The 45,342-nt window shown below is 70.7% G+C and carries 40 protein-coding genes and 5 pseudogenes; 11 read left to right on the top strand and 34 right to left on the bottom strand.

Annotation, left to right across the window (positions count from 1 at the left end; all coding sequences use genetic code 11):
• A partial coding sequence (locus tag EAO75_RS03140) for a DNRLRE domain-containing protein (RefSeq protein ID WP_147994267.1) occupies positions 1–8,026 on the bottom strand: 8,026 nt, incomplete at its 3' end.
• Between the two features lie 234 nt (positions 8,027–8,260).
• Here EAO75_RS03140 and EAO75_RS03135 point away from each other — a divergent pair.
• Both EAO75_RS03135 and EAO75_RS03130 read left to right on the top strand, forming a co-directional pair.
• Entirely contained in the window at positions 8,261–8,728 is a 468-nt protein-coding gene (locus EAO75_RS03135) for a hypothetical protein (protein ID WP_261989130.1), read from the top strand.
• 35 nt (positions 8,729–8,763) lie between these two features.
• On the top strand, positions 8,764–9,684 hold the full coding sequence (locus EAO75_RS03130) for a L,D-transpeptidase family protein (RefSeq protein WP_261989129.1): 921 nt from the start codon (positions 8,764–8,766) through the stop codon (positions 9,682–9,684).
• Here EAO75_RS03130 and EAO75_RS45555 read toward each other — a convergent pair.
• Positions 9,635–10,102 (bottom strand): hypothetical protein, encoded by a 468-nt coding sequence (locus EAO75_RS45555; protein ID WP_187284284.1) that lies wholly within the window; start codon positions 10,100–10,102, stop codon positions 9,635–9,637. The genes EAO75_RS03130 and EAO75_RS45555 overlap by 50 nt on opposite strands.
• On the bottom strand, positions 10,102–11,325 hold the full coding sequence (locus EAO75_RS03115; protein WP_187284283.1) for a molybdopterin-dependent oxidoreductase: 1,224 nt from the start codon (positions 11,323–11,325) through the stop codon (positions 10,102–10,104). Before EAO75_RS03115 ends, EAO75_RS45555 begins: the two co-directional genes overlap by 1 nt.
• A gap of 114 nt (positions 11,326–11,439) precedes the next feature.
• Here EAO75_RS03115 and EAO75_RS03110 point away from each other — a divergent pair, with 114 nt between their 5' ends.
• Both EAO75_RS03110 and EAO75_RS03105 read left to right on the top strand, forming a co-directional pair.
• On the top strand, positions 11,440–12,807 hold the full coding sequence (locus EAO75_RS03110; RefSeq protein WP_261989128.1) for a hypothetical protein: 1,368 nt from the start codon (positions 11,440–11,442) through the stop codon (positions 12,805–12,807).
• 63 nt (positions 12,808–12,870) lie between these two features.
• On the top strand, positions 12,871–13,578 hold the full coding sequence (locus EAO75_RS03105) for a DUF2470 domain-containing protein (protein ID WP_147993458.1): 708 nt from the start codon (positions 12,871–12,873) through the stop codon (positions 13,576–13,578).
• A 79-nt stretch (positions 13,579–13,657) separates the two neighbouring features.
• On the opposite strand, the gene EAO75_RS03100 is transcribed toward EAO75_RS03105, so the two are convergent.
• From EAO75_RS03100 to EAO75_RS03055, 10 genes are read right to left on the bottom strand one after another with little or no spacing between them, the layout of a single operon-like run.
• Positions 13,658–15,199: an ABC transporter ATP-binding protein gene (locus EAO75_RS03100; protein WP_261989127.1), complete on the bottom strand. Its 1,542-nt coding sequence runs from the start codon at positions 15,197–15,199 to the stop codon at positions 13,658–13,660.
• 29 nt (positions 15,200–15,228) lie between these two features.
• Entirely contained in the window at positions 15,229–16,023 is a 795-nt protein-coding gene (locus tag EAO75_RS03095; RefSeq protein ID WP_147993456.1) for an ABC transporter permease, read from the bottom strand.
• Positions 16,020–17,009, bottom strand: a complete 990-nt coding sequence (locus EAO75_RS03090) for an ABC transporter permease (protein WP_147994263.1) — start codon at positions 17,007–17,009, stop codon at positions 16,020–16,022. Before EAO75_RS03090 ends, EAO75_RS03095 begins: the two co-directional genes overlap by 4 nt.
• 38 nt (positions 17,010–17,047) lie before the next feature.
• Entirely contained in the window at positions 17,048–18,613 is a 1,566-nt protein-coding gene (locus EAO75_RS03085) for an ABC transporter substrate-binding protein (RefSeq protein WP_147993455.1), read from the bottom strand.
• A gap of 24 nt (positions 18,614–18,637) precedes the next feature.
• Positions 18,638–19,426, bottom strand: a complete 789-nt coding sequence (locus tag EAO75_RS03080; RefSeq protein ID WP_147993454.1) for a class I SAM-dependent DNA methyltransferase — start codon at positions 19,424–19,426, stop codon at positions 18,638–18,640.
• Entirely contained in the window at positions 19,423–20,646 is a 1,224-nt protein-coding gene (locus tag EAO75_RS03075; RefSeq protein WP_147993453.1) for an MFS transporter, read from the bottom strand. Before EAO75_RS03075 ends, EAO75_RS03080 begins: the two co-directional genes overlap by 4 nt.
• Positions 20,630–21,667 (bottom strand): dipeptide epimerase, encoded by a 1,038-nt coding sequence (locus EAO75_RS03070; protein ID WP_147993452.1) that lies wholly within the window; start codon positions 21,665–21,667, stop codon positions 20,630–20,632. Before EAO75_RS03070 ends, EAO75_RS03075 begins: the two co-directional genes overlap by 17 nt.
• The gene (locus tag EAO75_RS03065) at positions 21,664–22,740 is read right to left on the bottom strand and encodes a PLP-dependent cysteine synthase family protein (RefSeq protein WP_147993451.1); all 1,077 of its coding nucleotides are present in this window, start codon (positions 22,738–22,740) and stop codon (positions 21,664–21,666) included. Before EAO75_RS03065 ends, EAO75_RS03070 begins: the two co-directional genes overlap by 4 nt.
• Positions 22,737–23,582, bottom strand: a complete 846-nt coding sequence (locus tag EAO75_RS03060) for a Rossmann-like domain-containing protein (RefSeq protein WP_147993450.1) — start codon at positions 23,580–23,582, stop codon at positions 22,737–22,739. The genes EAO75_RS03065 and EAO75_RS03060 overlap by 4 nt, the downstream gene beginning before the upstream one ends.
• The gene (locus EAO75_RS03055) at positions 23,579–24,835 is read right to left on the bottom strand and encodes an ATP-grasp domain-containing protein (protein ID WP_187284282.1); all 1,257 of its coding nucleotides are present in this window, start codon (positions 24,833–24,835) and stop codon (positions 23,579–23,581) included. The genes EAO75_RS03060 and EAO75_RS03055 overlap by 4 nt, the downstream gene beginning before the upstream one ends.
• Before the next feature lie 149 nt (positions 24,836–24,984).
• Between EAO75_RS03055 and EAO75_RS03050 the strand changes: the two genes are divergently transcribed.
• Complete coding sequence (locus EAO75_RS03050; RefSeq protein ID WP_147993449.1) at positions 24,985–26,478, top strand: alpha/beta hydrolase; 1,494 nt, start codon at positions 24,985–24,987, stop codon at positions 26,476–26,478.
• On the opposite strand, the gene EAO75_RS03045 is transcribed toward EAO75_RS03050, so the two are convergent.
• The 3 genes from EAO75_RS03045 to EAO75_RS03035 are packed head-to-tail and all read right to left on the bottom strand — an operon-like array spanning position 26,471 to position 28,016.
• On the bottom strand, positions 26,471–27,286 hold the full coding sequence (locus EAO75_RS03045) for a pentapeptide repeat-containing protein (RefSeq protein WP_147993448.1): 816 nt from the start codon (positions 27,284–27,286) through the stop codon (positions 26,471–26,473). The two genes, EAO75_RS03050 and EAO75_RS03045, sit on opposite strands and share 8 nt — an antisense overlap.
• The gene (locus EAO75_RS03040) at positions 27,283–27,603 is read right to left on the bottom strand and encodes a DUF6313 family protein (protein ID WP_147993447.1); all 321 of its coding nucleotides are present in this window, start codon (positions 27,601–27,603) and stop codon (positions 27,283–27,285) included. The genes EAO75_RS03045 and EAO75_RS03040 overlap by 4 nt, the downstream gene beginning before the upstream one ends.
• The gene (locus tag EAO75_RS03035) at positions 27,600–28,016 is read right to left on the bottom strand and encodes a DUF6313 family protein (RefSeq protein WP_147993446.1); all 417 of its coding nucleotides are present in this window, start codon (positions 28,014–28,016) and stop codon (positions 27,600–27,602) included. Before EAO75_RS03035 ends, EAO75_RS03040 begins: the two co-directional genes overlap by 4 nt.
• 16 nt (positions 28,017–28,032) lie before the next feature.
• On the opposite strand from EAO75_RS03035, the pseudogene EAO75_RS48185 reads away from it, so the two are divergent.
• Positions 28,033–28,620 (top strand): annotated as a pseudogene (locus tag EAO75_RS48185) (MurR/RpiR family transcriptional regulator); the annotation flags it as partial.
• Positions 28,621–28,938: 318 nt separating this feature from the next.
• A complete protein-coding gene (locus EAO75_RS03030; protein WP_410092209.1) occupies positions 28,939–30,810 on the top strand; it encodes a SpoIIE family protein phosphatase in 1,872 nt (623 codons plus the stop codon).
• A 21-nt stretch (positions 30,811–30,831) separates the two neighbouring features.
• Here EAO75_RS03030 and EAO75_RS03025 read toward each other — a convergent pair.
• Positions 30,832–32,559: pseudogene (locus EAO75_RS03025) on the bottom strand (SpoIIE family protein phosphatase); the annotation flags it as partial.
• A 268-nt stretch (positions 32,560–32,827) separates the two neighbouring features.
• Between EAO75_RS03025 and EAO75_RS03020 the strand changes: the two are divergent.
• Positions 32,828–33,130: pseudogene (locus tag EAO75_RS03020) on the top strand (DNA glycosylase AlkZ-like family protein); the annotation flags it as partial.
• Between the two features lie 13 nt (positions 33,131–33,143).
• Here EAO75_RS03020 and EAO75_RS03015 read toward each other — a convergent pair.
• Positions 33,144–33,929, bottom strand: coding sequence for a class I SAM-dependent methyltransferase (locus EAO75_RS03015; RefSeq protein WP_147993444.1), 786 nt, complete (start codon positions 33,927–33,929; stop codon positions 33,144–33,146).
• A 52-nt stretch (positions 33,930–33,981) separates the two neighbouring features.
• Here EAO75_RS03015 and EAO75_RS03010 point away from each other — a divergent pair, with 52 nt between their 5' ends.
• Complete coding sequence (locus tag EAO75_RS03010) at positions 33,982–34,479, top strand: DinB family protein (RefSeq protein ID WP_147993443.1); 498 nt, start codon at positions 33,982–33,984, stop codon at positions 34,477–34,479.
• Here the strand turns inward: EAO75_RS03010 and EAO75_RS03005 are convergent.
• Positions 34,464–34,940: a GNAT family N-acetyltransferase gene (locus EAO75_RS03005; RefSeq protein ID WP_147993442.1), complete on the bottom strand. Its 477-nt coding sequence runs from the start codon at positions 34,938–34,940 to the stop codon at positions 34,464–34,466. The two genes, EAO75_RS03010 and EAO75_RS03005, sit on opposite strands and share 16 nt — an antisense overlap.
• Before the next feature lie 64 nt (positions 34,941–35,004).
• Complete coding sequence (locus EAO75_RS03000; protein WP_147993441.1) at positions 35,005–35,883, bottom strand: LLM class flavin-dependent oxidoreductase; 879 nt, start codon at positions 35,881–35,883, stop codon at positions 35,005–35,007.
• Positions 35,884–35,943: 60 nt separating this feature from the next.
• Between EAO75_RS03000 and EAO75_RS02995 the strand changes: the two genes are divergently transcribed.
• Positions 35,944–36,342, top strand: a complete 399-nt coding sequence (locus EAO75_RS02995) for a DUF192 domain-containing protein (RefSeq protein ID WP_147993440.1) — start codon at positions 35,944–35,946, stop codon at positions 36,340–36,342.
• 4 nt (positions 36,343–36,346) lie between these two features.
• Here EAO75_RS02995 and EAO75_RS46975 read toward each other — a convergent pair.
• The 7 genes and pseudogenes from EAO75_RS46975 to EAO75_RS02960 form a co-directional block, all read right to left on the bottom strand.
• A pseudogene (locus EAO75_RS46975) lies at positions 36,347–36,730 on the bottom strand (hypothetical protein); the annotation flags it as partial.
• A gap of 89 nt (positions 36,731–36,819) precedes the next feature.
• Entirely contained in the window at positions 36,820–37,980 is a 1,161-nt protein-coding gene (locus tag EAO75_RS02985; RefSeq protein ID WP_147993439.1) for a DUF6777 domain-containing protein, read from the bottom strand.
• 159 nt (positions 37,981–38,139) lie between these two features.
• On the bottom strand, positions 38,140–38,514 hold the full coding sequence (locus EAO75_RS02980; protein ID WP_187284280.1) for a hypothetical protein: 375 nt from the start codon (positions 38,512–38,514) through the stop codon (positions 38,140–38,142).
• A gap of 21 nt (positions 38,515–38,535) precedes the next feature.
• Positions 38,536–39,102 (bottom strand): DUF6232 family protein, encoded by a 567-nt coding sequence (locus EAO75_RS02975; protein ID WP_147993437.1) that lies wholly within the window; start codon positions 39,100–39,102, stop codon positions 38,536–38,538.
• A 245-nt stretch (positions 39,103–39,347) separates the two neighbouring features.
• Positions 39,348–39,641, bottom strand: coding sequence for a hypothetical protein (locus tag EAO75_RS02970; protein WP_147993436.1), 294 nt, complete (start codon positions 39,639–39,641; stop codon positions 39,348–39,350).
• Between the two features lie 124 nt (positions 39,642–39,765).
• Complete coding sequence (locus EAO75_RS02965; RefSeq protein WP_147993435.1) at positions 39,766–40,191, bottom strand: ATP-binding protein; 426 nt, start codon at positions 40,189–40,191, stop codon at positions 39,766–39,768.
• Between the two features lie 199 nt (positions 40,192–40,390).
• On the bottom strand, positions 40,391–41,257 hold the full coding sequence (locus tag EAO75_RS02960; RefSeq protein WP_147993434.1) for a sugar-binding transcriptional regulator: 867 nt from the start codon (positions 41,255–41,257) through the stop codon (positions 40,391–40,393).
• Positions 41,258–41,312: 55 nt separating this feature from the next.
• Between EAO75_RS02960 and EAO75_RS48470 the strand changes: the two genes are divergently transcribed.
• Complete coding sequence (locus EAO75_RS48470; protein ID WP_147994260.1) at positions 41,313–41,579, top strand: sugar-binding domain-containing protein; 267 nt, start codon at positions 41,313–41,315, stop codon at positions 41,577–41,579.
• Here EAO75_RS48470 and EAO75_RS02950 read toward each other — a convergent pair.
• The 7 genes and pseudogenes from EAO75_RS02950 to EAO75_RS02920 all read right to left on the bottom strand — a co-directional run.
• Positions 41,525–41,806, bottom strand: a pseudogene (locus EAO75_RS02950) (transcriptional regulator); the annotation flags it as partial. The gene EAO75_RS48470 and the pseudogene EAO75_RS02950 sit on opposite strands and share 55 nt — an antisense overlap.
• A gap of 142 nt (positions 41,807–41,948) precedes the next feature.
• Positions 41,949–42,572 carry an OmpA family protein gene (locus EAO75_RS02945; RefSeq protein ID WP_147993433.1) on the bottom strand — a complete coding sequence of 208 codons (624 nt, stop codon included), beginning with the start codon at positions 42,570–42,572 and terminating at the stop codon, positions 41,949–41,951.
• Between the two features lie 7 nt (positions 42,573–42,579).
• A complete protein-coding gene (locus tag EAO75_RS02940; protein ID WP_147993432.1) occupies positions 42,580–43,158 on the bottom strand; it encodes a hypothetical protein in 579 nt (192 codons plus the stop codon).
• Positions 43,159–43,192: 34 nt separating this feature from the next.
• Positions 43,193–43,810: a pilus assembly protein TadG-related protein gene (locus EAO75_RS02935; protein ID WP_147993431.1), complete on the bottom strand. Its 618-nt coding sequence runs from the start codon at positions 43,808–43,810 to the stop codon at positions 43,193–43,195.
• Complete coding sequence (locus EAO75_RS02930; protein ID WP_147993430.1) at positions 43,807–44,004, bottom strand: Flp family type IVb pilin; 198 nt, start codon at positions 44,002–44,004, stop codon at positions 43,807–43,809. The genes EAO75_RS02935 and EAO75_RS02930 overlap by 4 nt, the downstream gene beginning before the upstream one ends.
• Before the next feature lie 133 nt (positions 44,005–44,137).
• Entirely contained in the window at positions 44,138–44,887 is a 750-nt protein-coding gene (locus EAO75_RS02925) for a response regulator (RefSeq protein WP_147993429.1), read from the bottom strand.
• Positions 44,884–45,225, bottom strand: coding sequence for a sensor histidine kinase (locus EAO75_RS02920; RefSeq protein WP_410092195.1), 342 nt, complete (start codon positions 45,223–45,225; stop codon positions 44,884–44,886). The genes EAO75_RS02925 and EAO75_RS02920 overlap by 4 nt, the downstream gene beginning before the upstream one ends.
• Positions 45,226–45,342: the final 117 nt, after the last annotated feature.

The following is a 45,342-nucleotide window of genomic DNA, read 5'->3' as shown; positions in this document are numbered from 1 at the left end:
GCATGTGCCCGTCGAGTTCGACGAGGCTCGTCGGGTTGCCACCGCCGAACGCGTACCGATTGCTGGTGTAGGGGTCGGTGCCGAGACGCATGTCGGACAGCGCCCCGTTGTACATGTCCCGGGTGGTGAAGCGGTTGAGGCCTGGGCTGTAGTTGCGGAAGCCCATGTCGTAGGTGCCGGACTGGGCATCCCAGCGCTTGGCGTTGAAGCGGTAAGGGTTGTAGGCCTCCTTGGTCGGGTCTGCGGCATCGGGCTTGTCGATGCCGGTGAACTCGGAGTCGTCGTCCTTGCCGTAGGCGGTGTAGCCGTAGGTGGCCTTGGTGTCGCCGTTGTCGTCCGTCAGGGTCTCGACATCGGTGTGACCGTTGTAGCCGTAGTAGCTGTCCTCGGTCGTGCCGTCGCCGTTGTGCTTGACCTGCGACAGGCGTTCGCCCCAGGGGCTGTACTGGTACGACTTGGTCAGCGTGCCGGCGACCTTCTCGTCCAGGACCTCGTTCGACAGGCCCAGGTACTCGAAGTCCGTCGTCTTGCCGTCCGCCGTCTTCGACCTGGTGCGATCGAGTGGGTCGAAGGTGTAGGTCGTCGACTTCATCGCACCCGCCGAGTCCTTCTTCTGGGACTCCACGACGTGGTCGAAGCCGTCGTACACGCTCCGCTCGATGACCTCGCCGCCCGAAGTGATGGTCTCCATGCGGCCGAACGGGTCGTAGTTGTAGTTCGCCGTGCTGCCGGAGACCGTCGCGGTGAGCAGCCTGTTGCGGTCGTAGTTGTAGCTGGTCGTGACGTCCTTGACCGTCTGGCTGATGACGTTGGCGTTGTTGTCGTGGACGTACGTCTCGGTGCCCGCGCCATTGCCGGTCTTGACCGACTGCTTGAGCCGGTTGGCCGGGTCGTAGGTGTAGTCCGTGGTGGAGTCGAGGTACGCCGAGTGGTTGTCGGCGTTCATCTTCTTCGCCACGTCCTGCGACTTGTTGCCGTTCGGGTCGTAGGCGTAGGTGTGCGAGTCGACGAGGGTGCCGTTCGGCTTCTTCTCCGCCGACGTCTTCAGCGCCGCGTCCAGGTAGTACGTGTAGTCGACCGTGTTGCCGTTGGCCTTGGTCTCCTTCAGCTTCAGGCTGCGGTCGGTGTACGTGTACGACGTGACCTTCGGCGACGCGTCCGTGGCGGACTTGCCGACAGAGACCGTCTTGACCAGTTCACGCAGGTCGTACGTGTACTTGGAGAACTGGTCCGGGTGGGTGATGGTGTCCTGCTGGCCGTCCGCGTCATACGTGTACGACGTGGACTTCTTCTCCACCCCTGCCAGGTTCTCGGTGACCTTCTGGACCTGGTTGAGCCCCGTGTAGGTGATCGCGTAGTTGTCGATCTTCGCGGTCGACGAGGTGTCATCGATCTGGGTCAGGTTGCCGTTGAGGTCATAGGAGTAGGCGAAGTTCGTCTTCTCCGTGTCCGCCGGGTCACCGCTGGTGTCGCGGACGAGCTTGACCGCGTCGGCGACCACGACTCCGCCGCTGTTCTGGAACAGCTGCAGCTTGGCCGCGTTGCCCTGCTTGAAGGCGTAGGAGCCAAGCGAGACCCAGGTGCCCTGGTTGGCGGTGGCGTTCTGGTCGATCGTCTTGTCGGCCGTCCCACCGTCGTAGGTCACCGTGTACTTGGCCGTGGTCGCGGCGCCCGTCACCTTCGGGAACTTGACGTACGTGGCGTACGTGCCGTCCTTGGGGATGTTGAGCGTCCATGCGTAGGCGTCCGTGCCCGTGGCGGCCGTGTGGGTCTCGTGGTTGTAGCCCTGCTGGCCGGTGATGTCTCCCTTCGTCCAGGTGCCGGTCTTGGCGGTGTTCTGGGTGTCGGAGTTGTCGACGAGGGCGACCGACTTGCCGACCGGGACGCCGTCGTCCGCGCGGGACTTCAGTGAGCCGTCGGGGTAGAACGACCACGTCATGGTGCGGTCCGTGGAGCCGCCCGCCGAGGTCAGGGTGCGCTTGGTCTGCTGGCCCAGCTCGTTGTAGTCGTACGTTGTGGCGATGTCCCACGGGTCGGTGGACGCCTTCACCCAGCCGTTGTCGTAGTAGCTGTAGGTGGTGTCGTTGCGGACCGTCTCACCGTCCGATGGCGGCAGCGAGGTCTTCGCCACCCGGCCCACCTTGTCGTATGCCGTCTCCCTGTAGACGTTCGGGTCGTTGTAGCGGCTGTCCGCCGGGTCGTAGGGCTGGTACTGCTTGGCCGGCCGGTTCAGCTCGTCGTACTCGGTACGGGCGGTGAACGCGGTGGTCGTACCGGCCGCGACGGCACGCGGGCTGATCACCTTGGTGGTGTTGCCGACCTGGTCGTACTCGAACTTCGTCGTGCGGTACGTGATGGTCGACGTGCCGTCGTGCGGGACCTTGACCTCGGTCTTCTTGCCGCGCTCGTCGTAGATGACGGTCGTGGTGTTGTTCTCCGCGTCCGTCGTCGAGACGACCAGCGAGTCCTTGTCGTAGGAACGCTTCGTGGTCTTGCCCGCCGCGTCCGTGACAACCGTGACCCGGTGGTCCAGGTCGTAGTCGGTCTTGGTCGTGAAGTCGGTCGTGTCGGTGGTGGCGTTCTTCTTCGGGTCGATGACCTTGGTGACGTTGCCGACGTTGTCGTACTCGTACGAGACCTTGTCGCCCTTCGCGTTGACCACGGAGGTGAGCTCGTCGATCTCGTCGTAGTAGTTCGTCGTGACGTAGTCGGTGGTGTCCGTCGTCGTTGCCGTGCCCTTGGGCTCGGTCGTCGTCTTCAGGTTGCCGATCTTGTCGTAGGTGTACGTCGTGGCACGTGGGCTGGTCAGGTTATTCGCAGGCGCCGTCGCCGACGTGACCTGGTCCGCGTTGTCGTACACCGCCGTGGAGATCGCGCCGTTCGGCGCCGTCGACTTGGTGACGTTGTCGTTCTCGTCGTACACCGGCGCCGGTGTCGTGATCACGACACCCGTGTCCTTGGGTGCGGTGTTGACCAACGGACGTCCGAATGTGTCGTACGTCTGCGTGGTCACCTTGCTGTTGGCGTCGGTGACCTGGGTGACCTGACCGCGCTCGTCGTAGACGAACCTCGTCGCGTTCGACTTCGCGTCGGTGATCGTGTCCGGGTAACCGGTAGCCCCGAAGCCGCTGTACGTCGTGGCGTGGCTGTTGGGGTCGGTCGCCTTGGTCAGCTGGCCGTAGGAGTCGTAGTCGTACTTCGTGGTGTAGTCGTCCGGCACCGTCGTGGTCGCGACACCCTTGGGGTCCGTGACCGTTTTCACGTTGCCGAAGGTGTCATAGCCGAACTGCCACTTGCGGTCCTCGGGAGAGGTCTTGCGGAACAGATCGGCGGAGTAGCCGTCGGCACGCGTCTGGTACTCGTACTTCGCGGCGTTGGCCGGCCACTTGGTGGTGTCCGTGACGCAGGTGGCCGTCTGGTCCGGGACCCCGGTCTTGTTGTTCTCCGCATCCCGCTGCCAGAGCGGATACCCCGTCTTCTGGTCGTAGCAGTACGCGGTCTTGGCGCCGTTGTCCTCCTCCAGATACGTGACGTTGTTGTCCGCGTCCCAGCTCATCTTCGCCGTCTGGGACTTGGCGTTGGTCGTCTGGACCGGGCGGCCGAAGTCGTCCGTCACGTACTTCGTGGCGTGCGTCTCGGCGTCCGTGACAGTGGTGTCGGTGAACTTCGTGTTCGTGGTGTTCGCCGCGTACCCGAAGCCCGTGTCGTAGCCCAGCCGATCCTTGATCGTCTTGGTCCACCAGTGGTACTTCGGGTCGTCACCCGCCTGCGGCGCGTAGTACGCCAGGTCGGTGCCCTTGCCGCGCGGGTCGGTGATCTTGACCAGCTTGACGTTCTTGTTGCCCTGGGTGGAGTCGTAGGTGAACTTGAAGTCCTTCGGCTGGGAGGAACCCTCGCCGTCGGTCATCCAGCCCAGCAAACCCGTGGTCGTGTAGTAGAAGGAGATCTTGCGGGTCGGCAGGCCCGTCACCGACCCCGAGATGTCCGTGATGGACTTGACGTGGTCGTAGATCTTGGGCTCGTTCAGGTTGGTGCCAGTGGCCTTGGCACCCGTGGCGGTGATGTACGTGTAGGTGGCGTCACCCGAGACGACGCCGCCCTTGTTCTCGTACTTCCGGTAATAGTCGATCTTCATCGACTGCCGGCCTGCCGGGTCGGTGATGTACGTGAGGAACTTCGTCGGCTTGTTGCGGGACTTGCGCTCCTCGTACGTGTACGTCTGTGTGTTGCCGTTCTTGTCGACAACGGACGTCAGGTAGCCATCGCAGCCGAAGAGGAACCGCGTGCCGTCCGGGCGCATCAGCGTCCAGGCGTCCGGGATCGGGTCCTTGTTCGGGGTGCAGTCCAGGCCCGCCTTCATGGTGACGCGGTAGTGGACGCCCGCCGGGGCCTTCCAGGTGCCGTCTGCCTGCTTGGTGAAGACGTGCGTCGTGCCGTCACCGTCCGGGAGGCGGATTTCCGTCGCGTTGGCGTTGGGGTTCGGGTGGAAGTCGAGCGGCGCGCCCAGGCGGATCGGACCGGCCGCCTGACCGGACCAACCGTGACCGAGCACCGTGTCGGAGGTGTCCAGTGAGTTGTACGCGAACCTGGCGAACGTCGTCAGACCCCGCCCCGGGTTGGTGAACGCGTTGTACGACCACACCGTGTTGCCCGACGCCAGGTTGTTCATCACCGTCGACCCGGCGCCGGTGTTCTTGCCGGTGTAGGAGTAGAACTTCTCCAGACCGAGGGAGTTGGAAGTCGGGTCCTCGACGGCCACGTTCTGCTTCAGCGACGGAATCCCGCCGGTTCCGGCGGACAGCCAACTGCCGTCGGAGACCTTCTTCACATCCCAGCCGAGCACGTAGTCGGTGCGCTTGCTGCCCGAGTCCGAGTTGATCGGCGTCTTCACCTGCGCCTGGATCGTCGCCGACGAGCCGGGAGACAGCGCCGGAATCGCCGTCGACAGCTGGTTGCCGCCGGTCGTCACGTCCGTGCCGTCGGGGAGCTTCCAGGTGTACGACAGCTGCCGCTCACCGCTCGCCCAGGCGGCACTCGTCGTGTTGGTGACCGTGAACTCCACCGTGTACGTCGAGTTCGGCGTCATCCGGGCCGGAGTCTGCGGCGCGTAGTACGTGTCCTCGGTAGTCGAGTCGACGTAGATCACGCGCAGCAGCGGGCCGAGCTGCTGGTCGGACGTCTCCGAGGCCAGGAACACCGTCCGCTCCTGCGGGCCGGTGGACGTCTCGTCCTTGAGCTTGACCATGGCGCCCTTGTTGGACGTCGGGGTCTTCACCCAGCCCTGGGTGAGCGAAGTGGCGTCCCACCAGTGCCGGCCCACCTCCGAGACGGAGGCGACGGTGTCCGAGACCGTGGCGGAGAAATCGCCGCCGGCCGTCGTCCACGCCGTGCCGGTGGCGGCGCTGTTCCAGGTGGCCTGAGTCTCGTTGAAGTCCCTTGTCAGGCCGTGGAGTTCGTAGATCGCACCGTTGGTGTCGGTGGTGGTCTCCGCGCCCCACATGAACAGCCGCGATTCCAGCACCGTGGCGGTGGTGGGCAGGTCGCTGGTGGGGAACTTCATGACCGAGCGGGTCTTGCCGTACGTGGGCGAATTGTTGCCCACCGTCAGCCAGTTCTGGCCCGCGCCCGCCGAGTCGATGGTGTCGAGGTTGGTGGTCGGGGTCGCGGAGGACAGCGTGGTGTCCGTGTTGCCGGCCGCGGTGCCCTGGATCAGCTTCATCGTGCGGCCCGCCTTCGGCACGCCGACGATGCGGGTGGGCGAGCCGAGCAGCTGGCCGTCGGCCGTCTTCACCGCGATCTGGTAGTAGTACGACCGCCCGATCTCCGCCGAGGAGGAGTCCGGGGTCGGGGTCGCGGTGGTGTCCGTGTACGTCGTCGCGGCCTTGTCGATCGGCGCGATCAGCGTGGCCGCGGACGGCGTGAACGCCTGCTGCGTGGAGCGGTGCAGCTGGTACTCGGCGATGTTCAGGTCCGCATCGCCGGTGGTGTTGGAGTAGGCCTTCCACGACAGCTCCGGGCCCGTGCCATGGATCACCGTCGGCGAGTTCAGCGTCGTGCCGACCTTGCCGTACGTCACGGTCAGCCGCGGGATCGTGGCGGTCTCGCCGCCGTAGTCGCCGTCACCGGACTCGTAGCGCGGGCCGCCGAGGGGGTTGGCCGCCTCGTCGGTGGCCTTCAGGACGAAGCCGTGGTTCGTGGCGGTGCCGTCGACCCACTTCTGCACGGTGTCGCCGACCGGGAAGCTGTGCCACCGGTTGTACTGACCCGCCGACTTGGTGATCCTCGCCGGGTCGACCAGGCGCACCGCGTCCGCGACCAGCGCCTGGCTGGTCGGCACCGAGGTGTCCTTGAGCTCGACCTTGTAGGCGCCGCCCTTGTTGAAGGTCAGCTCGTTGGTGTCACCGCCGAGCGAGGTCCACACGCCGCCGGTGCCGGTGGTCTGGTTGACGTTGTACGTGCTGGTCGCGCCGCCTGCCGCGGTAACCGTGTAGGGGGCGGCGACGGCCCGGTTGGCGCCCTGCACATAGTGCGCGTCCACCCGGTAGGTGCCCGTCTCCGGCACCCGCATCGGCCAGGTGAAGGAGTCACCCGTGATCGAGTCGAGGTTGAAGCGGAAGGTGTCCCCGACCGCGTTGGCCGTCGTGGCGGAGGTCGCCCACGTCCCGACCGCCGCCGTGCCCGCGTCCTCGTCGTCGATCTGCACCGACGTCGACGACTGCTCACCCACCAGGTCGCTGGTGCCGGCCCAGGTCGCGGTCGTCTCGTCCCACGCCTTCGTGGCCCGGTACACACCGATCTGCGTGTTCGTGGTGGCCGTGGTGTGCGCCTGGTCGTAGTACATCTCCAGGCGCGCCGAGTCGATCTTCGTGCCCGACGGGATCTCGTCCAGCGGGAACTTGATCAGAGAACGGGAGTTGGCCGTGGTGGAGGTGCGGCCGGCCGACAGCTTCCAGGTGGTGTTGAAGTTGGTCGACGGCTGGTCCGACAGGACCATGGTGTCCTGGGACTGCGACGGTGACGGCGCGATGGTGATCGTCGGGTCGATGACGACCGGGTACTGGCGGTCCTTCGACGCCAGCCACTTCGCGTCCGGAGTGACCGTCAGCTTCCAGGACTTGCCGTCCTTGGTCAGCTTCTGGGTGACCTTGGTGCTGTAGGTCCGGCCGAAGACGGAGGCGTCCCGCTTCTTCGCGTCCGTCATGTACGGCGCCGGGATCACCATCACCGGCGTGTTCGGCAGCTCGCCGTACAGCGCGATCGAGCCGTCCTTGCGGGCCTTCGGTATGAGCCCGTCGGTGTCCAGCGTGAAGGTGAACTTCAGCGGGCCGTCCGGGCGTTCGGCGAGGGTGATGTTCTCCTTCACCCGGCCCGGACCCACGACGTACTGCACGTCAGCGCCCTGCACCGCGTCCTTGTACGTGACCGTGGAGCCCTTGGCCGACGGCTTCAGCGCGCGGGCCGCGCCCTCGACGCCGAGGGTGACCGAGCGGCCGTCCGGTGACTGGAACCGCACCAGCCTGTCCGCCTCGGCGCCGAACCAGCTGCGGCCCTCATTCGTCGTGTTGGCGAACGCGAAACCCTTCGCCTGCGACGCGCGGACCGTCGTATCGACCGGCTTCCAGGACCTCTTCTTGCCCGACCCCGAGCGGTAGGACGTCGGCACCGCCGACAATTCCGCCTCGACACGTCCGTCCGACAGCTGCCAGAACCGCGCGTTTGCCGTTCGTTTACCCGAGAGCTCCCTGACCCGCTTCGCCTTCGGGTCGTTCTTGGGCCAGGAAACCTTCTCCCGATCCGCTATATCCAATTCGTCATGGGACGGCGGCTCGTCCAGTCCGCCGCCGTCCTCGTCGTCATCCGCGAACCAGCCCTTGACGGTGTCGAAAATCCCCTTGTCGTCACCGTCATCAGCGGGCGCCGCATACGCGACCTGGGGCAACGCGGTGCTCGTCACCGCGGCTACCACCAGGCACGCTATCAGCTTGCCCAGTCCGGATTTCACGCCAAACCTTTCCTCGTGCGCCATGGCATAAACATGCCGCCAGAATTCGTCCCACCCATGGGAAACGAGGCCATGGGCAGGGGCGCCGGGTTTCTATTCATTTTGGTGACGCCGTGTCAAGTCCGTGGACAATACGGACCATTGACCGTGCGGAGACCGTGGAGTGTCCGATATGTTCCCCCACTGGCCATCGGCGGACAGCGTCATGTATAACCCCGTCGATTCATCTTGAGCAGCCGTATTCGAAGGGGGAATTCCATGGCCGGCGACACACGGGAATCCGCAACGCCATCGCTTTTCCGGCGCGCGGACCGGTCCGGCATTGTCGTGGCGGGCGCGGTACTGGCCGCCTGCGCGGGGCTCGTCGTGTACGGCGTCGTCGACTCCGGCGAGGGCGGTGACAAGCAGTCCGAGCGCAGCGTCCCGACCGCCTCTGTGACCTACGAGGTGACGGGCGAGGGCTCCGCCGACATCACCTACCAGGCCCGCAGCGAAGCCGGAACGGCCACCGTCGTCAAAGCCGCCGCCCTGCCCTGGCGCGAGACCGTCGACGTCCCCGTCGGCCGGGACCCGATCGTCAGCATCGTGCTCACCGAGAAGGGCGGGCAGGCCCGCTGCACCCTCGCGATCCGCGGCCGGCACGTCCAAAGCGCCACGGCCAGCGGCACGTTCGGCCGTGCCACCTGCACCGGTGCCCTGCCCGCCGGGCCCGCGACCGCGAGCTGACCCCACCCGCCTTACCGCCCAGCAAGGAGTTCCCCGTGCAAGCCCTTCCCCGGCAGGTTCTGATCACCGCCGCAGCCCTCAGCGCCCTGGCGATGACCTCCGCCTGCGCCGGGCAGGACGACCAGCAGACCACGGCCGCCGACTCGGTGGAGGTGTCACGGTCACCCGAGGAGCCCGCCGCCCGCACCGCATCGCCCAGCGCCTCCGGCTCCCCCTCCGCCGGCCCCTCCGCATCTGCGTCCGACCGCGCGTCCGCCTCGCCCTCGGCGTCCGCCTCCCCGTCGGACAGCGCCACCAGCGGGACCGTCGGATCCGCGAGCGGATCCCGTGACACGGCGGCCGCTCCGGCCGCCCCTGCCGCACCCGACTTCCCGGTACCGGCCGAGGTGGGCGACGCCACCCAGCTGATCACCGTGAAGGCCGGCGGCTCCTACGCCACCGTGACCGCCTGGGCCAAGGAATCCTCCGGCTGGAAGGCGCGGTTCAGCACCAGCGCCGCCCGCGTCGGCTCCAACGGCGTGACCGACGGGGCCACCCGGCAGCAGAGCACGTACACCACGCCCACCGGCACCTACACCATCACCGAGGGGTTCGGTCACGTGGCCGGCGGCACCGCCATGCCGTACCACGTGGTCACGGACGACGACTGGTGGGTACAGGACCCCGAGTCGAAGTTCTACAACTCCCTGCACGGCGAGCAGGGCGCGGACTTCCCGCTCACCGAGTCCGGCGATCGCGGCAGCGAACACCTCGTCAACTACCCCGTCCAGTACGCCAAGGCGCTCGTCATCAACTTCAACCGATGGCCCGCCACCCCGGGCCGCGGCGCGGGCATCTTCCTTCACGTCAACGGCAACGGCGCCACCGCCGGCTGCGTCTCCGTGCCCCGCGCCACCATGGACCGCATCATGAGCTGGATGACGCCCGCCGCCCACCCCCGGATCGCCATCGGCTGAGCGCGAGCAGCACCGCCGAGCCGCCGAAGAGCACCGCCGTGATCAGCAGCCAGCGGGCCAGGAAGCCGTCTGGGTTCAGGGCGGTGGCGCGGGCGTAGCGGTCCGCCACGCGGCCCGTGATCAGGGGGAACCAGACCAGCAGGAGCAGCAACGAGAGCGCGGCGGGGACGCGGACGTACGGCATCCAGCTCCGGCGGTCGACGGCCTCGAAGCCTCGTAGGAGTGCCTGGTCCGCCGCCCCGTACAGCGGCACCAGGACGAGGTCGTGCACGATCGCCGCGCCCACGAACCACAGCGCGACCTCGAACCAGTCCCCCTCCAGCAGCCGCACCCCCGCGTATCCGGCGAGCGCGAACGAGCAGGCGAGGAGGAGGATTTGGAGGGGGCTGCCGACCGGAATGAGCTGGGGGCGTCGCATCACAGGTCTCCGAACGTCATCCGCGCCACCCACTTGGTGTTCAGCACACCGGGCGCGGCGGGCACGATGATCCGCGCCGGGTAGCCGTGGTCGGGGGTCAGGTCCTCGCCGTTGACGGACAGGGCCAGCAGGGAGCGGGAGTCGGCGACCTGGTTGGCGCGCATCGCGGCCCGGCGGAAGGCGCCGCGCTGCTGGAGCGACTCGACCAGTACGTCCGGCGGATCACCCTCGTATCCGACGAGCGCCGCCAGGTCCCGCAGCCGTACCCCGCGCCACCACTGGTCCGAGGTCGACCAGCCCTCCACGCAGGCGATGGGCAGCGCCGCGCTGTGCAGGGGCATGGCGAGCAGGTCGGCGCGGCTGAGGCGGACCGTCCGCCCGTCCCGGCCGACGACCACCAGCCGCCACGCCTCCTCGCTGGTGTCGGCGTCGCGGATGCCGGCGTACGCGGCCGTCTTGTTGATCTGGAAGCCGTTCGGGCCGTTGCCCGGTTCGGCGCCGCCGTGCGGGGCGAGGAGGGCGGTCCGGCGCAGCACGTCGAAGTTCTGCCCGACGGTCGTGAGGAAGAGAAGCAGTGAACCGCCGCCCACGAACCACAGGGCGCCGCGTCGCGAGACGGTCGGCTCGGCGGGGTTCGGCGGGACCAGGTCGTTCTTCTCCTCGCGCAGTTGGCGCAGATTGCGCCAGGCCATGGGCGTCTTCAGCACGGCGTGCGCGACGAACGCGGCGATGAAGACCCACGCCCCGTAGAAGTGCAGCGTGTAGAAGGAGCCGGGGAAGATGTAGTCCAGCTGGACGTTGAGCACGCCCGTCACGAACTCGAACAGCGCGCCCCCGACCAGGAGCAGCAGCGAGATCCGCTCCAGCGCGTGCGCGAGGGACCGCGCCGGCGGCAGGGTGAAGAGCCTCGGGATCACCGACCACAGCTTGGCCAGCAGCACGGGGATCAGGGTGATGCCGAGCGTGACGTGGATGCCCTGGTTGAGCCGGTACAGCCAGTGCGGGTCGGTCGACCAGGAGAAGAGGTAGAAGCCGAGGATCCCCTTGTCCGGGGTCTTGTCGTTCACCGGCGACAGGTTCGGGTTGTAGGCGGCGTACGACACCAGCCCCGTGACGAACAGCACCGTGATCCCGACGAGCAGGACGACGCCGAGGACCGAGGTGAGCCAGGGGCCGCGCAGCGGGCTGCGCCAGAAGGAGGGAGAGAAGGGAGACCGAGCCATGCGACGACCGTAGGCCGATGCGGGGCCCGCAAAGCCGCTGTGAACCATGACGAATCTCTGACGTCCGCGCCCGTCACGCGTCCGGCGCACCCCGGGCGTCCTAGCGTCTGAGACGTGACCAGCGATCTTCTGCCCGAGGCCCCGGCCGACACCCGCCCCGCCGCCCGCCGGGACCTCCGCCGCGATCTGTACGCCGCCGCGGCCGCCGCCCTGCTCTTCGTGACCGCCGCCGTGGTCGGCACCGTGATCGAGCATCGGGACGGCACCCTCTTCGTCAACTGGCCACCGCTCCTGGGCGACTGGGGACCTCACGTCGGCCCGGGAACCCCGGCGGCCGTCGCCGTCGCGGTCGCCGTGGTGGCGTACGGCCCCGCCCTGGCCGCCCGGCTGCCCTGGCGGCGGCTGCTGCTCGCCGTCTGGGGTGCGGGCACGGCCTGGACCTTCTCACTCGCGCTGATCGACGGCTGGCAGCGCGGCATCGCCCGCAGGCTGACGACACGGTACGAGTATCTCCAGGTCATCGACGACTTCCGGGACATCCCCGCGACGCTGCGGCACTTCACCGAGCACATCGTGGTCGGCGCCTCGCCGGAGCACTGGCCCCCGCACATCGCCGGGCATCCCCCGGCGGCCACGCTCACCTTCGTCTACCTCGACCGCATCGGGCTGGGCGGCGGCGCGTGGGCCGGCGTCTGGTGCATCACCGTCGGGGCGACCGCGGCGCTGGGCATCCTGGTCACCATCCGCACCCTCGCCGACGAGAAGCTCGCCCGCCGCGCCGCGCCGTTCCTGGTGCCGGCTCCGGCCGCGGTGTGGATGGGGACCTCCGCGGACGGCTACTTCGCGGCGGTCGCGGCCTGGGCGGTGGCGCTGCTCGCGCTCGCGGTGACAGGTCACCGGCCGCGCCGGACCGGCCTCGCCTCCGGCCTGCTGTTCGGCCTCACCGTCTATCTGTCGTACGGCCTGACGCTCTTCGTCGTGATCGCCGCGGCCGTCCTTCTGCTGGGCTCCGAGCGCATCCGGCCCCTCCCCTTCGCGCTGGCGGGTTTCGTGGTCGTGCCGCTCGTGTTCACGGCACTGGGCTTCTTCTGGTGGGAGGCGTACGACCTGCTGGTCACCCGCTACAACCAGGGCGCCGGCGGCACCCGACCGCAGGCCTACTGGGTGTGGGCCAACCTCGCCTGCCAGGTGCTGGTGGTGGGGTTGGCGACGGCGGCGGGGCTGCGGCGGACCGGGGCCGTGGTGCTCCGGCGGGAAGGTACGGCCGCGTTCCGTCTCGGTGTGCTCGTGCTGGGGGCGCTGGCCGCGATGCTGGTCGCCGACCTGTCCGGGATGAGCAAGGCGGAGACGGAGCGGATCTGGCTGCCGTTCGCGCTGTGGCTGCTGCCCGCCTGCGCGTTCCTGCCGCGACCGCGCGCCTGGCTCGCGGGGCAGGCCGTGCTCGCGCTGCTCGTCAATCACCTGGTGCTGACGGGGTGGTGAACACAGAGACGGAAGAGATAAGGTTAGGCTTACCTAAGTCGACCCCGTGTTGGAGAGGTCTCCATGCCTGCTGCCGTCTGCTCTGAGCCTACGCCCGCCGAGCGTGCCCGCTCGGTGCTCTCGGCGGCCGGCTCGCTGACCGTCACCACGAACGGCCAACGCGTCGAACTGATCGGCCTGCACACCGTGGACGCCGCCGCACGGCTGCTTCTGCACAACCCGTCGGACGGCGACCTGGCCGCCGAGCTCGCGGTGGCGCCCCACGGTGACCTGACCGCCCTGGTCGAGTTCACCGACGTCGCCCCCGTCGCCGTACGTGAGCGGGTGCGTGCCCGGTTGACGCTGGGCGGCCGGCTGACCGCGCTCGGCCCGAAGACCCTGGTGTTCCATCCGGCCCGCGCCGTGCTCACGGACGACGACGGGACGGCCGTCATCGGCCTCGACGAGCTGACCCTCGCCTCGCCGGACCCGCTGGCCACCCACGAGGCGGAGATGCTGGCCCGGCTGGACGCGGCCCACGCCGACACCGTCGCCCCGCTCGCCCGGCTGCTCCCGGCCCGGCAGCAGCTCGGCGCGAGCGACGTACGGCCGCTGCGGCTCGACCGGCACGGCCTGGTGCTGCGGTCGCAGACTCCGGACTCCCACCACGACACGCGTCTGCCCTTCGCCACCGCCGCCACCCACCCGGGCGACGCGGTGCGTCAGATCCACGTCCTGCTCGCCCGGGCCACCGCCCGTCCGCGCCGCCGCCACCTGCCGAGCAGGTCGTAGGCGCGGCCCACAGCCGCCGACCTCCGGGCCGTTCGCCGAGGCCTTCCCGTCTCCTCAGCGAAGGCGCCCGGAGGTCGGCTCAGTCACGGACCCCTGCCGCCAGGCGCTCGGTCGTCCGCAGGAGAGAGACACTGAACGGGTGCTGAGGAACCGTCAGGATCCGCTGCGCCGCCCCCTGTTCGACGATCTCCCCCGCGTCCAGTACGGCGATGCGGTGCGCCAGGCGCGCGGTGTCCAGGTCGTGGGTGACGAGGACGAGCGCCGGGCCGTCCTCCTCGCGTGCCAGTCCCGCGAGGACGTCGAGAATGCCGCGCCGGGTGACCGTGTCCAGGCCGGAGGTGACCTCGTCGCAGATCAGCACGCGAGGGCGGGCGAGCAGGGCGCGGGCCAGGGCGGCGCGCTGGAGTTCGCCGCCGGAGAGCTCGCCGGGGCGGCGCCGGGCCGGCCCCTGCGGCAGGCCGAGGCGCTGGAGAGTGGCTGTCGCCTCGTCCGTCGCGGCCCGTTCACCGGCGCCGTGCAGCCGTATCGCCGTGCGGGCCACCTGGTCCAGCACGGGACGGTGCTCGTCGAACGCGGCACGGGCGTCCTGGAAGACGTACTGCACGGCGGCGAGTTGGGCGCGGCTGCGGTGGCGCAGGCTGCGCGGGAGCGGTGTGCCGTCGAGCAGGATCTCGCCGTCGTGGTCACGGTGCAGGCCCGCGAGGCAGCGGGCGAGCGTGGTCTTGCCGCTGCCGGAGCGGCCGACGACGGCGAGACACTCACCGGGGTGCAGGACGAGGCGCGGGGCGCGCAGCACGACGGTCCGGCGATCGTGTACGGCGGTCAAGTCCCGGACGGACAGCACCGGTTGACTCCGGGCGGCGCCCGAACCGTCCGGCGGGGCCGTGCGCTGTTCGTCGAGCAGTCGGCGGGTCCACTCGTGCCGGGGCTCCGCCCACAGCCGCGCCGCCGGCCCCGACTCGACGACCCGGCCCGCGCGCAGGACGAGGACCTCGTCGGCGAGAGCGCGCACCACGTCGAGGTCGTGGCTGAGCAGCACGACCGCGATGCCGCGTGCCGCGACCGCCGCCAGTTGCTCGACGATACGGGCCTTGGTCAGCGCGTCCTGCCCGGTGGTGGGCTCGTCGGCGACGATGACGCGGGCGCCGAGCAGCAGGGCCTGGGCGAGGACGACGCGTTGCTGCTGGCCGCCGGAGAGCTGGTGCGGATGCCTACGCAACAGCGCCTCGGCGTCCGCGAGTTGGGCGTCGTCCAGGGCACGCAGGACCAGCGCGCGGGCTGCCGTACGGCGCTGCGGGCGCGGCAGGTGACGGACCTGGGGGCGGGCGATGTCGTCGAGGAGGGCGCCGACCCGGCGGGCCGGGTTGAGGACGGCGGCGGGGTGCTGGGGGACGTAGCCGACAGGGCCGTTGTCGGCTCGCCGTACCTCGCCCGTGACGCGGGCGCCCGGCGGGTACTCGCCCAGCAGGGCGAGCCCGGTGGTGGTCTTCCCGCTGCCGGAGGCACCGACCAGGGCGGTGACCCTGCCGGGCAGCACCCTCAGGTCGACTCCGTCGACGATCACCCGACCGTCGATCTCCACGCGCAGGTCGCGGATCTCGACGACGGGGCCAAGGCTCACGGGCGCCCCTCCTTCAACGGGGCCAGGGCTCACGGGCGTCGCTCCTTCTTCTCCAGCGCGGCGTCGAAGAGCAGGTTCGTGCCCATCGTCAGCGCCACGATCAGCAGTGCGGGCACCACCACGGCCCAGGGCTGCACCAGCAGGCCGGTGCGGTTGCGGTCGACCATGACCGCCCAGTCGGCGGCGTCCGGCGCGACGCCTACGCCGAGGAACGCGGCCGTCGACACCAGGTACAGCACACCGGTCAGCCGGATCCCGGCGTCGGCGGCGAGGGTGCGCAGCGCCGACCGGCCGACGTAGCCGACAGCGATCCGCCACCGGGTCTCGCCCTGCATGCGCAGCGCCTCGACGGCCGGGCGTGCGGCCGCCTCCCCCGCCGCGGCCCGCACGATCCGGGCGGCGTCGGGCACGTTGACCAGCGCCACGAGCAGCGCGAGCCCCACCGCGCCCGGCGACAGCACGGCGGCCACCAGCAGGATCAGCAGCAGCGACGGCACGGCGAGCAGCACGTCCAGCGGCCGCATCAGCAGGTCCTCCAGCCACCGCAGCCGGGTGAGCGCGCTCGCGAGCGCGACCGGGACGGCGACCAGATAGGCGAGCGCGGTCGCGGCCAGGGCGGTGACCACGACCGTACGGCCGCCCAGCAGCACCTGTCGCCGGACGTCACGGCCCACGAAATCGGTGCCGAACCAGTGGCCGTCGCCAAGGGTGAAGGAGGTGGCGCGGGGGCCGGGGGCGCCGGCGAAGAGGGGTCCGAGGAGGGCGAGTGCGAGCGGGATTGCGACGACGGCGAGGCCGAGCGCGAAGCGGCGATGCCTGGTCATGCCGCCACCCCCGCGCGGGGCGTGAGCCGGTGGGCCACCAGGTCGGCGCCGAGGTTGAGCACGACCGTCAGCACGCCGAACACCACGGCCAGCCCCTGCACCACCGGCACGTCGCGTTCGGCCACGGCGTTGAGGAGCACCGTCCCGAGGCCCGGGATCACGAAGAGGGCCTCTACGACGATCACGCCGCACAGCAACCAGTCGACGGTGCGGGCGAGTTGCTGCACGGCCGGGGCGAGCGCGTTCGGCAGGGCGTGGGCGTAGCGGACGCGGGCGCCGGGGACGCCGTAGCGGCGGGCGTGGGCGGCGTAGGGGGAGGCGAGGGCGTCGACCATGCCGGCCCGCACCAGGCGGGACAGGGAGCACACCGGGCGGGACAGCAGGACCAGCACGGGCAGGACCAGCACCGCCGGTTGGGCGAGCAGGTCGGTGCCGTGGCCGACGGCTGTCGGCGGCAGCCAGGCCAGTTTCAGGGCGAGGACGGTCACCAGCAGTACCCCGAGGGCGAATTCGGGGACGGCGTAGACGGCCAGCGTCACCGAGCTGACCAGCCGGTCGACGAGCCGTCCCTCGTGGCGGGCGGCGAGTACACCGAGGCCGAAGCCGAGCGGGACGAGGAGGGCGAGGGTGAGGGTGGCGAGGATCAGGGTCGGTCCGAATCCGTCGGCGAGGTACTGGGTGACCGGGCGGCCGGAGGTCAGGGAGGTGCCGAAATCGCCGTGCAGCAGGCCCGTCGTCCAGTCGGCCAGCCGCTCGTGTGCCGGCCGGTCCAGGTCCATGGCCTCGCGGATGGCGGCGATGCGCGCGGGGTCCGGCTGGTCGCCGGCCAGGGCGACCGCCGCGTCGCCCGGCAGCGCCTCGGTGAGCGCGAAGACGAGCAGTACGACGGCCACGGTTTGGGCTGCGCCGAGGAGGAGGCGGCGGACGACGAAAGTGCCGCGATGGGTCGTTGGGCGTCTGCCGCGCCGTCGTGGCTGGTCGCGCAGTTCCCCGCGCCCCTTTGGGGCGCTGACCAACCGTGTCCTCACGCCAGCCACACCTTGTCGAAGCGTGCCCAGTCGAGGGTGTTGGCGGGTGCCTTGGTCTCCACTCCCTTCACGGTGCGGGCCGTTCCGATGATCCAGTCGGCGAAGCCCCAGACGAGGAAGCCGCCCTCGGCGTACAGCCGGCGCTGCATGCGCTCGTAGACGGCGGCCCGATCGGTCTTGTCGCGGGTGGACTGGGCCTGCTGGTAGAGGGCGTCGAAGTCCTTGTGCCGCCACTTGGTGGCGTTGGTGGTGGAGTCGGTGAGCAGGCGCTGGGAGAGGTGGGCCTCGATGGGCATGGCGCCGGAGCGGTAGCAGCACAGGGCGCCGCCGTCGAGGATGTCGCTCCAGTAGGAGTCCTTGCTGCCCATCTTCACGTCGATGGTCACGCCCGCCTTCGCGGCCTGGTCGCGGAAGATGCCGGCGGCCTCGGTGAACCCGGCGGCGACGGCCGAGGTGTCCAGGGTGACCTTGAGCTTCTCGGCGCCGGCCTGCTTGAGCAGGGCGCGGGCCTTGTCGAGGTCCTGCTCGCGCTGCGGCAGGCCGGCGGCGTAGTACTCGTAGCCCTTGCCGAACAGGTCGTTGCCGACCTCGCCCGCGCCGGACAGCGCTCCGTCGACGAGTTCCTGCCGGTCGGCGATGAGGAAGAACGCCTCGCGGACCCGCTTGTCGTCGAAGGGGGCCCGGTCGGTCTTCATGCAGAACGCCTGCATGGCGCTGTTGCGCAGCCGCACGATCTCGATCTGGCCCTTGTCCTCGTGGGCGCGGGCGGTGGTCGGGTTCAGCTCGTGCGCGTACTCGACCTGGCCGCCGAGAAGGGCGTTGACGCGGGCGGACTCCTCGTTGGCGACGACGAACTCGACCTCGTCGAGGAGCGGGGCGCCGTCCCAGTGGTCGTCGAAGCGGCGGAGGACGGCGGAGCGGCCGGGCGCGAAGGACACGAACCGGAAGGGGCCGGAGCCGATCGGCCTGTCGTCGAACTCGGTGGCGTCCTGCGGGACGATGTACGCGCCGAACGCGGCCAGCACGTTGGGGAATTCGGCGGTGGGCCGCTTGAGCACGAACTCGATGCCGCGCTCGCCCGTCGCACGGCTGGCGTCGAGGTCGATGGGCTCCAGGGACGCCTTCGCGCGGAACGCCTGCTTCGGGTCGGCGATCCGGCGGTAGCTGTAGAGGACGTCCTTGGCGGTGACCGGCTTCCCGTCGTGGAAGGTGGCCTGACGCAGCGTCACCTGCCAGCGGTCCAGGCTCTTGTTGGACTCCCACTTCTCGGCCAGGCGGGGAACGGCGGAGAGGCCGGCGTCGTAGTCGGCGAGCTTGTCGAAGAGCGCCTTGGCTCGGGCGACGTCCGCGAAGAGGTTGGCCAGGTGCGGATCGAGGGTCTCGCTCGCGCCGCCGCCGGCGAAGGCCGCGCGCAGCCGGCCGCCGCGCTTGGGGCTACCGGATCCACCGGCCGCCTTGTCGTCCGTGCCGCCTCCGCAGCCGACCAGGGCGAGGGCGGCGGCGCCCGAGGTGGCCGCGAGGAAGCCGCGTCGACGCAGGCCGGGGAAACGTTCGTCGTTCATGAGTGGTCCTTCTTGTCTTTCGGGTCAGGGGGTGTGCAGTCGCGCGACGACGTGCAGCCGGTCCGCGTCAGTGCAGGTGCCGGGCAACTCGCCCTGTCGCCACGGGGGTTCGGTGCGCGGGCCGGGGCCGTCGTGGAGTTCGAGCACCTCGAAGCCGTGCGCGGCGAGGAAGTGCCGCAGTTCCTGCGGGAACAGCAGCCGCCAGGCGGAGCGCTGTTCGACGGGCGGTGAGCCGTCGTCGGACGTCCAGAGGCGGGTACGGCGCAGGAGTTGGGCGGTGCGGTCGACGGTCAGGGTGGTGGTGGACCGGTAGGCGGTGCCCCGCCAGGTGAAGGCGCTGCCGGACGGGCCGTCGAGCAGGTCCGTACGGCCCAGGAAGTACGCCCCGTTGCGCATCTCCGCGACCAGCAGCCCGCCCGGCGCGAGGGCGCGGCGGCAGGAGGCGAGGAAGCCGTCGAGCTGGTCGTTGGTGTGGCAGTACAGCAGGGAGCTGTCCAGGCAGACGACGGCGTCGAAGGCGTCCCGGCCCAGCTCGAAGCCGTGCAGGTCGGCCCTGACGTACGCCGGGCCGGGGTGTTGGGAGCGGGCGTGCGCCAGCATCGCCTCGGAGAGGTCGGCGCCGGTCACCGTACGGCCCACGGAATGCAGGTGGGCGGCGTCGCGGCCGGTGCCGCAGCCCATGTCGAGGACGCGCGGGCCGGCGCCGTGGCGGCGCAGGCAGTCCTCGGCCCAGCGTCCGGCGAGCCGGTCGGGGTCGGGGAAGCGGGCCTCGTAGAGGGCGGGACGGTCGGTGAGGAGGTTGCCGCCGGTCATGCGTGGGCCCTCTCGCGCACCGGTTCCGCGAGCGTCGGCAGCGCTCCACGGCGACGCAGCCACGCGACCCCGCCCGCCGAGGCCAGCCCGAACAGCGCACAGCTCACCCACGGCAGCCATGCGTGCCCGCCGCGCTCCCCGGCGTCCATGGCCCAGCCGACGAGGGTGTTGCCGACGGCCGCGGCGATCCCGGAGACGACGTAGAAGATCCCGAAGTACGTGCCGGTCAGCTCGGGGCGGCCGAAGCGGGGGATCAGCTCCATCACGAACGGCGACGCGATCATGATGCCGAGGTAGAGCAGCAGCGCACTGGCGAGGACCGGCACCGCACCCGTGGTGAAAGCCGGCGGCACAAAGGCGAGGCCCATCACTGCCGGCCCCATGGCGATCCAACGCGCCCTGCTGCCACGGGACTTGAGGCTGCGGGTGATCCTCAGCTGAAGCGCCAGGTTGGCGACCGTACCGACGAGGAAGACGATGCCCGCCGCCCCGTCCCAGCCGGTGGCCTCGCGGGCCCCGTCGGGCAGCAGCAGATAGAGCTGGTTCTCCAGGGTGAACATGCCGACCATGGCGAACGCGAAGGCGAGGAAGGCGCGGTTGCCGAGCACCTCGCGCCAGTCCCCGAGGACGCCGCTGCCGGTCGGCTCGACCTTGCGCGCGGGCAGGACGAGGGCCTGAGCCACGGTGAGCACGGCGAAGATCCCGGCGGCGGTGAGCGCGGACGTGCGGAAGTCGACGAGGAGCAAGGCGCTGCCCAGCAGCGGCCCGATCAGCGCTCCGGTCGTGGCGAAGACGTTGAACAGCGCGAACGCCTCGGCCTTGCGCTCCCCCGCCTCCTGCGCGAGATACGTCCGCACGGCCGGGTTGAACAGCGCCCCCGCGAGCCCGCTGAGCACGGACGCGGCGAGCAGTATCGGCAGCCCGTCCCCGAGCGCGAACAGCGCGAACCCGACGGTCCGCAGCGCGCACCCGGCGATGATGACGCCCCGCGCCCCGAGCCGGTCCGACGCCGAACCGCCGATGATGAACAGGCCCTGCTGGCTGAGGTTGCGCACGCCGAGGACGATCCCGACGACCGCCGCCGACATGCCCAGGTTCTCGCCGAGGTGGGTGGCGAGGTAGGGGATGAGGAGGTAGAAGCCGGTGTTGACGCCGAGCTGGTTGACGAGCAGCAGCTGGACGGCGAGCGGGAAGCCGCGCATCTCACGCCACGTCCGCATGCGCCGTCACCTCCTCGACGCCCAGACCGGGCAGGGAACTCGGGCGTACGAAGCCGTCGGCGCCGCCGATCCCCCGCCACGGGTCGCGGGCGAGCAGCAGATGCCCGTCCAGGTCGGCCCAGCGGGCGCGGCCGGCCAGATGGACGGCGGGCGCGATGCCGAGGCTGCTGGCGGTGAGACAGCCGAGCATCAGCTCCGTGCCGCTGCCCTCGATCAGCTCCGCGATCCGCAGGGCCGCTCGGACTCCCCCGCACTTGGCGAGCTTGACGTTGACGCCGTGGACGCGCCCGGCCAGTCGCCGTACGTCCTCGACACTCACCGCGTCCTCGTCGGCGATGACGGGCAACGGTGACTTCTCGGCGAGGGCGGCCAGCGCGTCCGTGTCACCCGGTGGCAGCGGCTGTTCGACGGCCTCGACCCCGAGCGCGGCGAACCGGGGCAGCAGACGCTCGGCCTGCGGGGCGCTCCAGGCCCCGTTCGGGTCCAGCAGCAGCCGCACATGCGGGGCCGCGTCACGGATGACCCGCACGCGCTCCACGTCCTCCTCGGCATCGGACGCGCCCGCCTTCACCTTGATGATCTCGAATCCGTCTCCGACGAGGCGCCTGGCCTCGGCGGCCGCGTGCGGGAGCGAGGTGATGCCGATGGTGCGGGCGGTGGCGACACCGACCGACGTGGCGGTCCCGAGCAGTCGGTGGACGGGCACTCCGTCGCGCTTGCCCATGAGGTCCAGCAGCGCGGACTCGACGGCGGCGATGACGGCGGGCGGTACGGCACGGGAGGGCAGGGCTTCCAGGGCGCTCTCGGGGTCGGCGAACCGTTCCAGACCGATCGCCGAGATCAGCCGGACGAGCGTGTCGGCGTCCAGCCCGTAGTACACGCTGGTGACGGCCTCGCCGTATCCGGTGACTCCGTCGTACTCGACGCCGAGCCACACGGCGTCGCGGGCGGTCATGGTGGAGCGGGATATGCGCAGTGGCTCGGCGAGTTCGAGACGTACGGTGCGCAGGCGGGCCTTCATCGTGTCCTTCCGAAGGAGAGGGGATCGGCGACCCGTGTGCACCGCGCCCACCCGCTCGCCTCGGCGGCGTACGGGTGCGGTATCTCCACGGGGCGGCTGGCGGCATCGGCCGGGTCGAGGCCGTGGGCGGCGAGGAAGTCGTCGTCGTAGACGGTGCCGAGGTAGCGGTGCGGCCCGTCCGGGAAGACGGTGGCGACGACCGCCCCGGGGTGCACGCGGGCCGCCCAGGCGGCGACCCGCGCCACGGCCCCCGTGCTCCAGCCGCCGCTGACGAAGCAGCCCCGGGCAAGCCTGCGGCAGCTGTCCACCGCTTCGGCGGGGCCGATCCAGTGGACCTCGTCGAAGGCGTCGTAGGCGACGTTGCGCGGGTGAATGCTGCTGCCGAGGCCGCGCATCAGGCGGGGGCGGGCGGGCTGGCCGAAGATCGTCGAGCCGGTCGCGTCGACGCCGATGAGCCGCAGCGCGGGCCAGTGCCGGCGCAGCGGGCCGATGACGCCGGCGCTGTGGCCGCCCGTGCCGACGCTGCAGACCAGGATGTCCAGGTGGTCGAGCTGGGCGGAGAGCTCTGCGGCCAGGGAGGCGTATCCGGCCGTGTTGTCGGGGTTGTTGTACTGGTCGGGCCAGTAGGCACCGGGGAGTTCGGCGAGCAGTTCGCGCAGCCGGGCGAGCCGGGCCGCCTGCCAGCCGCCCTGTGGTGCGGGGCGGTCGACCAGCTCCAGGCGGACGCCGTGTGCGCGCAGCAACTGCTGCATGGACGGCTCCAGTTCGCTGTCGCCGACCAGGACGACGGGGTGGCCGAGCGCCTGCCCGGCGAAGGCGAGTCCGATGCCGAGCGTGCCGGAGGTGGACTCGACGACCGGGGCGCCGGGGCGCAGTTCGCCGCGCTCCCGTGCGCCGAGCAGCATCGACACCGCCGCCCGCGCCTTCATGCCGCCCGCCGCGAGCCCTTCGAGCTTGGCCCAGAAGCCGGGGTGGGCATGGGGCAGATCGGCGGTCACGCGGACGACCGGGGTCCGGCCGAGCAGGGCGAGCAACTCCGGGTGCGCGGTGGGGCGTACGGCTGTCGCGGTCATCGCGCACCCCCGGAACAGCGGTAGCGGTGGACGACCCCGGGTCCGCCGTCCAGCCAGAAGAACGGGTACGGCTCCGCGCACACCGCGCTCACCCCGTGCCCCAGGAAGCGGGGCAGCACCGCGCTCCCGGTCTGCGCGAACAGCACCAGCTGCTTGCCGTGCCGCAGGGCGTGCTCACGCAGCGGTTCGAAGGTGCCGTTGCCGACGGTCATCCCGGAGACCAGCAGCGCGTCGCAGCGCCCTGCGGCGGGGAGCGCGTCGGTGACGACCTTCTCGTCCCACTCGGTCACCCCGCCCTTCAGATCGCACGGCACATAGCCGAGCCCGTGTGAACGCAGCGCCTCCAGAAGGGAGTTGACGACTCCGACCACCAGCACCGTGCCCCCGTCCGGCAGATCCAGCAGCTCCACCACGGCCCTCGCCCGCGCCCGTGACTTCTCCAGCGACGACCCGGCGGGCAGGGCGAGGGGCCGCGCCCCGTGCTCCGGCGTGTGCGGGGTGACGTGCATCAGGTAGGCGTCGAGGGCGGCCACCCGTACCGCCGGCAGCGGATGATCGAGGAGCCGTGCCACATCGGCGCCCACGCAGTCGTCGAGCGCGCCGTCGGGCAGTTCCCCGGGTTCGACCGCGCACGACCCGACGGCCTCGGCGAGGCGCAGGCTGAGAACCTCGTTGCGGTAGCCGGTGCCGCGCCCGTCGTGCCGGACGGCCTGCCGGGTGGTGAAGGCGACGGCGATGCGCAGCGTGCTCGGGTCGGGGCCGAGGGCGCCCGCGCGGACGTGGGCGACCAGATCGTCGTACGTCCGGCCACGCGCGGTCGGCCGTGCGCTGACGGCGGTCATCGGATCACCAGTCCGGCGCGCAGCCCGGCCAGCAGGCGCTCGACCCGGTCGCGGGCGCCGGGGCCGTCGGGGTCGCCCGCCATGACGTGACCGAGGTACTCGTTGTTGCTGCCGGCCGCCTTCACGGCCTTGCCGGGCTCGGCCAGCCGCACCTCCAACACGCCTGGTTCGGCGGCCATTTGACGGCCGTCGAGCGCTTCGAGGGTGCCGGAGCGGTCCGGGACGAGGAAGCCGATGGCGGCGCTGCGCAGCCCGGTGTCGGTGCGCCTGAGGTCGGGCCTGCGGCCGAGGGCGACGTCCACGAAGGCGGCGGCGAGGTCGATGCCGGTGACATGGCGGACGAGTTCGGTGATGCGGTTGCCGGCGGGCCGGGGGTTGACCTCGACGACGCGCGGCCCGGCGGAGGTCAGCTTGATCTCGGTGTGCGCGACGACGGCGTCCGTCAGCCCGAGCGCCTTGAGCGCGCCCAGCGTGGTCTGCTCGGCGGCCTCGATGTCGGCGAGCGACGATGCGGCCGGGAACATGTGGCCGGTCTCGATGAAGGCGGGCGCGCCGCCGACGCTCTTGTCGGTGACGCCGACCATGTGAACGGCGCCCGCGTAGGACACGGTCTCGACGCTGACCTCGGGGCCGTCGAGGAGCTCTTCGAGGAGGACGCCCGGGGTGCGGCGCTGGCCCCGGGCGTTGACCGGGTAGTCCGCCAACGCCCGGAAGAGCTCCGCCAGTTCGGCCTCGTGCTCGATGCGCCGCACATACATGCCCGCGCACAGGTCGACGGGCTTGGCGACGAGCGGGTAGCCGATGTCCTGCGCGGCCCGCGCGAGGTCGGTCCACTCCTCGTGCACGGCGAAGCGCGGTCCGGGGAGGCCCGCGTCGGCGAGGACGCGGCGGGTGGCGTCCTTGCGGCAGGCGCTGTGCACGGCCTCGGGTCCGGGGCCGGGGAGGCCGAGGTGCGCGGCGATGCGGGCGACCGTCGGCAGGTAGTAGTCGCAGGAGGTGATCACCCCGTCGAAGCCGAGCACCGAGTGCATCCGCTCCACCTCGGGCAGCAGGGCGTCGGTGTCGTTGGTGTCGGCGGTGAGCACATTGCGGGCGCCGAGCAGCGGATGCGCCGCCCCTTCGGGCGCCGAGCGCAGATAGTGATGCAGGTCACGGGTGAGGAAGGTGAACTCGTGCCCGCCCTCGCGGATGGCGCGTGGCAGCAGCCTGCTCATCGATCCGACCCAGCTTTCGACCATCAGCAGATGAGCCACAACTCCCCTTTTCGTGCCGTGAGTTCAGATGTCGGGGCAGCCCGGGGCGCCCCTCGGCGGGAGGGGGCCGGACTTGACGCGCACACGTTATCGATAATCATTTTCATTTGCCACCCCGTTCTTACCTTGCCCCGAGACTCGGAGAGACCTTGTCCGCCCTGCCCCGCCCCACCGCCCTGCTGTGCGCCCTCGCCACGGTCGCCGCCCTGCTCCCCACGGCCACCCCCGCCCGCGCGGCGGCCTCCCTCACCTTCGGCGCCTGCCCGGACTCCGTACCGAGGCCGCCCGCGCCGGACCGCGTGGAGTGCGGGCGGCTCACCGTGCCGCTCGACCGGCGCCACCCGTCCGGCCCGCGCATCGAGATCGCCGTCTCCCGCGTCCCCGCCTCCGGCACCCCCGCCGAGCGGCGCGGCATCCTGCTGGTGAACCCGGGAGGACCGGGCGGCTCCGGGCTCCCCTACGCGGTGACCAAGCGCGCCAAGCTGCCCGCGAGCGTGCGGCGTTCGTACGACGTCATCGGCTTCGACCCGCGCGGCGTCGGCGACAGCGCGCCCGTCGACTGCGGCGCCATGGGCGGCCTGTTCGCCGCTCCGGGCACGGACCCGGTGCCGGTGGGCCCGCGGGCCGAGCGGACGTACCTGACCTCACAGCGGCACATGGCCGACGACTGCGCGACGGGCGCGGGCGCACGGCTGCTGCCGTATCTGTCCACCGAGCAGACCGCGTACGACATGGACGCGATCCGCGCCGCCCTCGGCGAACCGCGCACGAACTTCCTCGGTGTCTCGTACGGCAGTTACCTGGGCGCGGCCTACGCGGCACGCTTTGCGCACCGGGTGGGCCGCATGGTGCTGGACAGCGTGGTCGGGCCCTGGGACTGGTACGACTTCGACGTGATCCAGAGCCGGGCGCTGCTGCGGGCCCGCGACACGTTCCTCGGCTGGACGGCCGCGCACCCGGACCGCTTCGGCCTGGGCGGCGACACGGCGGCCGTACGGCGGTCGTATCTGCGCGTGCGCCAAGGGCTTGCCGCCCGCCCGGTGGACGGCTTCGGCCCGGCGGAGTTCGACCGCGCGGTCTATCGCGCCCTCGGCCGCACCGAGCGCTGGTCGGGCCTGGCCGACGGGCTGCGCGCCTACCTCACGGACGGCGCCGTGGACGGTCTGCGCCCGGCATCCGCCTTCGACAGCCCTGAGTCCCGCACCTACGAGGCAGCCAACCGGATCGTGAAGTGCGCGGACGGTCCGGGGCCGGCGCCGCACGAGATCGTGGCGGACATCCGGCGCATACGGCGCCTCGACCCGCAGCCGGTGCTGACCGGCCTGGAGGCCACGACCTGCGCCTACTGGCAGCACCGCCCCGACCGCCGTACACCCCTGGGCGGTCCGGCCACCCCGCCGGTCCTGCTGGTGGCCTCCGCACACGACCCGGTGACACCGATCCGGGGCGCGCACGAGCTCCGGGAACTGCTGCCGGGCTCCCGCCTGATCACCCTTGAGCACGACTACTCCCACGGCGTGTTCGCCAGTCGCGGGAACGTGTGCGTGGACGGGGCGGTGGCCGCGTATCTGGTCGACGCGAGGGTGCCGGAGGCGGACGTGCGCTGCTCGGGACCGGGGCTGCCCCTGGTGCCGGCTAGCTGACGGGGCTCGGGGTGCGCGGGCTCGGTGTCAGGTCGACGGTGCGGTCCCGGCTGTCCTCGTCGCCCACCTGGTAGATGCCCGGTGCGATGCTCACCGAGTTGCGCAGGACCTCGGGTCCCAGGCCGGGCTGGGACTGGGGCCAGCGGGTTTCGGTCGACCACTTCACCCCTCTGAGGCGGTCGACGTTCAAGGTGCCCACGACCGTCCCCAGATCGGCGCCCGTGAGATCACAGCGGTGCAGGTCGGCGAAGTCCAGCACCGCCCGCCACAACTGCGCCCCCGTCAGGTCGGCGTCCCGAAGGACCGCTCCGCGCAGACTGGCCTCGGACAGATCGGCCGCACGCAGGGAGGCCGTGGGCAGGTGCGCGGCGTTCAGCTCCGCACCCGCGAGCACGGCGTCGTCGAGTACCGCCCCGGCGAGATCGCTCCGGTGCAGCCGGGCCCCGGACAGATCGGCGCCGCCGAGGCCCGCTCCGACCAGCTTCGCAAGGTCGAGCCGGGCTCCGGTGAGGTCCGAGAAGCCGAGGTCGGCACCAGTCAGGTCGGCCCCGGTGAGATCGGCGCCGTGCAGCGCGACCTCGTACAGGTTGGCGCCCGCGAGGTCGGCGCCGCGCAGGACGACGGGCTCCCCGTCCGCCGCACGGGCGCGCAGCGCTTCGGCGAGCCGGCCCACCTCGGAGCCCGGCATCGCCTCGTCCCCGCGGCGGGCGATGGCCTCGGCGGCAGCGGCGCGGGCGCGCTCCGGGCTGTCCGGGGACGCCAGGTAGAGGAGTTCGCGCAGGATCTGTTCCGTGGTCCTCTTCGTCATCGTGGCTCCATTGCGGGCCGTCGGGACTCGGGCGCGCTCCGGGGCGGTGCGATCGCGCACATCGGGCACCGGGTGGGGTCCGGCGAACGCAGCAGTGACAGGGCGAAGGTCTGCGCCTGCTGCTCGGCGATGCGCAGGGCGTCACGCCGCTTGAGGCCTTCCAGGTCCCTGCCCTGGAGCAGCCTGTTGACGATCAGCTGCCAGTGGTCCTCGGCCGCGTCCCAGTCGCTGTCATGCCATCGCGCGGTGAACTGCTCGGCGAACTCGGCGCAGGGTCCACCGCAGGCGTGGAGCTCGAACAGGGAACGCAAGGTCATCCCCCGTCGGAGTTCGCCGGGGACGTGGAATGCCGCCTGAGCTCGTCGAGGATCTCCGCGAGCTCGCGGGTGCGGTGCGCCTGGATCTGGTCCGTCACCGCGTATCCGACCGCACCGCCGACCAGCGCGGGCACGGCGGCCCACCCGGCGATCGACAGGGGCCAGGCCGACCACTGGGGGCTGACGTCTCCCGGCGAGTCGATACCGATGAGCACGTTGTAGGCGTCGGTCCAGCCGATCAGTGCGCCGTTCAGCGCGAAGAGCACGAGGAATACGACCAGCAGGGGGACCGCACGCAGCAGGAGCCAGCGGTGCAACCGGGACAGGGCGTCCCGGGACCTCCACCAGCGCGAGACCCGACGGCGCAGGCCGGGGGGCGGCGGAGGCGGGATACCGGGCGTGCCTGAGGTCACGGTCCGACCGTAGCGGATGCGTTGCGCCAAGTCGCCTTCCCCGTCCCTGCGTTGGGCGGCGCGCGTTCCCCTGAACGGCTGGACAGGCGGCCCCCGCTCCCGGAACATGAGCGGCACCCCTGGTCACCCGCACGGAGAGACGATGCGGCCCGATTCCAAACGTCAGCTCGCCTCCGCAGTACGTCGCATCGTCCGCGCCGAGAGCCCGGCGGACATCGCCGAGGAACTCTGTCAGGTGGCGGTCCCCGACCTGTCCGACGCGGCCGTGGTCTACCTGCGCGCCGGCACGGAGCGTACGGGTGGATCCTCGACGGCCCTTCTTCAACTGCGGCTGGGCGCCAGCGGATCCCTTTCCTCGCGGGGGCCCCGGCTCCCGGTGAGGGAGCCCCGCCCCGACCCGTCACTGGCGGCGAGAGCGCGTGTGCTGGCGCCCTCGATGACCCGCTCCATGCAGCGCGTCGCCGAAGCGGTGACGAACGACCCGGCGGGCTGCTCCGGCCTGACGGTCACGGCACTCGCCGAACGCGTCGGCGCCAGCGAGGCCACCGTCGTGCGCACCGCTCGGCTCCTCGGCTACTCCGGCTATCGCGACCTGCGCCTCGCCCTCGCCAATGCCGCCGACGCGTCGCGGCCGGTGGAAGCGGGACGTGGGCTGGGCCGTGCCATGGGCGGAACCGCGCCGACGGCCACGTCCGTGCCGTCGACCGGCGTCCTGGCCAAGCTTCTGCACGCGGGTGACGTCCTGAGCAGAGAGGCGGGTGACCTGGATACCGCCCTCGTCGAACTTCTGGGTCCCAATCCCCGATTGCCGAAGGGCAATCGCGTCCTTCTCGCCCCGCTTCTCGCCTCGGCGGAGGTGGTCGGGGCAGCCCTGTTCCTCCGGCGCCCGAGTCGTGCGGGGTTCGAACCGCACGACCTCCAGGTGGTCGACGAGCTCGCGGTCCACGCCGCGTACGGTGTGGCGGCACCACCGGCTCCGAAGCCGCCGCAACCGACACCGCCCCCGCCGAGCCCCCTGCCGCAGGCGTCCGCCGGACGGCCTACCGGTGAAGGCGTGCCGCCCGGCAGGCCGACGTCCGTGGGGCAGGGTGACCGGCTGCGCTTCGTGGGCGCCGCCACCCGGCGCATCGCCCGCGGCATCGACCTGGACGAGATCGTGATGGGGCTGTGCCGAGCGAGCGTGCCGACCTTCTCCGACGCGATCCTCGTCCATCTGCGCGACCCCCTGCCGGTCGGCGACGAGCGGCCCGCCAGCCCCGTCGTGCTGCGGCTGCAGCGCACCGACCGCATCCCGGAGGAGTGGAACACCGGGGGCGGCTTCCGGCCCGGGGCCCAGGAACCGGAGCCGACCGAGCTCTCCGAACTGTCCGCCCTCACCTCCGAACGGTGCGAGGTGCGGCCCGGCGGCCCGCTGGCCGAGGTGCTGCGCGGGGTACGCCCCGTGTTCGCCGACCGGCCCGCCGCCCGCGCCGCCCTGCCGGAACTCCTCGGCGATGACAGCGAGTTGATCATCCCCGACGGTCAGCGCGCGATCCTCGCCCCGCTGCGCGGCCGCCGCCGTGTCATCGGCACCGCGGTCTTCCTGCGCCGCCCGGAACGCCCCGCCTTCGAGCCGGACGACCTCCTCGCCGCCGCCCAGCTCGCCACGCACAGCGCGCTCGGCATCGACAAGGCGGTCCTGTACGGGCGCGAAGCCTTCATCGCCGACGAACTGCAACGCACCATGCTGCCGGAGACCCTGCCGCGCCCGCCCGGTGTGCTCCTCGCCTCCCGCTATCTCCCCGCGGCGGAGACGGCCCGGGTGGGCGGCGACTGGTACGACGCGATCCCGCTGCCCGGCAGCCGGGTCGCCCTCGTGGTCGGTGACGTCATGGGCCACTCCATGTCCTCGGCGGCGATCATGGGTCAACTGCGCACGACGGCCCAGACCCTCGCCGGCCTCGACCTGCCGCCGCAGGAGGTCCTGCATCTGCTCGACGAGCAGGCCCAGCGGCTCGGCACCGACCGCATGGCGACGTGCCTGTACGCGGTCTACGACCCGGTGTCGCACCGCATCACCATCGCCAACGCCGGCCATCCCCCGCCCGTCCTGCTGCACCCGAGCGGCCCGGCCGAGGTCCTGCGTCTGCCCCCGGGCGCCCCCATCGGCGTCGGCAATGTCGACTTCGAAGCCGTGGAACTGGAGGCACCGCCCGGAGCCACCCTGCTCCTCTACACCGACGGCCTGGTCGAGTCCCGCCTGCGCGACGTCTGGTCCGGCATCGAGCAGCTGCGCGAGAAGCTCGCCGCCACCGCCCGGCTGACCGGGCCGGACCATGCGCCGCCGCTGGAAACCCTGTGCGACGAAGCTCTGGAGTTGCTCGGTCCCGGCGACCGCGACGACGACGTCGCGCTGCTCGCCGCACGCTTCGAGGGGATCGCGCCGGGCGACGTGGCGTCCTGGTTCCTGGAGCCGGAGGACGCCGCACCGGGCCGTGCCCGGCGGCTTGCCCGGCAGGCGCTGGCCCGTTGGGGGCTGGAGCAACTCACCGACTCCGTCGAGCTGTTGGTCAGCGAGGTCGTGACGAACGCCGTGCGGTATGCCTCGCGGCCGGTGACGCTGCGGCTGTTGCGCACCGATGTGCTGCGCTGCGAGGTGGGGGACGACGCACCGCAGTTGCCGCGGCTGCGGCAGGCCCGGGCCACGGACGAGGGCGGGCGGGGGCTGTACCTGGTGAACCGGCTGGCCCGGCGGTGGGGCGCGACTCGGTTGAGCACCGGGAAAGTCGTCTGGTTCGAGACGGAGCTGCCCTGACGTGGTGCCGGGCATCCCGTCTCACGGCAGCGGCTGCTCCGTCCAGATGATCTTGCCTTCGGGGGTGTAGCGCGTGCCCCAGCGCTCGGTGAGCTGGGCGACGAGGAACAGGCCGCGGCCGCCCTCGTCGGTGCTCTGGGCGCGGCGCAGCCGGGGTGACGTGCCGCTGCCGTCGGAGACCTCGCAGACCAGGGCGCGGTCGCGGAGCAGACGGAGCCGGACCGGGCCGGTGGCGTGGCGGATGGCGTTGGTGACCAGTTCGCTGGCGATCAGTTCGGTGGTGAAGGCCAGGTCGTCCAGGCCCCATGCGGCGAGCTGGGCGGTGACCGCCGCGCGGGTGCGCGAGACGACCGCCGGGTCGGTGGGCAGGTCCCACTGGGCCACGCGGTCGGCGCCCAGGGTGTGCGTGCGGGCGACGAGCAGCGCCACGTCGTCACCGGGGCGGGCCGGGAGCAGGGCGTCGAGGACGGCCTCGCAGGTCTCCTCGGGCGGGCGGCCGGCGCCTGCCAGGACGGCACGGAGCTTGTCGAGGCCGGCGTCGATGTCGCGGTGCCGGTCCTCGACCAGACCGTCGGTGTAGAGCACCAGTTGGCTGCCCTCGGCGAGCTCCAGCTCGACCGTCTCGAAGGGCGTGCCGCCCAGGCCCAGGGGCGGGCAGGCCGGCAGGTCGAGGAAGTCGACGGTGCCGTCGGGGGCGACGACCGCGGGCAGGGGGTGCCCGGCGCGGGTGAGGGTGCAGCGCCGGGACACCGGATCGTAGACGGCGTACAGACAGGTGGCTCCGACGATGCCGGAGTCGGGACTGTTCTCCGCCGCCCAGCCCTCGCCCCTGTCGAGCCGGCCGACCAGGTCGTCGAGGTGGGTGAGGAGGTCGTCGGGCGACAGGTCCAGGGAGCAGAAGTTGTGCACGGCGGTGCGCAGGCGGCCCATCGTGGCGGCGGCGTGCAGGCCGTGCCCGACGACGTCGCCGACGACGAGTGCGACCCGGGCGCCGGACAGCGGGATGACGTCGAACCAGTCGCCGCCGACGCCGGCCTGCGCGGGCAGATAGCGGTAGGCGACCTCGACGGCGCTCTGCTGGGAGCGTCCCCTCGGCAGCAGACTGCGCTGGAGGGCGAGCGCGGTGTTGTGCTCGCGGGTGTAGCGGCGGGCGTTGTCGATGCAGATCGCCGCCCGGCCGGCCAGCTCCTGGGCGAGGGACAGGTCGTCGTCCTCGAAGGAGGCCGGCTGGAGGGACCGGTAGAAGCTGACCACGCCGAGCGTCGTTCCGCGGGCCCGCAGCGGCACGGTGATCAGGGAGTGGATGCCCGCCTCGAGCACCGGCGTCAGCCGCTCCGGGTCCTGCGCGATCCACCCGTCCGCCTCGGTGAGGACCGGTTCCATGACGGACTGCCTGGTCTCCAGGGAGCGGGCCTGCGGCGTGGACGGGACGTACTCGACGGTGTCCCCCACGTCGTACAGATTGTGCGGCTGCCGCCGTACGGCTCGGATGGCCACCCGGCGCAGCGCGGATCGGCCGCCGAGCGCCTCCGGTTCCTCGCCGCGCAGTACCGCGTCGGGCAGGTCGACGGCCACGAAGTCGGCGAACCGGGCGACGGTCACCTCGGCGAGTTCCTCCGCGGTGCGGGTGACGTCGAGGGTGGTGCCGATGCGCACGCTCGCGTCGTGCAACAACTCCAGCCGCCGACGCGCCAGTACGGCTAGCCGCCCCACGCCGGGCTCTCCTACGAGGAGCAGCCAGCCGTCGGCACTGGCGGCCTCGCCGTCCGGGGTGGAGGCGGCCTCGCCGTCCGGGGTGGAGGGGGGCCGACAGCACCTGCGCATGCGCGCCCAGCATCGCCCCGACCACCTCCGCGACCGGGGTGCCGGGCACGGCGGGACGGGTCAGGAACTGCCGCTCAGCCGCGTGAGTCGCTGTTCCCCGGGGAGGCGTACCGGCGGGCGCTGGACAGCACCTGCGCATGCGCGCCCAGCATCGCCCCGACCACCTCCGCGACCGGGGTGCCGGGCACGGCGGGACGGGTCAGGAACTGCCGCTCAGCCGCGTGAGTCGCTGTTCCCCGGGGAGGCGTACCGGCGGGCGCTGGCGGGCGGCCAGGCCGGGAACTTTCCGGTGGTGCTGGTGGACGGCCGGGTCGCCGGGGTCTGGCACCAGCGCCGCCAGGGCCGTCGTACGACGGTGACGGTGGAGTTGGTCGGGCGGCGGCCGACGGCCCGGCTGGAGCGGGAGCTGGGCGAGCAGGCGGAGCGGGTGGGGGAAGTGCTGGAGGCGAAGGCGGAGTTGGCGGTCGGGGAGGTGACGGTCGGCCCGCACGCGTGAGCGTGCGGCGGGCTCAGGCGCCGGGTTTGCGGGCGTCGAAGAGGTGGCGGGTGCTGTGCGCGACGAAGGGCCCGTCGGACTCGATCCGCTCGTGCAGGGCGCGCAGTCGGGGCTCGTAGGCCTCGACGGTGAAGCCGGGCACCATCCAGACGACCTTGCGCAGGAAGTGGACGACGGCCGCGATGTCGTGGAACTCGATGCGGAGTTCCTCGGCACGCAGGTCGACGACCTCCAGGCCGGCGGCCTCGGCGTCGGCGCGTTCGCGCTCCGGGTCCCGGCCGCCGCGGACCTCGTCGGGCTGGGGGCCGAGGAAGTACTCGACCAGCTCGAAGACGCTGTGGGGTCCGACGTGCTGCGCGAAGTAGGTGCCGCCGGGCCGCAGCACGCGGGCGATCTCCGGCCAGCGGGCCTGAACCGGGTGCCGGCTCGTGACCAGGTCGAACGCCTCGTCGGCGAACGGCAGCGGGGCGTCCTCGGGCGAGGCGACGACCGCGACGCCGCGCGCGGCGAGCAGGGCGGTGGCCTTGGCGACGTTCGGCGGCCAGCCCTCGGTGGCGACGGTGAGCACGGGAGCCTTCGGGGCCCGGCCGAGGGCGAAGTCGAGGACCTCCCCTCCCCCGGTCTGCAGGTCGAGCGCCGCGCTCGCTCCGGCCAGCCGGTCGGCCACCGCGACGGCATACCCCCAGCTGGGCCGCGCCTCGCTGGCCCGCCCCTCGAACCAGGAGAAGTCCCAGCCCTCGGTGGGCACGGCGGCGCCCTCGGCGACGAGCTCCTCGAACGACCCGTTTCCCTGTCCCATGCGGTGCATGATCGCAGGGCGCTGTCAGTGGCCGCTGCTAGTTTTCGGCGCCATGACGAACTCGACGTACACGGCGGGTGAGAAGGAAACGCTCCGGGCGAGCCTGGACCGGCACCGGGACGCGGTGCTGTGGAAGTTGGAGGGGCTGGACGACGAGCAGCTGCGCCGCCCGATGACCCCGACGGGCACGAGCCTGCTGGGCCTGGTCAAGCACCTCGGCTCGGTGGAGTACGGCTGGTTCGTGTCGGTCTTCGGCGGCGAGGTGGAGCCGCTGTGGTTCGACCCGTACAGCGACGAGGACATGCGAGCCGACCAGGGCGAGACGACGCAGCAGATCGTCGATTTCTACGGCCGTGCGCGCGCCGCGGCCGACCGCATGATCGCCGAGCGGTCGCTGACGGACCTGGGGCAGCCGTCGTGGCGGGACGCGGAGGTGTCCCTGCGGTGGGTGCTCGTCCACATGATCGAGGAGACGGCACGGCACACGGGCCACATGGACATCGTGCGGGAACTGCTCGACGGGGCGACGGGGGATCAGCCGCCGGGTTGATCGGGAAGCACGAGCAGCACATGCTCGTGGTCGCCGTGTCTGAGTGTGCCGGCGTGCCGGAAGCCGTGCCGTTCGAGGAGCCGTACGGACGCGGTGTTGGCGTGGAAGGGGTCGGCGTACAGGGGGCGGGTCCGCTCCAGGGCGAGGAAGAGGGCGAGGGCCTGTGTGCCGACGCCCCGGCCCCAGTACGGCCGTCCGAGCCAGTAGCCGAGGAAGCGGCGCTCGCCCTCCCACCAGGCGACGACGTGCCCGGCCACGTCGCCCCCGGCCACGACGGTCTGCACCAGGCAGGTCTCGTCCCCGAGCACGCTCGTCCGCCAGTGCTTCAGGAAGGCGTCCCGCGGCCGGGGCGTGAACCTCGACCGCCGGACGGCCTCCTGGTCGTGCTCGTAGGCGAGGAACGCCTCCAGGTCGGAGTCCAGAACGTCCCGGATGCGTACGTCCGCGATGTCGTCGCTCATTTCAGGAGTCTGGCAGGAGCCACTGACAACGGGCCCGAGCAGGCGGCGCGGGCGGCCCGCGCTGCTACGGCACCAACGGCCGCACTTCCTCCGCCACGAACCGCACGAACCCCTCCGGATCGGGCTCGTCCCCAGTCGGCTGGAGCACGACGGTGTCCGCGCCGGCGTCCGCGAGCCGCTGGACCGCCTTCGCAACGGCCCCCGCGTCCCCGGCGACGCCCAGGTCGGACACGGACGCGAGCCCTTCCTCGGCGAGCTCGGCCTTGAGCCGGGCGGCCCCGTCGGGACCGGTGGCGGTGAGCAGATAGACGACGATCCCGTGCGGCTCAGCATCGGAGCGTCCCGCCGACTCCCGCCCCTCGTCGATGAGCTGGCGCGCCTTGCGCACGCCCTCCGGCGAGGTCGACGCGGTGAGCAGCGTCCCGTCGGCCGCCTCACCGGCCAGCCGCAGCGAGCGGGGCCCGGTGACGCCGGCGATGACGGGCACCGGCTCGGCGGGCGGCCAGTCGAGTGCGACGTCGTCGAGCCTGACGTACCGCCCCTCGACGGTCACCCTCTCTCCGCGCAACAGGGCCCGCAGCACGTCGAGATGCTCCCGCAGCAGCGTCACCGGCGACTCGACCCGTGCCCCGACCTGCCCCATCCAGTCCTGCACGCCATGTCCGACGGCGAGGATCGGCCGCCCCGGGAACATCCGGTACAGACTGGCGGCCTCCATGGCGGTGATCGCGACGTTGCGCAACGGCACGGGGAGGAGTCCGATGCCGACGCGGATCCGCTCGGTCCAGGCGAGGGCGGCCGCCGCGGTGGAGATCCCTCCCTCCCGGAAGCAGTCCTCCCAGAGCCACAGCTCTTCGAGACCCGCCTCTTCGGCGAGCCGGGCTACGGATCGGAGACGTTCGGGGGCCAGCTGGGGGCGGAATACTGCGCCGAGTCCGGTCATGGGGCCTTCCTACCCGGGTAGCACTCGGCGGACAACAGGAAATCGAGGAGGTGGCTGAGGATGGGGCGACGCCTGCGTGATGGGCGGGGGGTGCTCGTCGTTCACGGCGAGCGGGGTGACGTGTCGGTGCCCCTGGAAATCGCCTCGTCGTACCGGGCCCGTACGAGGGGGCTGCTGGGGCGGGACACGGTCGACGGCGCGATGCTGCTCACGCCGGCCGGCAGCGTGCACACCTTCCGGATGCGCATGCCCATCGACGTCGCCTATCTCGACCGACGGCTGAAGGTCATCGCCGTACGCACCATGCCGCCGGGGCGACTGGGCCTGCCCCGGCTTCGTTCACGGCACGTACTGGAGGCGGAGGCCGGGGCGATGGCCGGGTGGGGGGTGCGGGTGGGGGTGCGGATGACGGTCGAGGCCGAAGGCGGGGCCGTCAGTGCCGATCCTCCTCCCCCATGAGCCCCGTCCGCAGCAGTGTCGACTTGCCCGACTGGGGGCCGCCGACGATCTGCCTGTGGCCGGCCGCGCCGGAGAAGTCCCGGTACAGCGTGTCGCGCCGCTACTCGAAGGGCTTGTCGACGCCCCCGAGCGGCACGATGAGGCGCCCCGCACCCTCATAGTCGGGCCGGGTCAGGCCTCGGCCCTCGGCCCTCGACCCCGGCGAGGCCGGGCAGCAGGCTGTCCAGCGAGGGCGGGTTGTCCAGCGGCGGCAACCACACGCGGTGTGCGGCCGGGCCCTGGCCGGTGAGCCGGCGGGGGCCGGGCCCTGGCCGGTGAGCCAGCGGACGATGACGTCGAGGACGGTGTCAGCCTGCGGGTCGTCCCGGCCCGCGCGCGGGTCCGGCACCGGCGCCTGGGACCGGGAGGTACCCACCCTGAGCCGGCCTCGGGGCAGGGCAGCCGTACAGGCCGCTCGCCCCGTAGGACTGGCCCCCCTCATCCGGTGCCCGTGTCCGTGCCACCGATGAATTCCTCGCCCACCGATTCCACGCCCACTACCAGGGTCACCGTGGAGCCTGCCGCGGCCTCGCCTCCCGTGGGCTCCTGCTGGATGACCAGGCCGGCCTGCTCGGCGGAGGCGGGCGCGGTGCTGACGGCGGCGACCAGCCCGGCGCCGTTGATCTCCTGTTCCGCCGCCGCCTGGGACAAGCCCACGACGTTGGGCACGGTCACCGTTCCCGGGTCCGTCGGCTCTGCCGCGACCAGCAAGGTCACCGTGGAGCCAACGGCTGCGGTCCCGCCGCCCTCCGGTTCGGTGCCGGCGACGAGCCCCGCAGACACATCGGGGTCGTCCACCGTCCGTGTCTCGACGACGAGGCCCACGGCCTCCAACTGCTGGGTTGCGTCGGCTTCGGACAAGCCCCTGGTCTGCGGAATCTCGACCAGCTCCGCGCTCGGCGACTCACTGCTCTCCCCGTCGCCGCCGCCCGTCAGATCGGGATCCTCGGGCAAGTCGATCTCGACCTGCTCGTCGGGGTCCTTCACATCCACGACGGTGAGGGACTTCTGCGGTTGCTCGGCCTTCTCGACTCGCACGACCTGGTCCTTCTTGACCTTCCACTCCTTGTTGCCCTTGCCTTTGCCCTTGAACTCGACTTTCACATCGCCGGGTTCGTGCTCGCTCACCGCCAGCGGGTTGCCGCAGTTGCACTTCACGCGTGGCACCCCGAACACGTCGACGAGTACGGCGGTACCCGCTTCGAGGACGGCGTCGTAGCGGTTGGCACGGCCCTTCTTGTAGCCGTGGTTGGCGACGAGGGTGTCGTTGGCGAGGACGACTTCGGTGAGGGACTTGACGAACTTCCTCACGTTCTTGTTCTTGGCGCCGACCCCCAGGGCCTTGGCCCAGGCGGCCTTCTTCTTGCCGTTGCCCGCCCGCAGCAGGAAGTCGATCAGCAGGTCCGGATCGCATACGTCGATCTCGGCGCTGCCGCCGTACAGTCCCTGCTCGTTGCCCTTGCGTGAGCCACCCTGGTCGGTCAGGTTGCGCCCAAGCTTCAGGCCGTCACCGAGGCCACCGCTGAAGAAGGCGTCCTCGGCGAGATACCCGACCGCCTCCGCGGCGACCGTACGGGCCACGCACGCCAGGCCGGTCACGGACCCGAGGACAATGGCGAAGGCGAGGAACGCTCCTGCGGTCCTGAGTGTGAAGGTGCGGAATCCCAGAACGGTTGCTGTACGTAATTGTCGCGCGGTACGTGCCATGTGCTCCCCCGATATTCCCCCGTGACGCGGACCTCAATGGGTCCAGCATCCTCAGGACATGGGCCGGACCAAGGCGGTGACCAGCGCGGCCACGCCTCCCTGAACAGCGGAGAGGACGGCGTCACGGGCCCCACCGGAAACCGCCCGGCCGAGAGCCCGCAGGCGGCTCGGTTGGGACTGCACGGCTGCGACGACCGCGCCGGGATCCATCACGGAGCCGTCGGGACCGACCAGGCCTCGGGCTGCCAACTCCTCCACGAACGAACGCAATTCGACGATCGCGGCGTCGATTTCTGCTCGGGACGGTCCCTCTTGGTTGGTGACCGTGATGTGGGCGTTGTCGCCGGCCTTGTACTGGTCACGACCTACTTTGTCGCCGTGCACCACGTCCCCGTGAATGTGTTCCCCATATCCGGAGTGAGACATTTCCCAGCCCTTCGACGGTGTTCAGGTGAACGAACGGTTCCCACTTCCGCTCATCTTGTACTGGTCCCGGCCGGCCTTGTCGCCCATCACCACATCTCCGTGCACTTGTACGGAGGTCGGCTGGGAAGGCGGATTCTCGATCGCCCCGACAATGACGTTCTTGATCCGGTGAATCTCGGAGGCATCGGTTCCGGACAACGCGGTGTACTGCGTTCCCGCCGTCTCCAGGACAAGAGCGAATTGCGGCCTCCTGATGAAGAGCCGGTAGACCAGCTGCCCCAGGAGGCAAGCGGCGATCAACCCGGCGACAGCGGTGATGGGGGGCACCAGCTGGCGGGCTACCTCCTCGACGTCAGGGCCGACCTCCGGTGGCAGTTCGGGTGGTATGAATTCCGCCGCCGCGTGGAATCCCAAGACGATGAGAACGACGATGAAAAGCGGCCGTAGCGGATACCACGTCGCTCGCCTTCCGCCCCACACGAGTTGCAGTGTCTGAACCCTGGAAATGTTCGCGAGCGGATAGACCTCATGCCCGATCTGGACCACTCTTCGGCTGATGATGATCTCGCCGACGTGTCGACGTGTCATGCGGATCCCCCGATGCTCCATACCAATGCATGATGCAGGCGAACGGGCCTGCCATCGGTATGCGACGAGGAGTAGTGTGCATGGCTGGCATTCGGTCAACAAGCCTTTTCCGAAAGGTGGTTATTCGAGGGGCGAACGAGACGGAGGGTGCTCCGCCGGCCCGGATGTGATGGGTCAGGAACCGAACCACCGGATGCCCGCCTCCCCCAGCCTCGCGGGCGCAACCACGCCCACAGCCGGACCGGTCACCCTGCGTCGATGTCAGGCCGGATCTCCACGGTGAAGGCCGCGTCCTCAGGGCCGGCGCCCTCCTTGTCCTCCCAGACGATCACGCGCAGATGCCTCCGCGCGGCGCCTCCCGCCTCCCACTCGGTCACCAGGTCGGTGACGACGAGGGCGGCGACGTACTCGGCGGTCTCTTCGGGATCGTCGGTGATGACGGTTCCCCGCCGCCGCTCGGCCTGGACGCCGTAGGGGAGCCAGCCCTGCGAACCGTGCGGCTCGTCGACCCGGTACACCCAGCGCTTCTCGGTGCCCATGTCCCCGATCCTCGCACTCCAGGGGCACCACGCGCCGGATCGGATTGTCCGGCCACAGCGACTGCCCTCACCATGCAGATTCAGGCGGTGGTCATGCAGATTCAGGCCGGGTCCCGACCTCGCTTCAGCCTGCCACGCGGGCGACGGTCGCGCGGACCCACTTGCCGCCCTCGGGGGCCGTTCCGCAGGACCAGGTCTCGGCGAGTGCGTCGACGATCAGCATGCCGCGTCCGCGGTCCTCGTCACAGCCGGCCGTCCGCTGTACCGGGGGCATCGCCGATCCGTCGTGCACCTCGACATGAAGTGCGTGGGGCTCCAGCAGCAGCCGGAGCGTGACCAGCCCGCTTCCGTGGCGAATGGCGTTCGTGGCCAGCTCGCAGACGATCAGTACGGCGGCTTCGACGAGTTCTTCGGCTTCGCCCCACAAGCGCAGGGCCTGTGCCGTGAAGGTCCGCGCCTTCCGGGCGGAGGTCAGAGCTGCCGGCAACGTGAGCGAGGCGGAGGTCGGCTCGGCAGCCCGGGGGATGGCGATTTCCGTCGTAGCAGCCATTGCCTTACAGCCTTCGCTCGGATGAGCAGCTACAGCTCATATGCGTGCATTGCACTCCATTAAAGATTCACGAAAGGCGATGTCAATAGGCATCGGGATGCCCAAGGAAAACATGAGCAGTTTCTGCTCAGACGAGCAGATGACACCGTGCACGATGACGCCGCGTACTCACCGCATGACGTCCGGTGGCAATCCCGCGTCAGAGCAGCGTCTCGGCAACCCCGGCGTCAGTGACGATTCCGTTGAAGAGGCCCGTTTGAAGGGCCGCTGCGGTGGCGGCCGCCCGTTGGACCCCATCGGCCATGAGGAGTACTTCCGGCACCTTGCGCAGTTCTTCAAAGCTGATGGCGATGACCCGCTCGGTGAGTTCCGGGGCGATGATGCGCCCTTCGGCGTCGAGCAGTTGGCCGGCGACTTCGGCACACACGCCCCGGCTCCGGTATTCCTCCCGCTCGGCCTCGCCGAGTGCGTCGAATACGGTGGACAACCCCGGTCCCCATCCGCCGACGGTGACCACGGCCTTGGTCACCAGACCGAAGCGGCTCACCGCATCGACGATTCCGGGCTGTTCACGCAACATCCGGGCCGCCGTGGCATCGGGCAGCAGCAATGGCGCATAGATGGGATAGACGACTCCCCGTGAAATGGTGGCGGCCCTGCGCACCGCCTCCACGGCCGTCGCGTCCACGGGACGCAGCGGGGTCACTCCGCACAACTGAACCACCGTGCAGCGGGCGAGTGTGGTCAGCCCGAGGCCGACAGCCTCGATCTCGGGACCCCAGACCATTCCGAGGACATCGTTTTCCGTGACGATTTCGGCAAGGAGGTCGGCGGTGACCGCGCCGAGGCGGCGAGTGGCCTGCACGGTGTCTTCCAGACCAGAGCGGCGGTCGTCGATGACGATGGAATGCCGCAGGTCGTAGCGCGTGCGCAGAGCGTCGGAGAGATCGGCGTCGAGTTCGGCCGGGATGCGGATCTCCAAACGGATCAGACCGTCACGCAGGGCCGATTCCAGGGTCCGGGCCACCTTGAACCGGCTGATGCCGAATTCCTCGGCGATCTCCATCTTGGACTTGCCCTCGAGATAGAACCGCCGGGCCGACGCCGATCTCTCCGACGCTCTGCGCACGCGCTACGACCTGCGGCATTCCATCGTCATCGACGACCGCCGCGATGGTCTGGAAGACACCGTGCAGGCCACTCGCCGCCTCGGCGCGGTCACCGCCGACCTCCTTGCCGAAATCGTCACGGAAAACGATGTCCTCGGAATGGTCTGGGGTCCCGAGATCGAGGCTGTCGGCCTCGGGCTGACCACACTCGCCCGCTGCACGGTGTCTTCCAGACCATCGCGGCGGTCGTCGATGACGATGGAATGCCGCAGGTCGTAGCGCGTGCGCAGAGCGTCGGAGAGATCGGCGTCGAGTTCGGCCGGGATGCGGATCTCCAAACGGATCAGACCGTCACGCAGGGCCGATTCCAGGGTCCGGGCCACCTTGAACCGGCTGATGCCGAATTCCTCGGCGATCTCCATCTTGGACTTGCCCTCGAGATAGAACCGCCGGGCCATCGCCGCGGTCTGCACCAGGTATTCCGGGCCGGCCTCATGTGCGCGCATGGCAGCCTGGCCTTTCGGGAGGGCGCTCGGCGTCGCCGCTCGAATGAGCAGACGGGTCTCATATGCGCCGTTTCTCCCAATTAAAGCTCCATGAAGGGGGCTGTCAACGCGGGTCGCTTCCTGGGAGAAGAGCGCGTCAGCGCTACGAGCGCGGGAACGACACCTCAACCCGTCGGTTCTTCTTCCGGCCCTCCTCCGACGCGTTCGAGGAGATCGGGTACTGCTCGCCGTAGCCCCGCACCTCGTACGTGACCGTGGAGTCGTTCAGCTCCGATTCCAGGATTCCCTGTACGGCGTTCGCGCGCTTCCTGGACAGGACGTCGCCGTGGGCCGAGGAGCCCAGGTTGTCGGTGAAGCCGAAGACCCGGATGCGCGTGGCGTTCTGTTTCTTGATCTCCTCCGCGATCGAGGCGATACGGGCCTTCGACTCGCCGGTCAGCTTCGCGCTGTCCTTGGGGAACAGGACCTCCGCCTGGAGCGCGAACTTCACGTCCGCGTTGGTGTCTTCGCGGCGTTCCTCGCCGGCCTGGTCCTCTACTACCTGCTTGATGTCGAGGACTTTCGGTTCGGCGAGGGTGGCACCCTCGGGGAGCTTCAGGTCGGGGTCGTTGGCGTCCACCTCGACGGGCGCGGTGGCCGTCGCCTCGGTGCCGGGCGGGACGCTGGGGTCGTCGGCGGCGTCTGCCGTGGTGGCGCCGAGGATGTTGGCGGCGACCATGAGGGTGGCTGCGGTGAGGGTGAGGGAGAGGCGGGGGGTGCGGGTCATGGGTGCCTCACCCGGCGATCGTGATGTCGGCCGGCGCGAACATGGGCAACTGGAGGGACACGTCGGCCGTGTCCGTGGGTGGTGCCGGGAACTGCATGAACACCGGTATGGTCTCGCCCGACTTGATGGAGGAGATGCCCGTGGTGGTGAGCGGGCGGCCGTCCGTGTCCCTCAGGACGTAGTAGCGCTTCTTCCCCTTGGAATCGACCAGCGTGGCTCCACCGAACGAGCGGCCGTTCCTGATGATCTCGGTCTCGTTGCCGCTCAACTGTGCAGGGATGGCCAGTGTCTTGTCGCCGTCGCTCTTCAAGTCGCCGCTGACCGTGATGAAGCCGCCTGAGTCCCGGGCGACGGAGGTGATCTGGAGCAGCAGACCATTCGGGCCCTTCAACTCGGCCAAGATCTCACCCGTCTGCCCCTCCTGAGCACTCGGATCCGATCCATTGCTCTTGGACGCGGACGGCGAAGCCTCGGGCTTCTTGTCGTCGCCTCCACTGCCGCAGCCGGCCGCACCGAGGGCCAGTCCGGCCGCAATGGTCATCGCGACCATCCCCCTACGGGCCTTCGTGGTGATCCGAATGCTCATGCCTCTGCTTCCTTTGTCATTCGTCGTTGGCTTGTCAGTCGGCCAGGTGGACGTCGAAGAGGTCCTCGGGGTCCGGAAGAGTGCTCGGGTCGTCCGGGTCCGGGTCCCAGTTCGTGTCGTCGTCGCAGGTGAGCTGCGGCAGTGGCAGTGGGTCGTTCCCGTCGCCCGCGTCGGCGTCCTCGCCGGGAAGGTCGAAGGGGCAGAGTGGCTCGATCACGGCGATGGCTGACGCCTTCGAGTGCTTGTCCTCCGTGCCGGGGACGATGGAGTCGCCGACGGACTTGTTGGTCTCGACATCGACCTTGTAGCCCAACAGCCCTTCCGGTACGCATCCTTGGACATCGGCGTCATTCTGGGCCGCGAGTTCGTACGCCCGCTGGCAGTCGTCGAACACCGCGGTGTCCCCGTCGAGAATGTCGTGCCATTTCGCCGGGTCCCCAACGACCTCCAACCAGTCCCCCGCCAGTTGGTCCCGGGTCTCCTGCGCCGCGGCCAGCGCCGCCGCGTCGGCAGCCGTCTGGGCACCGTTCCTGTTGGCCGCGGCCTGGCCGACCGCAAGGTACGCGAACGCGAGAAAGAGCAGACCCGCCACCACTGTGATGTAGATGGGGAAGGCCTGCCCTGAGTCGTCGCACCTACGGGGCCTCGTCAACCGCCGGTTACCTCGGTGATCTTGTCCGTGATCGCGTTGAAGATCGTCTGCCCGATATCCGTCCCCGTAATGGCCAACACAATCGCCACCACCACCGCGATGATGCCCAGATACTCCACCGCCGTCTGCCCCTTGTCGTCCCGCACGGCCCGGGAACGCAGGTACTCGACGGTGGTGTTGATCCAGTTGCTCATGGTGTTCCCCTCCGGGCTCGCAAGTCCTACGAGAAGTATCGGGAGAAACGTATGCGGGGTTACCCCGAACACCAGAGGGTCCCTGGACCCAATTGCGGGCCGCGGCCGAAAACCGTCGCTCAGTCATCGCCGGTCAGCTCCGTCCTGGGTGGGAACCCGGGGCCGTGCCCAGCCACTTGGCGGCTGCCTCCGCGCGGCTGGTGCTGTGGAGTTTGGCGAAGATCCGGTTGATGTGGTTCTTGACCGTCTTCTCGCTGATGAAGCAGGCGGCGGCGATCTGCTGGTTGTTCATGCCCGCCGCGATGAGGTCCATGATCTCCGCCTCCCTCCTGCTCAGCCGGAACCGTGACCTGTACGACGAAGACTGTCCCATGTTTGGTTGCACTTGCGAAAGCGATTCCACCGAATTCCCTGTAACAGTTGGGAGTTCGTCGTTTGCTTGCGCGAGCGGCGCCATTGCCGCAGCCGCTGCCGTGGGCGTGAGACGCGAGCCGCCCCGCCTGATCTCCCGTACGGCCTCCACCAGTTCCCCCGCCGTGAACTCACCGTGGACCATGTAGCCGGAGGCCCCTCGCCGCAGCGCCTCCCGCACCGTCTCCGACTCCCCGCTGTACGTCAGCATCATCACCGGGGCGATCCGTACGAGGTGGGGAAGGGCGGCGATGCCGTCCAGGCCCGGCATCCGTACGTCCAGGAGGATCACGTCGGGGCGGTGGCGGCGGGCCGCCTCGTGGGCCTCGTGGCCGTTGGTCGCCTCGGCCACCACCCGTATGTCCGCGTGGCTGGAGAGGAGGGCCGTCAGGCCTGCCCGGACCACCGGGTTGTCGTCGGCCACCACCAGGCGCAGCGGCGTGGCGGGGCCGGGTGCTTGCGACTTGGTCATGAGGTCGTCGCCTTCATCGTCGTCAGGGCCGCCAGGGGCAGTTCCAGGCGGACCTCCGTGCCACGGGCGTGGGCGCCCTTGCCGAAGTCGATGCGGGCGCCTATCGACGCGGCTCGTTCGGCCATGCCGAGGAGGCCGAAATGGCCGGTTCGGCGCAGGTGATCGAGGGTGGTGTCGGGGGGCAGGCCCCGCCCGTCGTCCTGGACGGTCAGGCAGAGCACCTCGCCCTGGACGCCCGCCCGGACGTCGACCTTCGTCGCGTTAGCGTGACGGTGAGCGTTCTCCATCGCCTCCGCCGCCGACGGGAACGAGGACTTCACGATCAAGGACCCGCGCATCACGGAGTCCAGCGGCCTCGCCGCCTCGCGCCAGCACCCGGGCATCTACTGGACGCACAACGACCAGGACACGGGCGCCTACCTCTACGCCGTCGACAGCAGCACCGGCGAGACGGT

The organism is Streptomyces sp. UW30, from assembly GCF_008042075.1.
Lineage (GTDB): Bacteria > Actinomycetota > Actinomycetes > Streptomycetales > Streptomycetaceae > Streptomyces.
Note: the sequence above shows the minus strand (reverse complement) of the source record. Positions and strands in the feature narration are given on the sequence as shown.

Bases quoted from the DNA above. Each gene is read 5' to 3' on its own strand.
- EAO75_RS03135 (WP_261989130.1), top strand. From the start codon at position 8,261: ATGGCCGGCGACACACGGGAATCCGCAACGCCATCGCTTTTCCGGCGC.
- EAO75_RS45555 (WP_187284284.1), bottom strand. From the start codon at position 10,102: ATGCGACGCCCCCAGCTCATTCCGGTCGGCAGCCCCCTCCAAATCCTC.
- EAO75_RS03115 (WP_187284283.1), bottom strand. From the start codon at position 11,325: ATGGCTCGGTCTCCCTTCTCTCCCTCCTTCTGGCGCAGCCCGCTGCGC.
- EAO75_RS03105 (WP_147993458.1), top strand. From the start codon at position 12,871: ATGCCTGCTGCCGTCTGCTCTGAGCCTACGCCCGCCGAGCGTGCCCGC.
- EAO75_RS03095 (WP_147993456.1), bottom strand. From the start codon at position 16,023: ATGACCAGGCATCGCCGCTTCGCGCTCGGCCTCGCCGTCGTCGCAATC.
- EAO75_RS03085 (WP_147993455.1), bottom strand. From the start codon at position 18,613: ATGAACGACGAACGTTTCCCCGGCCTGCGTCGACGCGGCTTCCTCGCG.
- EAO75_RS03080 (WP_147993454.1), bottom strand. From the start codon at position 19,426: ATGACCGGCGGCAACCTCCTCACCGACCGTCCCGCCCTCTACGAGGCC.
- EAO75_RS03075 (WP_147993453.1), bottom strand. From the start codon at position 20,646: ATGCGGACGTGGCGTGAGATGCGCGGCTTCCCGCTCGCCGTCCAGCTG.
- EAO75_RS03070 (WP_147993452.1), bottom strand. From the start codon at position 21,667: ATGAAGGCCCGCCTGCGCACCGTACGTCTCGAACTCGCCGAGCCACTG.
- EAO75_RS03065 (WP_147993451.1), bottom strand. From the start codon at position 22,740: ATGACCGCGACAGCCGTACGCCCCACCGCGCACCCGGAGTTGCTCGCC.
- EAO75_RS03060 (WP_147993450.1), bottom strand. From the start codon at position 23,582: ATGACCGCCGTCAGCGCACGGCCGACCGCGCGTGGCCGGACGTACGAC.
- EAO75_RS03045 (WP_147993448.1), bottom strand. From the start codon at position 27,286: ATGACGAAGAGGACCACGGAACAGATCCTGCGCGAACTCCTCTACCTG.
- EAO75_RS03040 (WP_147993447.1), bottom strand. From the start codon at position 27,603: ATGACCTTGCGTTCCCTGTTCGAGCTCCACGCCTGCGGTGGACCCTGC.
- EAO75_RS03015 (WP_147993444.1), bottom strand. From the start codon at position 33,929: ATGGGACAGGGAAACGGGTCGTTCGAGGAGCTCGTCGCCGAGGGCGCC.
- EAO75_RS03010 (WP_147993443.1), top strand. From the start codon at position 33,982: ATGACGAACTCGACGTACACGGCGGGTGAGAAGGAAACGCTCCGGGCG.
- EAO75_RS03005 (WP_147993442.1), bottom strand. From the start codon at position 34,940: ATGAGCGACGACATCGCGGACGTACGCATCCGGGACGTTCTGGACTCC.
- EAO75_RS03000 (WP_147993441.1), bottom strand. From the start codon at position 35,883: ATGACCGGACTCGGCGCAGTATTCCGCCCCCAGCTGGCCCCCGAACGT.
- EAO75_RS02995 (WP_147993440.1), top strand. From the start codon at position 35,944: ATGGGGCGACGCCTGCGTGATGGGCGGGGGGTGCTCGTCGTTCACGGC.
- EAO75_RS02980 (WP_187284280.1), bottom strand. From the start codon at position 38,514: ATGTCTCACTCCGGATATGGGGAACACATTCACGGGGACGTGGTGCAC.
- EAO75_RS02975 (WP_147993437.1), bottom strand. From the start codon at position 39,102: ATGACACGTCGACACGTCGGCGAGATCATCATCAGCCGAAGAGTGGTC.
- EAO75_RS02970 (WP_147993436.1), bottom strand. From the start codon at position 39,641: ATGGGCACCGAGAAGCGCTGGGTGTACCGGGTCGACGAGCCGCACGGT.
- EAO75_RS02965 (WP_147993435.1), bottom strand. From the start codon at position 40,191: ATGGCTGCTACGACGGAAATCGCCATCCCCCGGGCTGCCGAGCCGACC.
- EAO75_RS02960 (WP_147993434.1), bottom strand. From the start codon at position 41,257: ATGGAGATCGCCGAGGAATTCGGCATCAGCCGGTTCAAGGTGGCCCGG.
- EAO75_RS02945 (WP_147993433.1), bottom strand. From the start codon at position 42,572: ATGACCCGCACCCCCCGCCTCTCCCTCACCCTCACCGCAGCCACCCTC.
- EAO75_RS02940 (WP_147993432.1), bottom strand. From the start codon at position 43,158: ATGAGCATTCGGATCACCACGAAGGCCCGTAGGGGGATGGTCGCGATG.
- EAO75_RS02930 (WP_147993430.1), bottom strand. From the start codon at position 44,004: ATGAGCAACTGGATCAACACCACCGTCGAGTACCTGCGTTCCCGGGCC.
- EAO75_RS02925 (WP_147993429.1), bottom strand. From the start codon at position 44,887: ATGACCAAGTCGCAAGCACCCGGCCCCGCCACGCCGCTGCGCCTGGTG.
- EAO75_RS02920 (WP_410092195.1), bottom strand. From the start codon at position 45,225: ATGCGCGGGTCCTTGATCGTGAAGTCCTCGTTCCCGTCGGCGGCGGAG.